Source organism: Streptomyces lacaronensis (genome assembly GCF_047337785.1).
GTDB lineage: Bacteria > Actinomycetota > Actinomycetes > Streptomycetales > Streptomycetaceae > Streptomyces > Streptomyces lycopersici.
The window spans coordinates 11,274,437-11,330,815 of the sequence record NZ_JBLHDK010000003.1; the positions used below are offsets into that span (position 1 = coordinate 11,274,437).

General features: G+C 71.6%; 49 protein-coding genes and 1 pseudogene (1 of these 50 running past the window's edge). 27 read left to right on the plus strand and 23 right to left on the minus strand.

Features of this window, described 5'->3' with window-relative positions:
- The first annotated feature begins 90 nt into the window (after positions 1-90).
- Positions 91-2,484, plus strand: coding sequence for a GH92 family glycosyl hydrolase (locus tag ACMTAK_RS48305; RefSeq protein WP_413813219.1), 2,394 nt, complete (start codon positions 91-93; stop codon positions 2,482-2,484).
- A gap of 4 nt (positions 2,485-2,488) precedes the next feature.
- Here ACMTAK_RS48305 and ACMTAK_RS48310 read toward each other — a convergent pair whose 3' ends face one another.
- Positions 2,489-2,890, minus strand: a complete 402-nt coding sequence (locus ACMTAK_RS48310; RefSeq protein ID WP_413812062.1) for a DUF3662 domain-containing protein — start codon at positions 2,888-2,890, stop codon at positions 2,489-2,491.
- 56 nt (positions 2,891-2,946) lie between these two features.
- On the minus strand, positions 2,947-4,611 hold the full coding sequence (locus ACMTAK_RS48315) for a purple acid phosphatase family protein (RefSeq protein WP_413812063.1): 1,665 nt from the start codon (positions 4,609-4,611) through the stop codon (positions 2,947-2,949).
- 170 nt (positions 4,612-4,781) lie between these two features.
- Between ACMTAK_RS48315 and ACMTAK_RS48320 the strand changes: the two genes are divergently transcribed.
- Positions 4,782-5,297 (plus strand): MarR family winged helix-turn-helix transcriptional regulator, encoded by a 516-nt coding sequence (locus ACMTAK_RS48320; RefSeq protein ID WP_413812064.1) that lies wholly within the window; start codon positions 4,782-4,784, stop codon positions 5,295-5,297.
- Here ACMTAK_RS48320 and ACMTAK_RS48325 read toward each other — a convergent pair.
- Entirely contained in the window at positions 5,258-6,106 is an 849-nt protein-coding gene (locus ACMTAK_RS48325; RefSeq protein WP_413812065.1) for a hypothetical protein, read from the minus strand. The genes ACMTAK_RS48320 and ACMTAK_RS48325 overlap by 40 nt on opposite strands.
- 247 nt (positions 6,107-6,353) lie before the next feature.
- Between ACMTAK_RS48325 and ACMTAK_RS48330 the strand changes: the two genes are divergently transcribed.
- Together ACMTAK_RS48330 and ACMTAK_RS48335 are read left to right on the plus strand one after the other, a co-directional pair.
- A complete protein-coding gene (locus tag ACMTAK_RS48330; RefSeq protein ID WP_413812066.1) occupies positions 6,354-6,944 on the plus strand; it encodes a TetR/AcrR family transcriptional regulator in 591 nt (196 codons plus the stop codon).
- A complete protein-coding gene (locus ACMTAK_RS48335; protein WP_413812067.1) occupies positions 6,941-8,446 on the plus strand; it encodes an MFS transporter in 1,506 nt (501 codons plus the stop codon). The genes ACMTAK_RS48330 and ACMTAK_RS48335 overlap by 4 nt, the downstream gene beginning before the upstream one ends.
- On the opposite strand, the gene ACMTAK_RS48340 is transcribed toward ACMTAK_RS48335, so the two are convergent.
- Complete coding sequence (locus ACMTAK_RS48340) at positions 8,386-8,805, minus strand: Dabb family protein (protein WP_413812068.1); 420 nt, start codon at positions 8,803-8,805, stop codon at positions 8,386-8,388. The genes ACMTAK_RS48335 and ACMTAK_RS48340 overlap by 61 nt on opposite strands.
- A gap of 125 nt (positions 8,806-8,930) precedes the next feature.
- On the opposite strand from ACMTAK_RS48340, the gene ACMTAK_RS48345 reads away from it, so the two are divergent.
- Complete coding sequence (locus tag ACMTAK_RS48345; protein ID WP_413812069.1) at positions 8,931-9,593, plus strand: TetR/AcrR family transcriptional regulator; 663 nt, start codon at positions 8,931-8,933, stop codon at positions 9,591-9,593.
- A gap of 50 nt (positions 9,594-9,643) precedes the next feature.
- On the opposite strand, the gene ACMTAK_RS48350 is transcribed toward ACMTAK_RS48345, so the two are convergent.
- Together ACMTAK_RS48350 and dgoD are read right to left on the minus strand one after the other, a co-directional pair.
- The gene (locus ACMTAK_RS48350) at positions 9,644-13,021 is read right to left on the minus strand and encodes a pyruvate carboxylase (RefSeq protein WP_413812070.1); all 3,378 of its coding nucleotides are present in this window, start codon (positions 13,019-13,021) and stop codon (positions 9,644-9,646) included.
- Between the two features lie 402 nt (positions 13,022-13,423).
- Positions 13,424-14,569: a galactonate dehydratase gene (dgoD, locus tag ACMTAK_RS48355; protein ID WP_413812071.1), complete on the minus strand. Its 1,146-nt coding sequence runs from the start codon at positions 14,567-14,569 to the stop codon at positions 13,424-13,426.
- Positions 14,570-14,706: 137 nt separating this feature from the next.
- Between dgoD and ACMTAK_RS48360 the strand changes: the two genes are divergently transcribed.
- Positions 14,707-16,326 carry a GMC oxidoreductase gene (locus tag ACMTAK_RS48360; protein ID WP_413812072.1) on the plus strand — a complete coding sequence of 540 codons (1,620 nt, stop codon included), beginning with the start codon at positions 14,707-14,709 and terminating at the stop codon, positions 16,324-16,326.
- 26 nt (positions 16,327-16,352) lie between these two features.
- Here ACMTAK_RS48360 and ACMTAK_RS48365 read toward each other — a convergent pair whose 3' ends face one another.
- The 4 genes from ACMTAK_RS48365 to ACMTAK_RS48380 all read right to left on the minus strand — a co-directional run bounded on the left by ACMTAK_RS48365 (position 16,353) and on the right by ACMTAK_RS48380 (position 20,580).
- Positions 16,353-18,185: a glycoside hydrolase family 15 protein gene (locus ACMTAK_RS48365; RefSeq protein WP_413812073.1), complete on the minus strand. Its 1,833-nt coding sequence runs from the start codon at positions 18,183-18,185 to the stop codon at positions 16,353-16,355.
- A gap of 218 nt (positions 18,186-18,403) precedes the next feature.
- A complete protein-coding gene (gene tgmB, locus ACMTAK_RS48370; protein WP_413812074.1) occupies positions 18,404-19,342 on the minus strand; it encodes an ATP-grasp ribosomal peptide maturase in 939 nt (312 codons plus the stop codon).
- A gap of 15 nt (positions 19,343-19,357) precedes the next feature.
- Positions 19,358-19,549 (minus strand): putative ATP-grasp-modified RiPP, encoded by a 192-nt coding sequence (tgmA, locus tag ACMTAK_RS48375; RefSeq protein WP_020874241.1) that lies wholly within the window; start codon positions 19,547-19,549, stop codon positions 19,358-19,360.
- A 239-nt stretch (positions 19,550-19,788) separates the two neighbouring features.
- Positions 19,789-20,580 (minus strand): class I SAM-dependent methyltransferase, encoded by a 792-nt coding sequence (locus ACMTAK_RS48380; protein ID WP_210945443.1) that lies wholly within the window; start codon positions 20,578-20,580, stop codon positions 19,789-19,791.
- A gap of 235 nt (positions 20,581-20,815) precedes the next feature.
- Here ACMTAK_RS48380 and ACMTAK_RS48385 point away from each other — a divergent pair, with 235 nt between their 5' ends.
- The gene (locus tag ACMTAK_RS48385; protein WP_413812075.1) at positions 20,816-22,147 is read left to right on the plus strand and encodes a sensor histidine kinase; all 1,332 of its coding nucleotides are present in this window, start codon (positions 20,816-20,818) and stop codon (positions 22,145-22,147) included.
- Positions 22,144-22,806: a response regulator gene (locus tag ACMTAK_RS48390; RefSeq protein ID WP_413812076.1), complete on the plus strand. Its 663-nt coding sequence runs from the start codon at positions 22,144-22,146 to the stop codon at positions 22,804-22,806. The genes ACMTAK_RS48385 and ACMTAK_RS48390 overlap by 4 nt, the downstream gene beginning before the upstream one ends.
- A 33-nt stretch (positions 22,807-22,839) precedes the next feature.
- Here the strand turns inward: ACMTAK_RS48390 and ACMTAK_RS48395 are convergent, their stop codons facing one another.
- Positions 22,840-23,901 carry a mechanosensitive ion channel family protein gene (locus tag ACMTAK_RS48395; RefSeq protein WP_044580071.1) on the minus strand — a complete coding sequence of 354 codons (1,062 nt, stop codon included), beginning with the start codon at positions 23,899-23,901 and terminating at the stop codon, positions 22,840-22,842.
- Positions 23,902-24,193: 292 nt separating this feature from the next.
- Here ACMTAK_RS48395 and ACMTAK_RS48400 point away from each other — a divergent pair, with 292 nt between their 5' ends.
- Positions 24,194-25,402, plus strand: a complete 1,209-nt coding sequence (locus ACMTAK_RS48400; RefSeq protein WP_413812077.1) for an MFS transporter — start codon at positions 24,194-24,196, stop codon at positions 25,400-25,402.
- 42 nt (positions 25,403-25,444) lie between these two features.
- Here ACMTAK_RS48400 and ACMTAK_RS48405 read toward each other — a convergent pair whose 3' ends face one another.
- Positions 25,445-26,356, minus strand: coding sequence for an endonuclease/exonuclease/phosphatase family protein (locus tag ACMTAK_RS48405; protein WP_413812078.1), 912 nt, complete (start codon positions 26,354-26,356; stop codon positions 25,445-25,447).
- Between the two features lie 241 nt (positions 26,357-26,597).
- Between ACMTAK_RS48405 and ACMTAK_RS48410 the strand changes: the two genes are divergently transcribed.
- A complete protein-coding gene (locus ACMTAK_RS48410; protein WP_413812079.1) occupies positions 26,598-27,605 on the plus strand; it encodes a sulfotransferase in 1,008 nt (335 codons plus the stop codon).
- A 109-nt stretch (positions 27,606-27,714) separates the two neighbouring features.
- Here the strand turns inward: ACMTAK_RS48410 and ACMTAK_RS48415 are convergent, their stop codons facing one another.
- Positions 27,715-28,641 (minus strand): LysR family transcriptional regulator, encoded by a 927-nt coding sequence (locus ACMTAK_RS48415; protein WP_413812080.1) that lies wholly within the window; start codon positions 28,639-28,641, stop codon positions 27,715-27,717.
- Between the two features lie 335 nt (positions 28,642-28,976).
- On the opposite strand from ACMTAK_RS48415, the gene ACMTAK_RS48420 reads away from it, so the two are divergent.
- The 6 genes from ACMTAK_RS48420 to ACMTAK_RS48445 are packed head-to-tail and all read left to right on the plus strand — an operon-like array spanning position 28,977 to position 36,298.
- A complete protein-coding gene (locus ACMTAK_RS48420) occupies positions 28,977-29,957 on the plus strand; it encodes an aminotransferase class I/II-fold pyridoxal phosphate-dependent enzyme (protein ID WP_413812081.1) in 981 nt (326 codons plus the stop codon).
- The gene (locus tag ACMTAK_RS48425; RefSeq protein WP_413812082.1) at positions 29,954-31,024 is read left to right on the plus strand and encodes a polyprenyl synthetase family protein; all 1,071 of its coding nucleotides are present in this window, start codon (positions 29,954-29,956) and stop codon (positions 31,022-31,024) included. Before ACMTAK_RS48420 ends, ACMTAK_RS48425 begins: the two co-directional genes overlap by 4 nt.
- A gap of 4 nt (positions 31,025-31,028) precedes the next feature.
- Positions 31,029-32,030: a UbiA family prenyltransferase gene (locus tag ACMTAK_RS48430; protein WP_413812083.1), complete on the plus strand. Its 1,002-nt coding sequence runs from the start codon at positions 31,029-31,031 to the stop codon at positions 32,028-32,030.
- Positions 32,031-32,063: 33 nt separating this feature from the next.
- On the plus strand, positions 32,064-34,121 hold the full coding sequence (locus ACMTAK_RS48435; protein WP_413812084.1) for a prenyltransferase/squalene oxidase repeat-containing protein: 2,058 nt from the start codon (positions 32,064-32,066) through the stop codon (positions 34,119-34,121).
- Complete coding sequence (locus ACMTAK_RS48440) at positions 34,118-35,422, plus strand: FAD-dependent oxidoreductase (RefSeq protein ID WP_413812085.1); 1,305 nt, start codon at positions 34,118-34,120, stop codon at positions 35,420-35,422. Before ACMTAK_RS48435 ends, ACMTAK_RS48440 begins: the two co-directional genes overlap by 4 nt.
- 12 nt (positions 35,423-35,434) lie before the next feature.
- Positions 35,435-36,298 carry a TauD/TfdA dioxygenase family protein gene (locus ACMTAK_RS48445; RefSeq protein ID WP_413812086.1) on the plus strand — a complete coding sequence of 288 codons (864 nt, stop codon included), beginning with the start codon at positions 35,435-35,437 and terminating at the stop codon, positions 36,296-36,298.
- 43 nt (positions 36,299-36,341) lie between these two features.
- Here ACMTAK_RS48445 and ACMTAK_RS48450 read toward each other — a convergent pair whose 3' ends face one another.
- The gene (locus ACMTAK_RS48450; RefSeq protein ID WP_413812087.1) at positions 36,342-37,211 is read right to left on the minus strand and encodes a lytic polysaccharide monooxygenase auxiliary activity family 9 protein; all 870 of its coding nucleotides are present in this window, start codon (positions 37,209-37,211) and stop codon (positions 36,342-36,344) included.
- A gap of 214 nt (positions 37,212-37,425) precedes the next feature.
- Between ACMTAK_RS48450 and ACMTAK_RS48455 the strand changes: the two genes are divergently transcribed.
- Positions 37,426-37,854, plus strand: a complete 429-nt coding sequence (locus ACMTAK_RS48455; RefSeq protein ID WP_413813220.1) for a spore-associated protein A — start codon at positions 37,426-37,428, stop codon at positions 37,852-37,854.
- 269 nt (positions 37,855-38,123) lie between these two features.
- A pseudogene (locus ACMTAK_RS48460) lies at positions 38,124-38,282 on the plus strand (MerR family transcriptional regulator); the annotation flags it as partial.
- A gap of 6 nt (positions 38,283-38,288) precedes the next feature.
- On the opposite strand, the gene ACMTAK_RS48465 reads toward ACMTAK_RS48460, so the two are convergent.
- Positions 38,289-38,735, minus strand: a complete 447-nt coding sequence (locus ACMTAK_RS48465) for a nuclear transport factor 2 family protein (protein WP_413812088.1) — start codon at positions 38,733-38,735, stop codon at positions 38,289-38,291.
- A 381-nt stretch (positions 38,736-39,116) separates the two neighbouring features.
- On the opposite strand from ACMTAK_RS48465, the gene ACMTAK_RS48470 reads away from it, so the two are divergent.
- The 3 genes from ACMTAK_RS48470 (at position 39,117) to ACMTAK_RS48480 (ending at position 42,544) form a co-directional block, all read left to right on the plus strand.
- Entirely contained in the window at positions 39,117-40,436 is a 1,320-nt protein-coding gene (locus ACMTAK_RS48470; RefSeq protein ID WP_413812089.1) for a PucR family transcriptional regulator, read from the plus strand.
- Between the two features lie 168 nt (positions 40,437-40,604).
- A complete protein-coding gene (locus tag ACMTAK_RS48475; RefSeq protein ID WP_413812090.1) occupies positions 40,605-40,949 on the plus strand; it encodes a hypothetical protein in 345 nt (114 codons plus the stop codon).
- Positions 40,946-42,544 (plus strand): sodium/solute symporter, encoded by a 1,599-nt coding sequence (locus ACMTAK_RS48480; RefSeq protein ID WP_413812091.1) that lies wholly within the window; start codon positions 40,946-40,948, stop codon positions 42,542-42,544. The genes ACMTAK_RS48475 and ACMTAK_RS48480 overlap by 4 nt, the downstream gene beginning before the upstream one ends.
- A 23-nt stretch (positions 42,545-42,567) precedes the next feature.
- On the opposite strand, the gene ACMTAK_RS48485 is transcribed toward ACMTAK_RS48480, so the two are convergent.
- Positions 42,568-43,149: a CGNR zinc finger domain-containing protein gene (locus ACMTAK_RS48485; RefSeq protein WP_413812092.1), complete on the minus strand. Its 582-nt coding sequence runs from the start codon at positions 43,147-43,149 to the stop codon at positions 42,568-42,570.
- Between the two features lie 56 nt (positions 43,150-43,205).
- Between ACMTAK_RS48485 and ACMTAK_RS48490 the strand changes: the two genes are divergently transcribed.
- From ACMTAK_RS48490 to ACMTAK_RS48500, 3 genes are read left to right on the plus strand one after another with little or no spacing between them, the layout of a single operon-like run.
- Complete coding sequence (locus tag ACMTAK_RS48490; protein ID WP_413812093.1) at positions 43,206-44,417, plus strand: MFS transporter; 1,212 nt, start codon at positions 43,206-43,208, stop codon at positions 44,415-44,417.
- A gap of 28 nt (positions 44,418-44,445) precedes the next feature.
- Positions 44,446-45,249, plus strand: a complete 804-nt coding sequence (locus tag ACMTAK_RS48495) for a PTS sugar transporter subunit IIA (RefSeq protein ID WP_413812094.1) — start codon at positions 44,446-44,448, stop codon at positions 45,247-45,249.
- Between the two features lie 23 nt (positions 45,250-45,272).
- Positions 45,273-46,829 (plus strand): PTS ascorbate transporter subunit IIC, encoded by a 1,557-nt coding sequence (locus ACMTAK_RS48500; RefSeq protein WP_413812095.1) that lies wholly within the window; start codon positions 45,273-45,275, stop codon positions 46,827-46,829.
- A gap of 50 nt (positions 46,830-46,879) precedes the next feature.
- Here ACMTAK_RS48500 and ACMTAK_RS48505 read toward each other — a convergent pair whose 3' ends face one another.
- Entirely contained in the window at positions 46,880-49,129 is a 2,250-nt protein-coding gene (locus ACMTAK_RS48505) for an ATP-binding cassette domain-containing protein (protein WP_413812096.1), read from the minus strand.
- Between the two features lie 136 nt (positions 49,130-49,265).
- Between ACMTAK_RS48505 and ACMTAK_RS48510 the strand changes: the two genes are divergently transcribed.
- Together ACMTAK_RS48510 and ACMTAK_RS48515 are read left to right on the plus strand one after the other, a co-directional pair.
- Positions 49,266-50,000 (plus strand): MerR family transcriptional regulator, encoded by a 735-nt coding sequence (locus tag ACMTAK_RS48510; protein ID WP_413812097.1) that lies wholly within the window; start codon positions 49,266-49,268, stop codon positions 49,998-50,000.
- Between the two features lie 57 nt (positions 50,001-50,057).
- Positions 50,058-50,540, plus strand: coding sequence for a VOC family protein (locus ACMTAK_RS48515; RefSeq protein WP_413812098.1), 483 nt, complete (start codon positions 50,058-50,060; stop codon positions 50,538-50,540).
- 259 nt (positions 50,541-50,799) lie between these two features.
- Here the strand turns inward: ACMTAK_RS48515 and ACMTAK_RS48520 are convergent, their stop codons facing one another.
- The gene (locus ACMTAK_RS48520; RefSeq protein ID WP_413812099.1) at positions 50,800-51,750 is read right to left on the minus strand and encodes a serine/threonine dehydratase; all 951 of its coding nucleotides are present in this window, start codon (positions 51,748-51,750) and stop codon (positions 50,800-50,802) included.
- Between the two features lie 35 nt (positions 51,751-51,785).
- Between ACMTAK_RS48520 and ACMTAK_RS48525 the strand changes: the two genes are divergently transcribed.
- Positions 51,786-52,436 carry a TetR/AcrR family transcriptional regulator gene (locus ACMTAK_RS48525; protein ID WP_413812100.1) on the plus strand — a complete coding sequence of 217 codons (651 nt, stop codon included), beginning with the start codon at positions 51,786-51,788 and terminating at the stop codon, positions 52,434-52,436.
- A 58-nt stretch (positions 52,437-52,494) separates the two neighbouring features.
- Here the strand turns inward: ACMTAK_RS48525 and htpG are convergent, their stop codons facing one another.
- The 5 genes from htpG to ACMTAK_RS48550 all read right to left on the minus strand — a co-directional run.
- Entirely contained in the window at positions 52,495-54,444 is a 1,950-nt protein-coding gene (gene htpG / locus ACMTAK_RS48530) for a molecular chaperone HtpG (protein ID WP_413812101.1), read from the minus strand.
- Positions 54,445-54,602: 158 nt separating this feature from the next.
- Complete coding sequence (locus tag ACMTAK_RS48535; RefSeq protein ID WP_413812102.1) at positions 54,603-54,758, minus strand: hypothetical protein; 156 nt, start codon at positions 54,756-54,758, stop codon at positions 54,603-54,605.
- Positions 54,759-54,901: 143 nt separating this feature from the next.
- Positions 54,902-55,348, minus strand: coding sequence for a nitroreductase family deazaflavin-dependent oxidoreductase (locus tag ACMTAK_RS48540; protein ID WP_413812103.1), 447 nt, complete (start codon positions 55,346-55,348; stop codon positions 54,902-54,904).
- A 154-nt stretch (positions 55,349-55,502) separates the two neighbouring features.
- Entirely contained in the window at positions 55,503-55,679 is a 177-nt protein-coding gene (locus tag ACMTAK_RS48545) for a hypothetical protein (protein WP_413812104.1), read from the minus strand.
- 198 nt (positions 55,680-55,877) lie between these two features.
- A protein-coding gene (locus ACMTAK_RS48550; RefSeq protein WP_413812105.1) for a hypothetical protein crosses the window boundary here: on the minus strand, positions 55,878-56,379 show its 3' portion. Its footprint extends 176 nt past the window's final position; only the last 502 of its 678 coding nucleotides appear in the window; its start codon lies beyond the right edge, outside the window — the gene reads right to left on this strand; it ends in the stop codon at positions 55,878-55,880.

A 56,379-nucleotide genomic window follows, 5' to 3' on the forward strand; every position in this document is an offset into this window, starting at 1 on the left:
CCGACACATGGAAGGGCGTGATCCCCGATGGAGACGCACAGAGCGCAGCGAAAGAGACTCAGGAGCCGATCGGCTCTGGTCGGCGGGGGAGTGGCGGTGGCGGTCGGCGCGCTGCTCGCCCCGCTCGTCGAGGCCCCCGCGGCGAGTGCGGCGCCACGGGCCGACGAGGTACGCCACCCCGTCGACCACGTGGATCCGCTGATCGGCTCCGCGGGCGGCGGCAACACCTACCCGGGCGCCACCCTGCCGTTCGGCATGATCGCCTGGTCCCCGACCAGCACCACCGGCGATCAGACCAACACCGCGGCGGCCAACGGCTATTCGTACGACACCACCCGGGTCCGGGGCTTCAGCCTCACCCATGTCAACGGCGCGGGCTGCCACCCCGGAGCCGCGGGCGACGTGCCGATCATGCCGTTCGTGGGCGAGGTCGACAGCTCTCCCACCGCCGACACCAAGGACCAGAAGTACGCCGCCACCTTCTCGCACGAGAAGGAGAAGGCCGAGCCCGGCCACTACCGGGTGGGGCTCGACTCGGGTGCGGCCGCCGATCTCGCGGTGAGCGAGCGGGCCGGTGTCGCCGACTTCTCCTTCCCCGAGGACGCCCCGGCCCGTCTGCTGTTCCGCACCTCCAACTCGCTCAACGGCAGCGAGAACGCCCACATCGAGATCGACCGCGAGCGGCACAAGGTCACCGGCTGGGTGCTCACCGGGGCGTTCTGCGGACGGCGCGCCAACGGCGGGGAGAACAACCGCAAGACCTACTACCGCCTCTACTTCCAAGCCTCGTTCGACCGCGCCTTCTCCACCGTGGGCACCTGGGAGAACGACCGGCTCTCACCCGGTGCCACCACCGCCGACGGCGGCGAGGGCTATCTCACCGGCGCCGACCGGGCCGGGCGCGGCTCCGGCGGCTACGTCGGCTTCGACACCGCGCGCGACAACGATGTCCGGATGCGGCTCGGCATCTCGTACGTCTCCCTCGCGGGCGCCGAGGCCAACCTCCGCACCGAGATAGCGCCCCGGGCGAGCGTCGCCGACGTGGCCGCCGCGGGACGGGCCGCCTGGGACCGCCGGCTGCGTGCCATCCGCGTCAGCGGCGGCAGTGAGCCGCGCCGCACCGCGTTCTACACCGCTCTCTACCACGCGCTTCAGCAGCCCAATCTGATCAGCGACACCGACGGCCGCTACCCGGGCATGGACGGCACACCGCACCGGATCGAGCGCGGACAGACGGCGCAGTACAGCAACTTCTCCGGCTGGGACCAGTACCGCGCCCAGGTGCAGCTGCTCGCCCTGCTCCAGCCCGAGGTCGCCGGGGACTTCGCCCAGTCGCTGCTCAACTTCGCCCGGCAGAACGGCGGGGTGTGGGACCGCTGGGTGCACATCAGCGGGGCCACCCATGTGATGACCGGCGACCCCTCGGCCGCCACGCTCGCCACCTTCTACGCCATGGGGGTGCGGAACTTCGACGCCAAGGGCGCCTTCGACTCCCTGTACCGCCAGGCCACCGTCCCCCACCCCGACGGGCTCTCCGACAAGGGTTGCCCGGGGCAGTGCGAGGGCCAGCGCCCGGGCCTCGCCCAGTACCTGGAATCCCGGTACGCCGCACAGGACGCCTGTCACTGCTGGGGCGGCGCCGCGGAAACCCTGGAGGACTCCGTCGCCGATGACGCGCTCGCCCGCTGGGCCCGGCTGCTCGGCCGTACGAAGGAGGCCGACGAACTCGGCGCGCGCGGCGGCTACTGGCGCAATGTGTTCAACCCCCAGGCCACCGGCGCGGCGGGCTACATCCAGGCCAGGAACCGGGACGGCTCCTGGGTGACCCCCTTCGACCCGGCGTCCGACCGGGGCTTCGCCCAGGGCAGCGCGGCCACGTACACCTGGATGGTGCCGCAGGACGTCCAGGGACTCGCCGGGGCCATGGGCGGCCGCGACAAGGCGGCGGCCCGGCTGGACGGCTTCTTCCACAAGCCCGACGGCTCCTGGTCGGTCCGCGGCGGCGACCCGCTTCGCTACGACCCCACCAACGAACCCGGCATCCACGCCCCCTGGCTCTACAACGCGCTCGGGCAGCCCTGGAAGACCCAGGAGACGGTGCGCCAGATCGTCACCACCGTGTACGGCACCGGGCCGAAGGGGCTGCCCGGCAATGACGACCTCGGTACCATGTCCGCGTGGTACGTGTTCGCGGCGCTCGGCCTCTATCCGCAGGCCCCCGGGCGCGCCGAGGCACTGCTCACCGGCCCGCTCTTCCCCCGCGCGGTGATCGCCCCGGCGGGGCAGCGCCGCGCCCTGACCATCGACGCCCCGGACGCGTCCGACACCCACCCCTATGTGCACGCGGTGCGGGTGAACGGCCGACCGCACGACACCTCATGGCTCGACGGCTCCGTCGTGCGCCAGGGCGGTTCCCTCTCCTTCGACCTGGCCGACCGGCCCGACACCAGCTGGGCCACCGACCCGGGCCGGCTGCCCCGCTGACGCGCTAGGCCGTCGCGTCGGCGAACGTGTCGGCGCGGATATGGGCCATGGGCCGGCCCACCACCCGGTACCTGCCGTTGGGCACCCGGTCGGACCGGGACACGTGCACGGTGAGCGGGCCGGCCCACTCATAACCCTTGTCCTCCGCATGGCGCATCAGATGGTCCGTCAGCTCCTGCCCCACATGACAGCCACGCCGGGTGAGCTCCTCGTGGACCGGCTCGGCGAGCTCGACGTCGTAGACGTTGGGCACGACCACCCGGGTCGGTCCGCAGACCACGGTGTGGCTGTCGCATTCACGTTTCAGCGCGCCGAGGAGTTCGACGGGCTCGCCGCGGACCACCTTGGCGAGCAGCGATGCCTCCCAGCGCTCTATCGCCCGTTCCCATCGGTTCAGCGTCTGCATGCCCTGCCGCGTTCCCGAAATGGATCACCTCATGCCCTTGTCGGCGCGCCCCACCCTCATCGGCGCCGCTCACCGTCGCTACGGGTCCGCCGGAGTGTGAAGGTGTCCACGGGTTCGATACGGCCGTAGAGCCCGGTGACCGCGTAGTAGGTCACCGACATGGTGGTGGGGCCGCCCGGCCTGGTGCCGGGGTCGACGGTGAACGCGGCGAAGCCGTAGGGGTTCACCCGGTCGCGCACCGCCGACCACGGGGCCGCCTCCGTCACATAGACCGGGGTCTTCCGGCCGTTCGCACCGGCGTCGCCGACACCGGTGATGACATTGCACCGCGGGGTGTCGAACAGGACGTCCATCGACGGGATCGAGGTGCCACCGCCACCGATGACCATGTGCACCGTTCCCTCGCCGGTGTCCACCAGATCGGTACGGGTGGCGGCGGGGGTCGGCGTCATCGTGTCGTTGGGCTCCCGGCCGCGGACCGGGTGGGAGCGCTCATAGTGGTGTTCATGGCCGCAGACGACCAGGTCGACGCCGTAACGGTCGAAGAGCGGCAGCCACTCCTGCCGGATGCCGAGGTCGGCGCCGTTGCCCGGGTGGTCGGCCGTGGAGACGACCACCTGGTGCATGACGACCACGATCCAGTCGATGTCCCGGTCGGCCCGGGCCCGGACGAGCTCGGCCTCCAGCCAGCGCCGCTGCGCCCCGCCGGAGTAGCCCCGCACATAGGTGTTTCCGGCGTCCTGAAAAGCCACGTCGTCATTGGCCAGGCTCACGACGCGCACCGAGCCGACGGTGAAGGCGTACCACAGCCCCTGGGTCTCGTCGTCGCCGCCGTTGCCGGGCAGTGAGAAGTACGTCTGGTAGGCGGCGAACCCGATCGGCCCGTTGCCCAGCTCGTTCTCGTGGTTGCCGGCCGCGGGCATCCACGGCCGGAACCGCGAGGACCGGCTGGTCATGTCGAACCAGTCCGCCCAGGTGCGCAGCCGGTCCTCGGACAGATTGGCGTAACACAGATCGCCGTTGATGAGGTGGAACAGGGGCGCGACGCGCTCGACGGCGGTGGTCACGTCGTTGGCGTACGGCGAGCCGAGGTTGTCGTTGAGATAGGTGAGCTTCTCGGTGATCTTCGGCGGCTTGGGGCCGTTCAGCTTGCCCACCGTGGGCGTGCCCTGGTCGCCGAAGCTGGTGAAGGTGAACGGCGCCCGGCCGCCCGGCCCGGTGCGGAACGACCCCGCCTCCGGTGTCGCCCCGTCGTGGACGGCGGCGTAGACGTAGTCGGTGCCGGGGCGCAGCCGGCTCAGCCGGGCGTGGTGGACGTACACGCTCTGCCGGGACCTGGCGTCGCGGTAGAAGGTGGTCCGCGCGGTGACCTCGGTGCCCATGCCATGGGAGGGGGTACCGAGCATGACGCGCGGCCGCTTCACCGGGACCGGTGTCTGCCAGGACACCACGACCTCCCGGGCGGCGTCGGCCCCGAACTGCAGATGCGGCCCGCTCACCGGTGGCATCCCGGACCCCTCAGGCCGGGTCCACAGCACCGGCGAGGCCGCCACCGCCTCCTGCTGGGACAGATACGTGCCCGCACCGGCCGCCGCGGCGCCCGCCACGCCCAGCAGCCCCCGGCGGCTCACCCGGGACGTGGTGGATGTGGTGGCCGCCGTCGCCGGTGCGGTGGCCGACGCGGCCGATGTGGTGGCCGTGTTCTTCGGTGTCGTCGTCATGAGGCCGAAGCTCCCACGCCCCCGCCGTCCCCGGACACCGTGGCACCGTGAACAGCGCGGTACGGCGGGCTACCGGCGGACGACCGGACGGCGAACCCCGACAACCATCTCGGTGGACGGTGGCGGATGTGCGTTGCCAGGGGCGGTGGCGGCGCCGCACGCTGGTGTCCGTGAGCGATCGGGACGAGGAGCTGCGCGGGCTGGACGCGGTGTTGCAGGAGCTGCGCCACGCCCGCCACGGGCTGTACGGACCGCTGGTGCGGGAGCGCTTCCTGGGCGGGCTGCCCGCCGGTGTCACCCCGACCGGCTACCGGGTGCTGCGCTTCGTCGAGGCCAGCACCCCACCGCCGCCCACCGTGTCCGACATCGCCGCCCTGCTGCTGTCCGACCGGGCCCGCGCCGTGCGCGTCGTGGACCGGCTGGCGGCGGCGGGGCTGGTGACCCGGGTGCGGGACACCGTGGACCGGCGGATACGGAGGGTGGCGCTGACCGACACCGGGCGCCGCCATGTCGCCCTGGCCGCCGCCCGGCGGACCCGGTTGCTGGGCGAGGCCATCGCGGACTGGCCGGACGAGGACCTCGCCCGGCTGACGGACTGCCTGGAGCGGCTCAACGCCTCAGTGGCCCGCCATCTGCCGGTGTCCGGCTATGCCTTGGATGCCCGGAAGTTCCGGAACAGCAGATAGGTGTCGAGGATGTCCGACGAGGCGCTTTCGACCGAGCGGTAGATGCCCCACTTGGGCCGCTGGTAGTCGTCCTGGTCGGGCATCTTCACATTGGACATGCTGCCCTGGACCGCGACCGGGGCGCCGGACCCGGTGCCGTTGCGCACCACGCAGGCCGCCTTGCCTTTCGAGCCGATGGTGAACGTCCACTCGATGGTGATCCACTTGTTGCGCAGCGGCGCGAGGTTGGTCGAGGCGATGTCCGGTGACCCCGAGTTGGCGTACGCACGCGCCCGCAGCAGCTCCGTGCTGCCGCTGCGGCCCAGGTCCAGCGTGATGTACGGACCGCCGTTGTCCACCGGGGTCTTGGTCTGGAAGATATGGGTGAACTTGCTGGTGCCGTGCAGCGAGGTGGGCATGAACATCTCGTAGCTGAGGCTCCACGTCTCACCGTCGCGCATCTTCAGGGCGGAGCCGCCCTGCACCATGCCCTTGGACTCGGTGCGTTGGCGGTCGCCGCCCCCGGTGGTGTCCCGGTCGTCCTTCCAGATGTTGAAGCGGTAGTGGTCACCGCCCTCGACGATCACGTACTTCCGGTCGGGGTGAGCGCCGCCGCGGTCGGCCTCGATGCCCTCGAACGCCTTGAGCCCGTCGCTGGACGGGTCAGGATGCCAGAGCAACTGCGCCGTCGCGGCGCGCGAGGCGGCGGAGGCCGGGGTGGCGCCCGAGGTCAGCTGCCCGAGGGCGATCGGTGTTCCGACGGCTGCCGCGGCCATCGAACCGAGGACCCGGCGACGGCTCAACGGGTGAGGAGGGGGGAGTTCTGCCATGGTCGTTGACTTCCTTCCTGATCCGGTAAAGGAGTGGCGTGCTCATGGCGCACCACGCAGATTGGACCGGACCAAATGGACCGTCAAGGCTCACGGACGGTTCTTTGCCTGAGATTTTGTTCAAGTACCTGAACAAAATCTGCCGCTTTCTGGTGCGTATGGCGGCATCTCCGTCCCTGATTTTGAGCGTTTGTTCGTTCTTATGAACTCGTAGACAGTGTCTACTCGCTTCTGGTAGACAGTGTCCATGGCTGAGCGTGAGCAGGACACGGGTCTCCGGTCCCGGTTGGTGGACGTCGGAGTGGAGCTGGTGGACGAGGAGGGGGCCGGGGCGCTTTCGCTGCGGGAGATCGCCCGCCGGGCCGGGGTGTCCCACGGGGCCCCGCGGCGGTACTTCCCGACGCATCTGTCCCTGCTGTCGGCCATCGCGCGCCGCGGCTTCGAGAGCCTGGCCACCGAGGCCGGCGAGGCCATCGCGGCCCATGAGGGCGATCCGCGTGAGCAGTTGACGGCGCTGGCGCGGAGCTGGCTCGACTTCGCGCTGACCAACCGCGGCATGTTCGAGCTGATGTTCCGTCACGATCTCTTGGAGAGCGGTCACTTGGGCCTGCGGGAGACAAGCCTGCCGCTCTTCGCCACCCTCGTCGACCTGGTGGCCGTGGCGCGGCCGGACTCCGGTGCGGAGCCACGGATCGTCGCGGGCGCGCTGTGGGCGAATCTGCACGGCATCGCCCAACTGTGGGGCTGGGGCAGCCTTCAGCTCGCGGTGGGAGCCGACGACCCCGAGCCGCTGCTGCGGGCCGCGCTCGACGCACACCTCGGCCCGGAGACCCGATGAGCTCCCCGCGCGGACGGCGCCTCACCCTCGTCGCGAGCGTCACCGGAGCCGTGATCGTCGCCCTGGACGGCACCGTGCTGACCGTCGCCCAGCCCCGGCTGCAACGGGATCTGAATGCCACGTTCGCCCAGGTGCAGTGGACCAGTACGGGATATCTGATCGCCGTGGCCAGTCTGCTGGTCTTCGCGGGCCGCCTCGGCGACCGCTACGGCCATCGGCGCGTCTTCGCTCTCGGAATGCTGGGCTTCGGCGCCGCCTCGGCGGGCATCGGACTCGCGGGCGGCATCGGCTGGGTGATCGGACTGCGGGTCGCCCAGGGCGTTTTCGGGGCGCTGCTGCAACCCGCCACCCTCGGGATGCTGCGGGCCGCGTATCCGCCCGACCGGCTCGGCAGGCCGGTCGCGGTACGGACCGGCGCCATCGGGCTGGCGGCCGTGGCCGGTCCGCTGGTCGGCGGGGCGCTGACCACCCATCTGGGGTGGCGGGCGGTGTTCTTCGTCAATGTCGCGCCCGCCCTCGCCATGGGTCTGGCGGCACTCGCCGTCCGGGTCCCTTCGGCACTCGCCGTCCGCGCCCCGGTGGCGCCCCGTGACACCGCCCGGCCGCGGCTCGATCTGCCCGGTGCGGCCCTGCTCGCGGTGGCGCTCGCCGGGCTGGTGCACACGCTCGTCGGCATCCCGGAAACCGGCTGGACGGTGGCGACCGCGCTCGGGCTCGGGTGCGCCGTGGTGGCCGGAGGTGTCTTCGTGTGGCATGAGCGCCGGACGGCGGATCCGCTGGTGCCGCCGGGTGTGCTGCGGTCGGGTACCGCGGGCCCGGCGCTCGGCGTTCTGGTGGCCGCGTCGGCCGCACTGTTCGGGGCGCTGTTCCTCGGCACGTACTACCTCCAGGACGTGCTCGCGCTGGATCCGCTCGACAGCGGGCTGCGGGCGCTGCCGCTCGCGGTGATGATGGTGCTGGGGGCGCCGGTGGCGGCGATGCTGACGCGCCGCCAGGGCCCTCGCCGGACGGCGGTGGCGGGGATGGTTCTGGTGACGGCCGGTGTGCTGCTGATGTCCCGTCTCGGCCGGGGCTCGGGCGCCGAGGCGATCGGCGGCTGCTTCCTCCTGCTGGGCGCGGGTTTCGCCACCGTGATGGTCACCGCGACCACCGTCGCGGTGCGCGACGCGTCCGTGGACACCGCCGGGGTGGCGGGCGGACTCCAGCAGACCGCCATGAACATCGGGCCCGCGCTGGGGGTCGCCGCCGCGACCACGCTGATGAGCGTGGCCGGGCGGGGCGACACCACCGGACGGCCGCCCGGCGACGGGCCGCGCTGGGCTGCCGATGTCTTCCTCTCGGCGATGGGACCGGCGCTGACGGTCCTCGCGGCCGTGGCCGCGGCCGGTGTGCTGCCGGCCACCAGGCTGCCGGGCCGTGCGGCGGCGCGGCGGCCCGAGGATCAGCCGGTGGAAGAGCTCCCGGACGGACCCCCGAGGTCCGAGATCGCGTCGAGCGCCTGACCCCACCGCGGGTGCATCGCCACCTTCTTCAGATGCATGCCCATGACGCGTTCGCCGAGCGTGGGGTCCATGTCGTCCGACAGCTGGAACGCCGAGAGCTTCGCGATATGGGGAAGGATCTCGTCGTCGCCCGCGATGTGCACCGGGTCGTGCAGATACCGGTCCAGTGCCTCCAGATCGGCCACCGCCGCGCAGTAGGCGTGGGTGAAGCCCTCGGCGGAGTCGCCGAGGAACTGGCCGGCGGTGGAGAACGAGACCGCGTCCACCGCGCCCGTGCGGCGCATCACCGCCAGAACCTTCTCCTTCTCCTTCTCCGTCGTGCCGTCCTTGAAGCTGAACCGCAACACATTGACCAGCATGGGTAGTTCCCTTCGTGGATGAACTGGCTGGTTCAAATTAGTGGCCTGATCGGTCAATGAACAAGGGGGTTGGGATTCTTGAACCAACGAGTTCAGTTCGAGGTGTCGTGGGATACGATGCGCGGATGACGGCAGTGACAGCCCCGTCCGGGCGGAAGGTTCCGCGAGGGCGCATCGACAAGCGGCAGGCGATCCTTGAGGCCGCGTTCACCGTCTTCGCGCGCCGGGGGTACGGACAGTCGTGTGTCCAGGAGATCGCGAATGAGGCGGGGGTCGCCAAGCCCACGGTGTACAACCACCTCACCGACAAGGAGACCTTGTTCCGCCATGCCGTCGAGGCCGCTGCCGACGCCGTGATGGCGGAGAACCTCGCCGTCGTCGAGCGGCTGCGCGAGCCAGGCGACGATCTGCGCGCCGCCCTGGAGGACATGGCGCACCGGATGCTCCAGGTGTGCTGCGGTGAGCGTTCCCGTGCGCTACGGCGGCTCACCTACGCCCAGGCGGCCGACTTCCCCGATCTGATCGAGACCGTCCAGGGGCGTACGGCCATCCGGCTGGGTGAGGCGCTGGCCGACCGGTTGGCCCGGTTGTCGCTGTCCGGGCGGCTGCGGCCGTGTGATCCGGCGCAGGCCGCGGAGCAGTTGCTCGCGCTGCTCACCGGCCCCATGGAGGTGAGGTCTCGGCTGGGCACCCACAAGGTCTCCACGGCCGAGACGCGCACGGTCGCCCGGTCCGCGGTGGACACCTTTCTGCGGGCGTACGAAACCGCCGCCACCGGCCACCCCTGACGCGAAGTCCGGGGGACCGGTGGCGGCGGCGTGTGGCGGGTGTTCTCGGCTCAAGCGAGGGCGACCAGCAGATCGCCGCCCTCCACCTGCTGAATCGTGTTGATGGCGATGCGCGACACGGTCCCGCTCTTGGGGGCCGCGATGGTGGCCTCCATCTTCATCGCCTCGATCGTGCCGATGGTGGCACCGGCCTCAACCTGGTCGCCCTCGGCCACCGCCAGCGTCACCACACCCGCGAAGGGCGCCGCCACATGGCCGGGGTCGCTCCGGTCGGCCTTCTCGGTGGCCGGCACATCGGAGGCCGCCGAGGTGTCCCGCACCTGGACCGGGCGCAACTGCCCGTTCAGCGAGGCCATCACCGTGCGCATACCGCGCTCGTCGGCGTCGCCGATGGCCTCCAGCTCGATCAGCAGCCGGACACCGGGCTCGAGGTCCACCGTGTACTCCTGCCGTGGGCGCAGCCCGTAGAAGAAGTCCTTGCTGTCCAGCACACTGGTGTCGCCATGGGCCTGCCGGTGTGCCTCGAACTCCTTGGTCGGGCCGGGGAACAGCAGCCGGTTCAGCGTGGCCCGCGGATCCTTCTCCAGCTGCTCCCGGTCCTCCGTGGACAGCTCGGCGGCCACCGGCTTGGCGGCGGCGCGGCCCTCCAGCGCCTTGCCGCGGAACGGCTCGGGCCAGCCGCCCGGCGGATTGCCCAGCTCGCCCCGGAGGAACCCGATGACCGAGTCCGGGATGTCGTACCGGCCCGGCTCCGCCTCGAAGTCCTCCGGCGACACCCCCGCCCCCACCAGGTGCAGCGCGAGATCGCCGACCACCTTCGACGACGGAGTGACCTTCACCAGATGGCCCAGGATCCGGTCCGCCGCGGTGTACATCGCCTCGATGTCCTCGAAGCGGTCGCCGAGGCCCAGCGCGATGGCCTGGGTGCGCAGATTGGACAGCTGACCGCCGGGGATCTCGTGGTGGTACACCCGTCCGGTCGGCGAGGCGAGACCCGCCTCGAACGGTGCGTAGATCTTGCGCACGGCCTCCCAGTACGGCTCCAGTCCGCCGATCGCCTCGAGGTCGAGCCCGGTCGGCCGGTCGGAGTGGTCGGTGGCGGCCACGATCGCCGACAGCGACGGCTGCGAGGTGGTGCCCGCCATGGAGGCCACCGCGCCGTCCACCGCGTCCGCACCGGCCTGGACCGCCGCGAGATACGTGGCGAGCTGACCGCCCGCGGTGTCATGGGTGTGGATGTGCACCGGCAGGTCGAACTCCCGGCGCAGTGCGGAGACCAGCTTCGCCGCGGCCGGGGCGCGCAGCAGCCCCGCCATGTCCTTGATGGCCAGCACATGCGCGCCCGCGTCCACGATCTGCTCGGCGAGCCGCAGATAGTAGTCGAGGGTGTAGAGCCGCTCCGAGGGATCGGACAGGTCGGAGGTGTAGCAGAGCGCCACCTCGGCGATCGCGGAGTTCGTCTCCCGTACCGCGTCGATCGCGGGCCGCATCTGCCCGATGTCGTTCAGCGCGTCGAAGATCCGGAAGATGTCGATCCCGGTGGCCGTGGCCTCCCGTACGAAGGAGGTGGTCACCTCCGTCGGGTACGGCGTGTAGCCCACGGTGTTGCGGCCGCGCAGCAGCATCTGGAGACAGATGTTGGGCACCGCCTCGCGCAGCTTGGCCAGCCGCTCCCAGGGGTCCTCGGCGAGGAAGCGCAGCGCCACGTCGTAGGTGGCCCCGCCCCAGCACTCCAGCGACAGCAGCTGCGGCACGGTCCGCGCCACCACCGGGGCCACGGCCAGCAGGTCCTTGCTGCGGACCCGGGTGGCCAGCAGCGACTGGTGCGCGTCCCGGAAGGTGGTGTCGGTGACACCGATGGTGGGCGACTCGCGCAGCCGGCGCGCGAAGCCCTCCGGACCCAGCTCGGTGAGCCGCTGCTTGGAGCCGGCGGGCGGCTCGGTGTCCGGCACCGGGGGCAGCTTGGTGGTCGCGTCGATCAGATGGGGCCGCTCGCCATGGGGCTTGTTCACCGTGATGTCGGCGAGATAGGTGAGCAGCTTGGTGCCGCGGTCCGCGGAGTGACGCGACGTCAGCAGATGCGGCCGCTGCTCGATGAACGACGTGGTGACCTGCCCGGCCCGGAAGTCCGGATCGTCCAGCACCGCCTGGAGGAAGGGGATGTTGGTGGACACCCCGCGGATGCGGAACTCGGCCACCGCGCGCCGGGCGCGGCCGACCGCGGTGGCGAAGTCCCGCCCCCGGCAGGTCAGCTTGACCAGCATCGAGTCGAAGTGGGCGCTGATCTCCGCACCGGAGTGGGTGGTGCCACCGTCCAGCCGGATGCCCGAGCCGCCCGGGGAGCGGTACGCGCTGATCATCCCGGTGTCCGGGCGGAAGCCGTTGGCCGGGTCCTCGGTGGTGATCCGGCACTGCAGCGCCGCGCCCCGCAGATACACGGAGTCCTGGGCGAGGCCAAGGTCGGACAGCGTCTGACCGGCGGCGATCCGCAGCTGCGACTGGACGAGATCCACATCGGTGATCTCCTCGGTCACCGTATGCTCGACCTGGATACGCGGATTCATCTCGATGAACACATGGCGGCCGTCGCGGTCCAGCAGGAACTCCACCGTACCGGCGTTGCGATAGCCGATCTCCCGGGCGAACTTCACCGCGTCCTCGCAGATCCGGGCCCGCAGCTCAGGATCGAGGTTGGGCGCGGGGGCCAGCTCGATCACCTTCTGGTGGCGCCGCTGCACCGAACAGTCACGCTCGAAGAGATGGATGACATCGCCCTGCCCGTCGGCGAGGATCTGCACCTCGATATGGCGGGGCTCCACCACCGCCTTCTCCAGGAAGACCGTGGAATCGCCGAAGGCGGACTCGGCCTCCCGCGCCGCCGCCTCGATGGACTCGCGCAGCGTCTCCCGGCTCTCGACCCTGCGCATCCCGCGCCCGCCGCCACCGGCGACGGCCTTGACGAACACCGGGAAGCCGAGCTCGTCCGCGGCGCGGACCAGCTCGTCCACATCGGTCGACGGCTCGGAGGAGCCCAGCACCGGCACCCCGGCCGCACGGGCCGCGGCCACCGCGCGCGCCTTGTTCCCGGTGAGCTCCAGGGTCTGCGCGCTGGGCCCCACGAACGTGATCCCCGCCTCCTCGCACGCGCGCGCGAGATCGGGATTCTCGGACAGGAAGCCGTATCCGGGGTACACCGCGTCCGCGCCCGCCTGGCGCGCCGCGTTGACGATCTCCTCGACGGAGAGATAGGCCCGCACCGGATGGCCCGGCTCACCGATCTCGTACGCCTCATCGGCCTTCAGCCGGTGCAGTGAGTTGCGGTCCTCGTGCGGGAACACGGCGACGGTTCTCGCGCCCAGCTCATAGCCGGCGCGGAAGGCGCGAATGGCGATCTCACCACGATTGGCGACCAGCACCTTGCGGAACATGCCCGATCCCTTCTACCTGCCCGTTACCAACACACACGCTTGTCGGCGAACCCTACTGCCGCCTGCCACGCGGGACGCCCGGGGTGTGATCGAGTTCTCGTGGATGGCGGGCGGCATGGCATCCGGTCCTCTCGTCCATCTTCCCCGGGGATGCACAGAGTGGCCCTGCGACCGCACCGGGTGATGCTGTGCCGGGAGCGCACCCGGGAGTGGCTGCGCGAACTGCTCGCGGCCTGCCGCGGCGCGCGCCGAGTCCGCCGGTGAGCAGGAGGGCGCCCGGCTCGGCGCGCTGCGGACGGCGCTCCCCGAGACCGTGGCCGAGCAGGAGGGCCGGGCGCTCACCGGCGACCGGCTCAGCCACGCTCGTACGGGACCGGGGCTCTACGGTCCACGGGGCCGGGGTCACCACTCGGCGAGCGAGCCGTCCGCATGGCGCCACACCGGATTTCGCCAGGCGTGGCCACGGCGGTCGGCGGCGCGCACCGCGGCCTCGTCCACCTCGATCCCGAGTCCCGGGCGGTCCGTGCGCGAGAGCTGCCCGGCGGTGAACCGGAAGGGCTCCGGATCGGACACGTAGTCCAGCAGTTCGGCGCCCTGGTTGTAGTGGATGCCGATGCTCTGTTCCTGGATGAGGAAGTTCGGGGTGGTGAAGGCGATCTGGAGACTGGCGGCGAGCGCCACCGGGCCGAGCGGGCAGTGCGGGGCGAGCTGGGCGCCGTGGGGCTCGGCGAGTGCGGCGATGCGCCGCAGCTCGGAGATGCCGCCCGCATGCGAGATATCGGGCTGGAGGATGGCCACCCCGGCCCGCAGCGGGGCGATGAACTCGCGCCGCGAGTACAGGCGCTCACCGAGCGCGATGGGGATGGGGGAGGCGTTCACCAGGTCCGGGACGATGTCCATGTGCTCGGAGAGCACCGGCTCCTCGACGAACAGGGGTGCCGTCTCGGCGAGCAGCGGCAGCAGCCGGCGGGCGTTGGCGGGGGAGACCCGGCCGTGGAAGTCGAGGCCGAAGTCGCGGTGGTCGCCGAGGACCTCACGGGCGGTCTCGGCGCGGCGCACCGCGGCGCGTATCTCCGCGCGGGTGGCGACCGGGGTCATCCGGCCGCAGCCGTTCATCTTGACGGCGGTGAACCCCGCCTCGATCTGCGCGGTGAGCGCGTCGCGGATCTCCTCGGGCTCATCGCCGCCGATCCAGGCGTAGGCGCGGATACGCTCCCGCACCGGACCGCCGAGCAGCTGGTACACCGGTACGCCGTAGTGCTTGCCCTTGATGTCCCACAGCGCCTGGTCGAGCCCGGAGACGGCGCTGGAGAGGACCGGTCCGCCACGGTAGAAGCCGCCCTTGGTCATCACCTGCCAGTGGTCCTCGATCCGCATCGGGTCCTGGCCGATCAGATACTCGGTGAGCACCTCGACCGCGGCGCGGACCGGTTCGGCCCGCCCCTCGACCACCGGCTCACCCCAGCCGACCACCCCTTCGTCGGTCTCCACCCGGACGAACATCCAGCGCGGCGGGGCCAGGAATGTCTCGATACGAGCGATCTTCACGGGCGGTGTCCTTCCCTGGGAGGGGCGCGGCTGCGAGAATAAACGATAAATTACGAGAACTTCGCTTGCCTTCGGGGCCGAAAAAGACCTTGTGTCACGCCATGGCGAGTTCCGGCGATTCCGCCCATCATGCCGCCATGACAGCAAAACTGACGCGTCGTCACATTCTCGGTCTGGCCGCACTGCAGAGCGCGGCGGCCCTCGGACTCACCCGTATCGGCCTCACCCCGGCGGCCGCCGCCGAGAGCGCCGACCACTTCCCCGCCGTCGTCATCGGCTCCGGCTACGGCGGGGCCGTGGCCGCGCTCCGGCTCGGCGAGGCGGGGATAAGAACGCTCGTCGTGGAGATGGGGCAGTTATGGGACGACCCGGGCCCCGACGGCCGGGTCTACTGTTCGATGACCGCCCCCGACCAGCGCTCCATGTGGTTCAAGAGAAGAACCGAGGCACCCCTGTCCACGTTCCTGTGGCTGGACGTCATCAACAAGGACATCACCCCCTACCCCGGCGTCCTGGACCGCGTCCGCTACCCCGGCATGTCCGTCTACGTGGGCCGCGGGGTCGGCGGCGGCTCGCTGGTCAACGGTGGTATCGCGGTCACCCCGCCGCGCTCGTACCTCCAGCAGATGCTGCCGCAGGTGGCCGCGGACCCGATGTACGACACTTACTTCCCGCTGGCCAACCGCATGCTCGGCGCCACCACCGTGCCGTCGGCGTGGTTCGAGGCCACGGAGTGGTACACCTACGCCCGGGTCGCCCGCGCCCAGGCCGCGAAGGCGGGCCTGAAGACCGTCTTCGTGCCCAACGTCTACGACTTCGACTACATGCGGCGCGAGGCCGATGGAACGGCGACCAAGTCCGCGCTCGCCCAGGAGGTCATCTACGGCAACAACTTCGGCAAGCGCAGCCTCGACAAGACCTATATCGCCGCCGCGCTCGGCACCGGCCAGGTCACCCTGCACACGCTGAGCCGCGCCCGCGCACTGCGGCGGGCACCGGACGGCACCTATGTCCTCACCGTGGAGCGCGTCGACACCACCGGCACCGTCGTCGCCACCGACGAGATCACCTGCCGTTCGCTCTTCCTCGGCGCGGGCAGCCTCGGCACCACCGAACTCCTGCTGCGCGCCCGGGAGACAGGCGCCCTCCCCGAGCTGAGCGCGGAGGTCGGCCGGGGCTGGGGCGGCAACGGCAATGTCATGCTCGGCCGCGCCAACCACGTGTGGAACCCGACCGGCGCCCAGCAGTCCACCATCCCCGTGATGGCGATCGACGACTGGTCCAACGCCACCAATCCGGTCTTCGCCGAGATCGCCCCGCTGCCGGCCGGCCTCGAGACCTGGGTCAGCCTCTACCTCGCCATCACCCGGAACCCCGAGCGCGCCACCTTCACCTATGACGCGGCGAAGGACTCCACCGTACTCAACTGGACCCGCGCCCAGAGCGCGCCCTCCGTGGCCGCGGCCAAGGCGCTCTTCGACCGCGTCAACTCCGCCAACGTCACCATCTACCGCTATGACCTCTTCGGTGACACCCGGGCCTTCGCCGACGACTTCTGCTACCACCCGCTGGGTGGCTGCGTCCTGGGCCGGGCCACCGACGCGTACGGCCGGGTGACCGGCTACGACGGGCTCTATGTGACCGACGGCTCCCTCATCCCGGGCTCCATCGGCGTCAATCCGTTCGTCACCATCACCGCCCTGGCCGAGCGCACCATGGCCCGGGTCCTGGCCGAGGACCCCGTCGGTGCCCGGTGACCCCGCGGGGGGCGTGTTCCGAGTCGTCAGCCCAGGGCCCGGTCCAGGTTGAACGCGGCGCTGATGAGCGCGAGATGGGTGAACGCCTGCGGGAAGTTGCCGATCTGCTCACCGGTGCGGCCGATCTCCTCGGCGTACAGCCCGACATGGTTGGCGTAGGTGAGCATCTTCTCGAAGGCCAGCCGCGCCTCGTCCACCCGGCCGGCCCGGGACAGCGCCTCGACGTACCAGAACGAGCAGATCGAGAAGGTGCCCTCCTCACCACGCAGCCCGTCCGGGCTCACCGTGGGGTCGTAGCGGTACACCAGCGAATCGGACACCAGCTCCTCGCCCAGCGCGTCCAGGGTGGACAGCCACTTGGGGTCGGTGGGGGAGATGAACTTCGACAGCGGCATCATCAGCAGCGAGGCGTCGAGTACCTCCTCGTCCTCGTGCTGCACGAAGGCGCCTCGCCGCGGCGACCAGCCGCAGCGCATGATCCGGCGGTAGATGTCATCGCGCGCCGTCGACCAGCGGGACATGTCCGCGGGCAGTCCTCGGTGACGGGCGATGCGCATCGCCCGTTCGATCGCGACCCAGCACATCAGCTGCGAGTACAGGAAGCGCTGTGGACCGGCGCGGGTCTCCCATACGCTCATATCGGGCCGGTCCCAGTTGTCGCACACCCAGCCGACCAGCTTGCACACGGCGTCCCAGTGGTCGCTGGACAGCGGCTGCCCCCACTTGTCGTAGAGGTAGAGGGAGTCCACCAGCGCCCCGTAGATGTCCAGCTGGAGCTGGTGGACCGCCCCGTTGCCGACCCGGACCGGGGACGAGCCCAGATGCCCCTCCAGATGGGGGAGCGTCTGCTCGGGGATCTCGCTGCGGCCGTCGATGCCGTACATGATCTGCAGCGGGCCGCCGGGGCCGTCCCCCAAGGTGATGCCCTCGGACAGGAAGCGCACGAACGCCTCGGCCTCCTGGGTGAAGCCCAGCCTCAGCAGTGCGTAGATGCAGAACGCGGCATCGCGGACCCAGACGTATCGGTAGTCCCAGTTGCGCTCGCCGCCGATCTGCTCGGGCAGGCTGGTCGTCGGGGCCGCCACGATGGCGCCGGTCGGCGCGTAGGTGAGCAGCTTGAGGGTGAGCGCGGAGCGGTGCACCATCTCCCGCCACCGCCCGCGGTAACGGGACTGCGCGAGCCAGCGGCGCCAGTAGCGGACGGTGGCGTCGAACAGCTCCTCCGCCTCCGCCTGCGGACAGTGCCGCGGCTGCACCGTACCGCCGATCCGGTCCAGCGCGAACACCGCGGCCTCGCCCTCGACCAGCTTGAACGTGGACACCGCGTCGGGCCCGTCGAGCTCCACGGTGACGTCGGAGGTCAGCGCCAGCGACAGCTCCGGGGACTCGAAGATGGTGAGCCCCTTCTCGGTGCGCACCGTGTGCGACTGCCGGCCGTAGTCGAACCGGGGCGCCACCCGGGCGGTGAAGGGGAGCGATCCGCGGACGCACAGCACCCGGCGGATCAGCCGGTGCCGGTCCGCCTCGCGCGAGTCGTCCACGATCGGCATGAAGTCCTGGACCTCGGCGACCCCGTCGTCCGCGAAGAAGCGGGTGATGAGGATGTTGGTGTCCGGGAAGTAGAACTGCTTCGTCCGGGCGGGCACCTCGGGTGTGAGCTGGAAGGAGCCGCCGCGGTCGGCGTCCAGGATCGACGCGAACACACTGGCGGCGTCGAACCGGACCGGGCAGTACCAGTCGATGGTGCCGCGCGTGTCCACGAGCGCGGCGGTGCGCAGATCGCCGATCAGCCCGTGCTCGGCGATCGGCACATAGCGGGACGCGTCCGTCGGGCGGCGGACGGTCTCGGCGACGGTCATCGGAACCTCCCGCGCTGGAGGGAGAGGCTGGAAACCCTTGGGCGGCGCGGACTCTCACTTCACCATACGACCGACGGACCGGTCCGGCGCAGTGCCCGGCCCACCAGGGCGCCGCCCCGGCGCCCGCGCCGCACAGGACGGTCACGGGCGCCGCCTCCGCGTCACCGGCCGTCACCGTGTGTGGTCGCGCGGGCGGATATCCGGCGGGCTCCCGGCCCTCAGCGCAAGGCGGCGCTGGGGGCCGCGAGCCAGGACGCGACCGCCGCCGCGATGGGCTGACCGGTCTCGAGCTCGACAAAGCCGAATTGGCCGCCCTGGTTGCACTCCAGGAACCACCACACTCCCTCGGCGTCCTCGGCGAAGTCGAATGCCCCGTAGGCGAGGCCGGTGAGCGTCATGTACTCATGCACGGAGCGCACGATTCTGGCGGGCACCTCCACGGGTTCCCAGTGGTGTCCATGACAGCCATAGCGCCCATCCACCTGGCCGGAGGCGGCGGTCTTGCGCGCGGCGAATAACTGGCTGCCGACGCAGATCAGCCGGATGTCCGCCGCTTTGGGAATGTAGCGCTGGAGAAGGGTCGCCCCGGCCGCGACATCGGAGAAATCCGTGTCCGGTCCGATACGGGTGGTGGGCAGCGCGACCGGCGGATCGACGGACGGCGGACCGGAGGCGGATTTCACCACGATGTCCGAGTACTGGACGGCGAAATCGCGCGCCGCGCGCGGATAGGTGGTGACAAGAGTCGAGGGCACGGCGAAACCGCTGTGCTGGGCGACCCGCAACTGGAAGGGTTTGTGGCGGGCCGGTTCGGCGGCCGCGGGATGGTTCATCCAGCGTGCCGTTGTCGCGTAGAGCATCCCGTACAGGGCCTGTCCGCACTCGGCAGTCAGCCACTCCGACGGATTCGCCGCGTGCGCCGCCGGCCGCCCCGGCCTGCGCACCCAGATGGACCGCACACCGTGGATGCTGACGAGGCGTCCCTCGGTCGACAGAAATCCCGTGAAGTCACCACGGTCGAATTCGACCGACAGGGCGGCCTGATCCGGAAGGTCCGCCGGATCGAAACGCACCAGAGGGACGCCTTGTTCGCGCAGCTCCGCCACCACCAAGTCGGCGGTGACATCCTGGCGACAGGTCAGGATGAGTACCGTCATCGACGTGTGTGCAGGTCAGTCGTCGAAGTGCGTCTTGGAGCCGGCCGTGGACGTGGTCGTGCCGGTCGCCAGCAGCACCGCCCGGTCGGCGATGGCCGGACGGCCGTCGGAGAGGACATTCAACTGCAGGGCGGCGTTATAGGCGTAGGGAACACTGGCCGACGACCGCTCGGCGGGGATTGCGTGCTTCAGTACGAAGGGCTGCATGAGTGACCTCTTGGTGCTCCATGTATTCGTCTATCCACCACGCAACAGTACGTACTAAAAGTCTACGGCACTCACTAGCAACGATTTTGTCCTGTGTAGGGCGATATGAAGTGTGTCACAGGCTTCGAAGGCAACATATGCCTCAGGAATTGCGTCTTCGAATAGTCGGCCTGTTCCGGGGAGCACCGGATCCGCCCCGGCGTTCCGAGGCGGACCACCGGGCTTGACCGCCCGTCGGGTCAGGACGTCCGTCCGCCCTCGCGGTGGGTGACGCGGATCTTCGACTGGCCGTGCGGCAGCTCCTCCCAGTCCGCCATGAAGCGCGCGGCCAGACCGTGTTTCTCGGCCAGGGCGATGAGCGTCTCGGTGCGGTAGTAGAAGTCCTCCCGCAGCACCTGGTGTTCCACGCCCTCGGTGCGGTCGAAGGTGAAGTCGAACCAGCCGCCCGGCGCCATGACACGGCCGACGTGGGCCAGGCACTCCTCGATGACCGGCAGTGGCGAGTGCGAGAACACGCTGTGCGCGTGCACCACGTCGAAGTGGGCGTCGGGCAGGAACCGCAGCGTCAGATCGCGGACCGGGGTGAGGGTGGGCAGGCGGCCCTGGAGCCCCTGGCGCACCAGCGTGTCCTGCGCGGCCGCCAGGATGTCGGGCGAGATGTCGATGCCGTAGTAGTGGCCCGGCTCCAGATGGCTGATGAACCGCCAGCCCGCCCGCAGATTGCCACAGCCGATCTCCAGCATCCGGTGCTCCGGGCGCAGCCCGTGGCCGAGGAGATAGTCGAACTGCATCGCGCCCAGTGCCAGCCACCGCTCATGGCTGTGGCTGCCGACCGCCGCCTCCGGGCTGGTACGGGTGTCCGACCGCATCACCGCGCGGTAGTACGCGACATGGTCCGGGTAGCGGTAGCGCAGCCAGGCGTCCCGGGTGGCGCGGACCAGATGGCGCGGTACGCGCTGCGGATGGCGCAGTGCGTAGGAGACCCGGTGGCCGAGGGCGGAGCGGTTGACGCTGAGGTTCTTGGCGGGCATGGGGACTCTCTCGTGCTGGTGGTGGGGACGCGGTGGCCTGGCGGCCCATGTGTTCCCGCGTCGTCGCGGTCGGTACCAGCCTCGACGCCGTGGCGGCGGCGGGGATCGGCGGAGCGGCCCCGGGCAGGAGGCGGTCCGGGCGACCGCCGTATCAACCGATCGGATGATGCGCCGCCCGGTCCGGCGCGTTAGGACTGGCTGAGGGAGTGAACCGAGGAGCAGGGGAGGGGCCGGGGTGCGGTCGGCGGTCAGGGCGGTCGGGCGGTCCGGGTGGACGCCCCGGCCGAAGGCGTGGTCGGCACCGTGGTCGGCGTGGTCCGGGCGGTCCGGGTCCGACGGGCCGGACGATCCGGACGAGCGGTGGCTGACCGCGGTCCTGCACATCGCGTTCTTCCTGCTGCTGGGGTCCTCGCTGATCCGCTATCTGATCCGGGACACCGGCAGCGCGCCCAACGGCTGGGTCATCGCCCTCTTCGTGGCCTTCGGCGCGCTCTATCTGCCCGGCCGGTGGCCGGCGCCCGCGCCGAGCCCGGGCGGCCGGCCCTCCGGCCGCTATCTGGTCTGGCTGACCGCGGTGCTCGCCGCATGGGTCGCGCTGCTGGTCCTCGCGCCGAGCGCCGCCTGGTGTGCCATGCCGCTGTTCTTCACCGGTCTGCACACCCTGCCCACCCGGTTCGCGGTGCCCCTGGCCGCCGTGCTCACCGCGCTGGTCGTCGCCTCCAAACTGCGGTTCATGCACGACGGCTTCGACCCCAACGCGCTGATCGCGCCGCCCGCCGTCGCCGCCGTCGCCGCCGCCGTCCTCATCCATCTGCGGCGCCAGTCGGCGCGGCAACGGGTGCTGATCGACGACCTGGTCCGCACCCGCCGCGATCTGGCCGCGACCGAGCGGCGGGCGGGGATCCTGGCCGAACGCCAGCGGCTTTCCTCGGAGATCCATGACACCCTCGCCCAGGGCCTGTCCAGCCAGCGGATGCTGCTCCAGGCCGCCGACCGCACCTGGGAGACGGACCGGGAGGCGGCCCGGGGACATATGCGGAACGCGGCGGAGATCGCGTCCCGCAGCCTCGCCGAGGCCCGCCGGTTCGTCCAGGACCTGGCCCCGGCCGACCTCGCCGAGGGCTCGTTGGCCCAGGCGCTCGGCGCGCTCGCCGAGCGGGAGAGCGACGCCGGTTCGGCGGTGGACTTCCGGCTCGACGGACCGCTCGGCCCGCTGCCCGAGCGGGTGGAGGCGGCGCTGCTGCGCATCGCCCAGGGCGCGCTGGCCAATGTGCGGGAGCACGCCGGGGCGAGCCGGGCCGCGCTCACCCTGACCTGTCTGGGCGACCAGATCTGTCTGGACATCGCCGATGACGGCCGCGGCTTCGACACCGACGCCGTCCCCGCCCCCGGCGCGGACCGGTCGCGCGGCCATGGACTTCCGGCCATGCGGGCCCGCGTACGGCAGCTGGGCGGCACGCTCACCGTCGAGGCCGCACCGGGCGAGGGGACCGTCGTCTCGGCGGCGATCCCCGTCGAACCCCTTCCCGCCCTCGTCCCCGACCGTCCCGTGGAGGCCACGCCATGAGCCCGACCCCGTCCCCGACGCCGTCGGCCACCCCCGCCATCCGGCTGCTGCTCTGCGACGACCACGCCGTGGTGCGGGCCGGGCTGCGGGCGCTGCTGGCCAGCACCGACGGCATCGAGGTGGTCGGCGAGGCGGGCAGCGGCGAGGAGGCTCTCGCCATGGCCACCCGGCTGCAGCCCGATGTGGTGCTGATGGATCTGCAGCTCGGGGAGGGGATGGACGGGGTGACCGCCACCCGGCAACTGGTCTCCGGTGACCCGCCCGCGCCGCGTGTGCTGGTGCTCACCATGTTCGACACCGACGCCGACATCACCCGTGCCATCGAGGCCGGGGCCACCGGCTATCTGCTCAAGGCCGAGCGGCCGGAGGAGCTGTTCGCGGCGATTCGGAACGCCGCCTCCGGCCGTACCGCGCTGTCGGCCCCGGTCGCCGACCGGGTGCTGGCCCGGATGCGCAGCCCGCGGCCCACACTGTCCGAGCGGGAGCGCGACATCCTCCGGCAGCTGGCCCGTGGCCTGGGCAACCGGGAGATCGCCCGGACCCTGTTCATCAGCGAGGCCACGGTCAAGACCCATCTGGGACGGATCTACGGGAAATTGGGGGTCGAGACCCGGGCCGGGGCGGTGGCGGTGGCCACCGAGCGGCGGTTGCTGCCGTGACGGCTGACGGCTGGCGGCTGGCGGCTGAGAACGTCAGATGGCCGGCCGGCTGGGCAGCGGCGTCCGGTCCTGGTCGGGCAGTACGAGCGTCCGCGTGGGCAGCGGGATCTCGATGCCCTCGGCGCGGAACCGGCGGTGCAGTTCCTTCATGAACTCATGCTTGATGAGGTACTGGTCGCTGAACTCCAGGGCCCGCAGAAACACCGAGAAGTCGATGCCGGACTCTCCGAAGGTGTGGAAGCGCACACTCGTCTCGTGGTCGACGACCCCGCCCTCGACTCCGGACATCACCTTCCCGGCGACCTCGATGGTCACCCGCTCGACATGGTCCAGATCGCTTCCGTAGCCGACCCTCGCCTGGACCATGACCGACATCTGCTGCTCGGGCTGGTGAAAGTTGGTCATGATGGTGTTGCCCAGCTTGGCGTTCGGGATGATGACGAGGTTGTCCGACAGCTGCCGTACCGCCGTATTGCGCCAGTTGATGTCGACCACATATCCCTCCTCCCCGCTGCTGAGCCGGATGTAGTGGCCGGGCTGCACCGTCTTGGAGGCCAGGATGTGCACCCCCGCGAAGAGGTTGGCCAGCGTGTCCTGCAAGGCCAGGGCGACTGCCAGACCGCCCACGCCCAGGGCGGTGAGCAGGGGAGCGATCGAGACGCCCAGCGTCTCCAGCAGGATCAGCACACCCATCGCCAGGACGGCGATCCGGGTGATGTTGACGAAGATGCTGGCCGTTCCCGCCACTCCGGAGCGGGACAGCGCCAGCGAGCGCACCAGATCGGCCACCACCCGCGCCGCCGTGACCGTGGTGACCAGGATCAGCACGGCCACCAGCGTCTGATTGACGTCATGGCCGACCGTGCGGTTCAGCGGCAGCGCGGCGGCCGCGGCGGCGACACCGGCGGCCATCGACGCCCATGGGGCCAGGGTGCGCAGCGTGTCGACGATGATGTCGTCACCGCTCCACCGGGTGGAGCGGGCCCGCTCCCCCAGCCAGCGCAGCGCCACGCGCAACAGCACACCACCGGCCGCGCCGCAGACCAGCGCCGCTCCGACGACGATGACATCGTGCAAGGTGAGAGCCCGGTTCATCGGTCACCGTCCGCTATCCCGGAAAGCGCGTCAGAAGCGGCCGTGCGGAATGCCGTCGTCGGTGCGGCCTCCGGTCTGGAGTTCAGTGGGGTCACCTTGTCACCTGCTTGTGCCTGGGTTCTACGGGCGGTGCCGGGCGCACATGTGTACGGCTCCGGCGTAAGGTGCCATCCTGCCGTATGAGATGAGGGCCGAATGACGGGATGCCCCGCTACCGCACGTAACCCGCCAGGCAGGGAGCGGCGCGCCACCGCGTTTGACGCACAGGTGTTTTGTGGTGGAATCGGGTCGTATGGATAGCCGCAGCGGTGACGTGGACGACAAGGAGAGGGGATGGCCGTTCCTCGCGGCCGCCTACGCCTTCGTGGTCACGATGTGCGGTACGACGCTGCCCACCCCGCTCTACTCGCTCTACCAGCGGGAGTTCGGCTTCTCCTCGTTCATGGTCACGGTGATCTTCGCCGTGTACGCGGCGGGGGTCATCGTCGCGCTGCTGCTGCTCGGAAGTGTGTCCGACTTCATCGGGCGACGGCCCGTCATGCTGGCCGCGCTGGTGCTGTCGGGCCTGAGCGCGGTGTGTTTCCTCCTCGCCCAGGGACTGCCGGAGCTGTTCGCGGGCCGCACCCTGTCGGGGCTGTCCGCCGGTCTGGCCACCGGCACCGCGACCGTGACCGTCATCGAACTGGCGCCCGAGCGCCGACGCCGTGGCGCCACCCTCCTCGCGACCGGGGCCAATCTGGGCGGGCTCGGCCTCGGCCCGTTGCTGGCGGGGGTGCTGGCGCAGTACGCCCCGGCGCCGTTGAAGCTGGTGTTCGTGGTGGACTTGGCGCTGGTGGCGGTGGGCGCCGCCGTGGTGCTCGCCCTTCCGGAGACCGTACGGAGGCCGAGCCGCCCGCCGCTGAGGCCGCAGCGGCTGCGGGTGCCCAAGGAGATGCGCTCGACGTTCGCGGCCGCGGCCATGGCGGGGTTCGCCGGCTTCGCCACGCTGGGCCTGTTCACCTCGGTGTCGCCCACGTTCCTGAGCGAGGTGGAGGGGGAGAGCAATCTCGCGGTCGCCGGTGCGGTGGCGTTCTCCGTGTTCGCCGCCTCGATCGCCGGGCAGGCGCTGGGGCGGCGGCTGGGCCCGGGACGTTCGCTGCCCGGGGGCTGCGCGGTGCTGGTGGCCGGTATGGCGGCCATCGCCGCCTCGCTCGCGATCGCGTCACTGGAGCTGCTGGTGCTGGGCGCCGTCATCGCCGGGACGGGGCAGGGGCTGTCGTTCCACGCGGCCGTACGGGTGGTGACGGAGCGCAGCCCGGCCGACCACCGCGCCGAGGTCACCTCCGCCCTGTTCGTGCTGATGTATCTGGCGATCTCGATTCCGGTGATCGGCGTGGGCGCGCTCACGGTCGCGGTCGGGCTGCGGTCCGCCGGGCTGATCTTCACGGGCTGTGTGGCCCTGCTGGCCGTGGCCACCCTGCTGCGGCTGCGGGCGCTCTCCGCGGAGGCGCCCGGCCGCTGAGGGGCGGCCGCCGGTGGGCCGGCCGCTGAGGGAGTTCTCGCGCTACAGCTCCAGGACCGTCCGCACCGGCAGATGGTCGCTGGGGAACTGGCCGTTCCGCGCGTAGGTGTCGATGACGGCGTGGCGGGTGCGCACACCGGGTGAGGCCAGGATCCAGTCGATCCGGTCGCCGTCCGGGACCAGCGGGCCAAAGCCGTGGAACGTCCCGTACAGCGGGCCGCGCCGCTCGGCGGTGTCCCAGGTGTCCACCAGCGTGCCGCCGCCCAGCATGGCGTCGTAGACCGGATTGCCGTGGGCCGCCACATTGAAGTCACCGGTCACGATGCGGGGGAGCGCGGAGTCCAGACCGCCGAGCCGATCGGTGATCAGCGCGGCGGAGCGCTCACGGGCGTTCTGGCCGCGGTGGTCCAGATGGGTGTTGAGGGCGTAGAACTCCTTGCCGGTGTGCCGGTCGTGGAAGCGCACCCAGGTGACCATCCGGACCACGGCCCCGCCCCAGGTGTTGGAGCCGATCACATTCGGGGTGTCGGACAGCCAGAAGTGGTCGTACTCGAGGGGTTCGAGCCGCCCGGTGTCGTAGAAGACGGCCATGAACTCGTCCCGGCTGCCCCCCATCCGCCCGGTGCCGATCCACGAGTAACGCTGCCCGAGGTCGTGGGCGATGTCGCGCAGCTGGCCGTACAGCCCCTCCTGAGTGCCCAGCAGATGGGGCCGGGCCTGGCGCAGCAGCTCCCGCATGACGGGGCGGCGCTGCCCCCAGGAGTTGGGCTCGGCGTCGCTCGCGTAGCGCAGATTGAACGTCATGACGGCCAGCCGGGGACCGTCGGCGGGGGCGATCGGGGTGACGGGGGCGGCCGCGGCCACGTTCTGCGGCTGGGAGGCGAGCGGAAGCGCGACGGCCGCCGCGGCCGCGGCGCGCATACCGTGACGGCGGCTGAACACAGGTGCGGGCATGGCTCCTCCAAGGTCATGAAGGTGCGGTGACGGCCTCAAGTGTCGGACCCCGCGGTGTGTGGGGTGTGTCCTGCGGTGGCCGTCCGGTGGAACGTACGGTCACGCCGAGCCGACCTCAAGAGCGCCCGCGGAGACCACCGGTGACGAGGAATGCCACGAGTGACGGAAGTGGCCGGGGGTGCGCGGGGGCGGCGATGGGTAGGGAGGCCGGTAGTCGTCGGAGACGGAAGGGGCACCTGGGGTGACCGTACGGCCGCTGACCTTCGTCGTGGGGACCGGACGCTGCGGTTCGACCGCTCTGTCGCGCATCCTGCGGCTGCATCCGGATCTGCTCAGCGTGAGCGAGCTGATCGCCTCGCTGGAGCCGGACGCGCTGCCCGAGGCGCCGCTGACGGGGGCGGAGTTCTGGCGGCTCCTCGCCACTCCGCGCTCGTTCGCCAACCGTGTCATCCGCGATGGCATCCCGCTGCCCGAATACCGGTATCCGCATGTCAAGGGGCGGTTCTCGGTGGCGGGCGGTGGCATTCCGGCGGTGTGCATGATGACGCTGCCTCATCTCACCGACGACCCCGACGCGCTGTTCGACGCCCTGGAGCCGGAGCTGTCCCGGCGGCCCGCGGCGCCGGTGGCCGATCACTACCGGGCGCTGTTCGGCCTGCTGGGGGAGCGGTTCGGCCGACGGGCCGTCGTGGAGCGGTCCGGCTATTCGCTGCGCTCGGTGCCCCGGCTGAGGGAGGTCTTCCCCGAGGCCCGGTTCGTCCACCTGCACCGGGACGGCGCCGACTGCGCGCTCTCCATGAGCCGCCACCCCGGATTCCGGCTGATCCAGCTGATGACGGAGCGCGCCACGAGCACCGAGGACCTTCCCGCCGGTCTCGCCGCGCTGCTCAGCGACGACGAGGCCGATCTGCGGCCGCTGTACGAACGGTCCGTGCCCGTGGCCGAGTTCGGCGAGCTGTGGTCGAGCACGATCGTCGAGGGGCTGGGGCATCTGTCGCGGCTCCCCGCCGCGATCCGGATGTCCCTGTCGTACGAGGGCCTTCTCGACGCGCCCGAGCGCGAGCTCACCCGGCTGGCCCACCACCTCGGGGTGGAACCCCTCCCGGAGTGGCTGGCGGACGGACGCGCCCTGCTCGACGCCGATCGCCGCGGCACGGCCGCCGCGACCCTGCCGCCCGCCGAACTGACCGCCCTCCGCGAGAGCTGCGCCCCCGGCGCCCGGGCCCTGAGCCTGGCGCACGGCGGGTGAGAGGGGTCCACAGCCTGGTGCGCGGCGGATGAGCGAGCCCAGGCGTCGGAGGCGACAGGCCCCGCGCCGGATGCGATAGGCCCCGGCGCCGGATGCGATAGGCCGGGCGTCAGGCCGTCGCCGCCTCGACGGCACCCCCCGACTGCTCGACCGCCACCGCCCGCAGCGCCTCCAGCAGGGCGGCCACCGCGGGCACCCTGGCCGCCTCCGGCCGCAGCAGCGCGCAGACATGGCGCCGGGGCCAGTCGGCCAGCGGGCGCGGCTCGACCCGCGGATGGGGCCGCGGGAGCAGCCCGAGGCCGTCCATCAGGGCGATGCCCACCCCGTCGCCCACCAGGCCGAGGGTCGTCGCCCGGTCATCGGTCGTGGTCACCACCCGGGGCTCGAACCCCGCCTCCGCGCAGCGCCGCAGCAGCCGCTCGCGGTCCCGCTCCAGGATCCACCGCTCCCGCGCCAGATCGGCGAGGCGGACGCTGCGCCGCCCCGCGAGCGCATGGCCACGCGGCAGCAGCACATGGCGGCGGTCGACCAGCAGCGGGACCCGGCGCAGCGGGGTCTCCGCGGGCTCCGCCGCCTCTCCCGGCTCGTCGTCGGCGACGATCGCCAGATCCGTCTCGCCCGCGTTCAGCAGCCGGTACGCGTCATGGGAGGCGGTCTGGCCCAGCTCGACCTCCACCTCGATACGGGAGGCGCCCAGCCGGGCCAGCGCCGCGGGCAGCACGGCGACACAGACGCTCTGCACCGAGGACATCCGCACCCGGCCACGGGTGCGCGCGGCGAGCGCCTCGAACTCGTTCTCCACGTCCCGCAGCCCGGCCAGCACTCCCCGGGCGCGCTCGGCGAGTCTGTGCCCCGCGGGCGTGAGCCGCACCCCCCGTCCCGCCTTGACCGTCAGCGGCACGCCCACGGCACGTTCCAGCGCGCGCATGTGATAGCTGATGGCCGGTTGGGTGTAACCGAGGTGGTCCGCCGCGGCGCTGTACGAGCCGGAGCGACAGACCTCTGCGAGCACGGTGAGCTGGCGAAGTTCGATCACCACAGGAAGATAAAAATCGTTTATCAATTCCCGAAAGACTTTAATTGGACGCGTGATCGATAGGCCGTCAAAATCATGGTGACGGATTTCGCCCGTACTCGCCCATTGGACTGACCGATCGGACACGGCCCTGCCCGCACTGGCTGCCGTACGGTCATAGCCCGCCCACGACGGTTTCCTTCCCATCGATCCGGCCGGACCGGCAAGGGGAACCGGGCGCGGTGACATTCCTCCCTCCGCCCGAATCCCCCGCTGGAATGGATGGATGGTGCCCGATGCATGATGGCTGGAATCGCATGACTCCGGTGGTCGCGGAGAACAATCCCTTCCATCAGATGTCGCTCAACGAAACCGTTCACCCTCCGCTTCCGGAAGTGGTGGACGCCGTCCTGCGCACCGCGCGGACCGCCCACCGTACCCTGGATGCCCTCGGCGGCGGGCTCTGTCAGGCCCTCGCCGCACATCTGGGAGTGGAGCCGGAGCACGTGCTCGCCGGACCGGGCTCCGGCGCGCTGCTCCAGCAGCTCTTCTCCACCCTCACCGGACCCGGCACCGACACGGTGCACGCCTGGCCCTCCTGGGAGGCGTACCCGATGATGGCGGCCAACGCCGGATCCACCACCGTCCGGGTGCCGCTCACCGGATACGACCACGATCTGAAGGCGATGGCCGACGCCGTCACCGACCGCACCCGCATGGTCCTGCTGTGCACCCCCAACAACCCCACCGGCACCGCGCTGGAGCATGACCGGATCCTGCGCTTCCTGGACCGGCTCCCCGCACACGTCACCGTCGTCGTCGACGAGGCGTACCGGGACTTCGCCGACCCCGGCGCCATCGCCGACGGCATCGCCCTGCACCGCGCCGATGAACGGGTCTGCGTGGTACGGACGTTCTCCAAGTCGTACGGGCTGCTCAGCCTGCGGGTCGGCTATCTCGTGGCGCATGAGGCCGTGCTCGCCCCGCTCCGCACGATCCTGCCCTTCTACCGGGTGAGCGCCGTGGCGCAGGAGGCCGCCCTGGCCGCGCTCGGCGCCCATGAGCGGGTGCTCCGGCAGTGCGCCGAGACCGCCGGGGAGCGCGACCGGCTCCACCGGATCCTGCTCGACCAGGGCTGGGAGGCGCCCGCGAGCCAGGGCAACTTCCTGTGGCTGCCCATGACGTCCGGTGTGGAGCGCTTCACCCAGTTCTGCGCCGACCGCGGCGTGGTGGTGTGCGGCAAACCGGGCGAGGGGATACGGGTGACCGTCGCCGAGCCCGAAGCCAACCAGGCGTTCGCGGAGCTCGCCGGGAAGTACCGGGAGGCGTCCCGGTGACCCCGCCCGACGTCGCGGTCACCGAGGTGGCCGACCCGCTGGCCGAGGCCGCCCCCACCATGGAGCTCCTACTGCGCGAGCTCGACCGGCGCTGGCCGCGGGAAGCCGAACGCCTCCACCAGATCTCCCGGTACGCCCTGCTCCCGGCCGGGAAGCTGCTGCGCCCGCTGCTGCTCATGGAGTCGGCCGAGGCGGTGGGCGGCGGCGGACCCGCCGTCGTACCGGCCGCGCTGAGCGTGGAGTACCTCCATGTGGGATCCCTCGTCCACGACGACGTCATCGACGGGGACACCATGCGGCGGGGCCGTCCGTCCGTCGCGGCGCGCTACGGCACCACCGACGCCATCGTCACCGGGGACGCCCTGATGCTGGGCATGTTCGGCGTGCTCACCGACGGCGCCGAGGACGCCGGACTGCTCAGCGAGGACGCCGGACCGCTCACCGAGGACGTCGGTGGGCTGCCGCCGGGCCGGGTGCTCGGCGCGGTGCGGGTCTTCGCCCGGGCGGGCGTCGACCTGTGCCGCGGCCAGGCGATGGAGGGCGAGCTCAGGGGTGACCTCGGCTGCGGACTCGACCGGTACCTCACCATGAGCGCCCTGAAGACCGGGGCGCTGTTCCGGGCCGCCTGCCGGGGCGGGGCGATCCTGGGCGGCGGATCCCCCGCCCAGCAGCACGCGCTCACCTCCTACGCCGAACATCTGGGCCTGGCCTTCCAGATGCACGACGACCTGCTGCCGTACACCAGCGACAGCCGCACCACCGGCAAGTCCGCGCTCAGCGACATCGCGGCCGCCCGGCCCACCTTCCCCGTCCTGCTCTGCCACGCCATGGCCGGCGCCCCGGCCCGCGCCCGGCTGGAGGCGGCCCTCGGCGGCGCCCTGCCCGCCGCCGACGCGCTGGGGACGGTGCACGAGCTGCTGGAGACGACCGGCGCGCTCACCGCCGCGCGGGACCGGGCCACGGCCCAGGCCGACCGCGCCAAGTCCTGTCTGGAGCCGCTGCCCCGCTCCCGGGCCACCGCCGTACTCGCGGCGGTGGCCGATCTGTCGGTCAGCCGGGACCGGTGACGCCGTGGCGGCCCCGCGCACCGCGCTCCTGGCCCATCTGCAGACCTGGCGCCCGTACACCCTCTGGTATCCGGGGCTGGTCGGACTGGCCGGAGCCACCCTCGCCGGAGCACACCCCACCACGGGGCAGCTGATGGTGGCCTGGGCCGCGCCGACCCTCGGCTGGGTCGCCGGCCACTACCTCGGCGACTACTACGACCGTGACCTCGACGCGCTCAGCAAGCCCCAACGGCCCATACCATCCGGGCGGTTGAGCCCACGCACCGCCGTGGCCACGGGCATCGGCTGCATCGTGGCCGTGGCCGCGCTCGCCCTGTGGGCCAACTGGCGCGCCGTGGCCGTGGCCGCCGCCGCCATGGCGGGCATCGTGGCCTACAGCCGCGTCCTCAAGGGCCGGGGCCTGCCGGGCAATCTCATCCGCGGCGTGCTGACCGCGCTCACCGTGCTCTTCGGCGCGATGGCCGTCCAACCGTGGCCACCGTGGCGGGCGCTGCCGTTCGCCCTGGTGTTCCTGGCCCATGACACCGCGTCCAACCTCGTCGGCACCCTGCGCGACGTCGATGGTGACCGCGAGGGCGGCTACGGCACCGTGCCGGTGCGCCGGGGCCTCCGTCGCGCCACCCACACCGCCGCCGCGCTGTATCTGGCCGCCGTGGCCGTGGCCTGCGCCGCCACGGGGCTGGTGCCCAGGGACACGGCCGGATATCTCGTACTGCTGTCGGCGGCGGCGCTGTGCGGCGCTGGCGCCTTCGGGCTGCTGCTGCGGTCACCGGGGCACCTCGCCCCCGCGCTGGCGCTGCGCGCCCACGCCGTCCTCGTCGCCGAACGCCTGGTGCTGGCCGCGGCGGTGGTGGCCGCGGGCGCCGGGGCGGCACCCGCCCTGGCGCTGCTGACGCCGCTCCTCGCGGTCAGCGTCATCACCCAGAGCCGGATGCGGTCCCGCCACGAATTCCCCGCGCCGCCCCTGGCCGACGGCGGGCCCACCCTCCCCGATCCCCGCCCCTGAGACGGCGCGCCACCAGCAGAAGGGTCCGATCGCATGCCCGCTTCCGCCTTGACCGAGAGCGTCGGCACGGCCGTCACCACGGGTGCCGAGGCGCTCCTCGCCCACCGGCGCGACGACGGCGCCTTCGTCTTCGGCGCGCACCAGGCCTCCCCGCTGAACACCGCCGGAGCCCTCACCGCACTGCACTTCGCCGACCCCGAGGGCTCGGCGGAGACCATCGAGCGCGGTGTCACCTGGCTGTGCGAGAACCAGCGGGACGACGGCGGCTGGGCGATGCGCTCGGTGCCCACCGAACCCCTCACCACCGCGCTCGCCGCCGCGGCGCTCCACCTGCTCGCGCCCCGCCGGGCGGCGTCGGCCGTACGCGCAGCACGGGCCCGGTTCGAGGAGCTCGGCGGTTCCGCGGCCGTCCCGGAAGCCGCGATGACCGCCCTCATCCGCCAGTTCCACACCTTCGCCGGACTGCCCCACGAGGGCGCCCAGCGCCGACTCCCCCTGGAGCTGCTGCTCTTCCCCGGCCTCAGCCGCCGCCTGCTCAGCCTGCGGCTGCCGATCTACGCCAGCCAGGCGCTCGCCCAGTCCGCCCACCGCCGCCGCGGCCCGGCCGGCCGCGCCCTGGACCGGCTGGCCCGGCCGAGGGCCCTGGCCATCGTCCGTGACGCGTACGAACGCGAGGGCGCCACCGGCGGGTTCAGCACCGACCCCTGGCTCACCGGACTCATCTGCCTGGGCCTCGCCCGCTCCGGCCAGGCGCCCGACCTGGTGAGCACCGCCGCCCGCTGGCTCCGCTCGGCGGCGGGCCCCGACGGCTCCTGGGATCTGATGCCCCTCGATGTGACCTGGACGAACTTCGCCACCGCCGCGCTGATCGAGGCCGGTCACGCCGACGACCCCCAGCTGATCGGCACCCGCGAGATGCTCCACCGCCATCAGCAGCCCGAGCCGTTCGACGCCCTCGGCTGCCCGGCCGGCTACTGGGGGTTCTCCAGCCCACGCAGCTGGCCGATGGCCCTGGAGACCGCCGAGTCCAGCGCCATCCTGCTGCGGCTGCCCGGCGGCGCGGACGACCGCCATGTGCGGGCCGGGCTGGCCTGGCTGACCGCCACCCAGGACGCGGCCGGGTCCTGGAGCCTCGCCGTACGGAACAGCAAACCGGGTGGCTTCGGCCCCTGCCCCCAGATGACCGCCAAGGTCGTGGGCGCCCTGCTCGACTCGGGGGCCGGGGCCGACGACCCGCGCGTGGTCAGGGCGGTGCGCTGGCTGACCGGCCGACAGCGCCCCGACGGCTCGTACGAGGCGATGTGGTACCGCGGCGGCACCCCCGGTACCGCCGCGGCGCTGGAGGCGCTCAGCCGGGCGGGCCGTACCGAGGAACACCACCGGGCGGCGGCCCGTGCCAGGGACTGGCTGCTGCGCACCCGGCACCCCGACGGTTCGTGGAGCACGGGGGAGCGCACCGGGCCGGGCACCACCCGGCGGGGCACCGTCGAGGAGACCGCCTGGGCGCTGCGCGGGCTGCTCGCCGCCGGGTTGAGCCCCACCGACCCGGTCCTCGCGGCGGCGGCCCGCTGGCTGGTCGACGCCCAGCGGGCGGACGGCGGCTGGACCCCGGCCCCGGTCAACGAGTACATCCGCGGCTGTGCCCGCTACGCCGACGACGGCATCGCGGCGGGCCTGGCGGTGCGGGCCCTCGCCCACTACCGCTCGGCGGAGGTCGCGGAGGTCGTGGAAGCCACGCGCGAAAGCGGCTCTCGCCGCGAAACCGGCGTGCGCGAGACCGGCGTGCGCGAGACCGGCACTGACGAAACCGGCCGTCGCGAAACCGGCGTTGACGAGTCCGGCACCCACGAATCCGGCACGCGTGAATCCGGCCCGCGCGAGACCGGTCCGCGTGAAACCGGCATACGCGAGGCCGGCGCCCGCGAGACCGGCGCCCGCGCATCCGGCACGCGCGAGGCTGGCCCGCGTGAAACCGGCGCCCGCGAGGCCGGCACCCGCTCGTCCGGCACCCGCGAGACCGGCAGCCGCGAGACCGGCACCCGCGCGTCCGCCACCCGCGGAACCGGCACCGACGAAGGAGACAGGCGATGAGCCCCGATGTGCTGGTGTGCGGGGCGGGCGTCGGCGGTCTCGCGGCGGCCCGCGCGCTCGGCGGCCTCGGACTGGACGTCCTGGTGGTCGACAAGCAGCCGAGGATCCGCCCGATCGCCAAGGGCGAGGTGCTCCAGCCGGGCGCGCTGCGCCTGCTGCGCTCCTGGGGCGTGGAGAAGCGGCTCGACGCCCGGGGCGCGGTCCGGCTCGGACGGCTGGTCGTCCGCGATCCGCGCGGCACCGCGCTGATGTCCCTCGACTACGGCCAACTGCCCGCCCCCGACCAGTGGTTGCTGGCCCATGACCACACGGCCATCCTCGCCGCCCTGGCCGAGAGCCTCGGGCCGGGTGTGGAACTGCGCCGGGGTGTGCGCGCCGAGGCGCCGCTGCGCGACGACTCCGGCCGGATCACCGGACTGCGGCTGGCCGAGGGCGGCAGGGTCCACGAGGAGCGGGCCCCGCTCGTGGTCGCCGCCGACGGCATCTCCTCACGGCTGCGGTCCTGGGCGGGCATCGAGGCCCGGCGGGTCGACTACCCGCACCGGCTGGTCTCCTTCGACATCGGCGACGCCGGCGCGGCGGCGCGGGCCGACGACTTCTCCGCGTATGTCACCGACCGGGGGCTGCGGCTGCTCTATCCGCTGCCCGGTGGGCGGCTGCGGCTCTACCTCCAGGCGGGGCCCGACGAGCTGCGCGGTGTCACGGCACGCGGGGAACTGGCCGACTGGGCGGCCAGGGCACTGTCCCAGGTGCCCGCCCTGGAGCCGCTGACCGCGTCCCTGCTCGCCCATCTCGGCAGCCGTCAGACGCTGCCCGTCGGACGGCTGCTGTCGACCCGGCTGGCCGGCCAGGGCCTCGCGCTGGTCGGCGAGGCCGCGTACGCCGTCCATCCGATGGCCGCGCAGGGCATGAACACCGCCATCACCAGCGCCGGTGCCCTCGCCGAGCGGCTGTCGGGCCATCTGGAGCGCACCGGCGAGATGTCGGCCGCGGCGGTGGACGGCGCGCTGCGCGACTACCACGACCGACAGCTGCCCCTGCTCGCCCAGGCGGCCACGACCAGCGGCAACGCGGCGCGGATGGTCACCGATCTGTCGTGGCGCGGCCGGGTTCTGGGCCGCCGGGCGGTCCGTCACACCGGCGCCAACCCCCGGCTGCTGCACACCGTCACCCACAACATGTCGGGCCTCGGCCCGCGCCCGCTGACCCTGCTGGACCGGCTTCAGCAGCTCGGTCTCGTCCCCGATCCGCGCGCCCACCGAGTGCCGGCCGCACCGGCCGGCCGACCGAAACCCATATGAGGACGGTTTCCCATGCCCACTCCCGAACTGGTCGTGACCCCCGTCTCCGGAGCGCTCGGCGCGGAGATCCGCGGTGTCGATCTGACCGAGCTCACCGACGAACTCTTCGAGCGGATCCATGAGTTGCTGCTCGAGCACCTCGTGGTCTTCTTCCCGGACCAGGAACACCTCACCCCGGAGGCGCATATCGCGCTGGGACGGCGGCTGGGAGAGCTGGAGGTCCATCCGTTCCTGCCGAAGGTCGACGGCCATCCCGAAATCGTCGTGCTGGACGCGGATCAGGGCGCCAAGGCCGACGAATGGCATATCGACGTGACCTTCCAGCCCAATCCGCCGGTCGCCTCGATCCTCCATCTTCAGGTGTGCCCCGCCTCCGGCGGCGACACCATGTGGAGCAACCAGTACCTGGTCTACGAGACGCTCTCCGAGCCGATGCGCGAACTCCTCGACGGGCTCACCGCCGTCCACGTCCTCAACACACCGCAGACCGGTGAGCACTCCGCCGAACACCCGGTGGTGCGGATCCACCCCGAGACCGGCAGGCGCTCGCTGTACGTGACGCGCATGTGGACCTCGCACATCCCGCAGCTCAGCCGCCCGGAGAGCGACGCCCTGCTGCAGTACCTCTTCGAGCACTCCGAGTCGCCCCGGTTCAACTGCCGCTACCACTGGCAGCCCGGCGCCGTCGCGATGTGGGACAACCGCGCCACCCAGCACCTGGCGGTCAACGACTACACCGGGCCCCGCAGGGGGCAGCGGGTGACCGTCCTCGGCGACCAGCCCACCGGTGACACCCCGCGCTGGAAGGAGTACCGGCCCGCGCCCGACGAGCGCTACTACCCGCGCCACGTCACGGCCCGGCACGGCTACCGGTGACTGCCGGTCGGGCCCACCGGTCCCGTCGGGCAGGTCAGGCCGGTCAGCGACTCGGGCGTCGCCGTCGTACGGTGGCGGCGACACCCGCGCCGAGCACCAGCACGGACGCGCCACCGGCGAGCAGCACCGGAGTGGTGTCGCCGTCGCCCTCGTCGGCGGAGGTGGCCCGGGAGGCCGCGGCGGCGGCACGGGACGGCTCCGTGGGCTGCGCGGCGGCCTCAGACGGCGGGGTGGCGGCCTCGGACGACGGGGCCGTGCCCGAGGAGCCCTTCGCCGGGGCCCCCAACACCACATCGGAGCAGGAGTAGTAGGTGTCCGGGGTGCTGGTGTTCCGCCAGATCGTGTAGAGCAGCTGACGGCCGGTCCGGTCGGCGGGCAGCGTGGCCTTGAGGTGGTAGGCGTCGTCCACCAGCGCGGGGTCCTTGGCCGTGGCGAACGGCTTCGCCTCCAGGTCGGACCACCTCAGCGGCCGCTTGGGATCGTAGCCCTCCTTGGTGAGATACAGCTCGAAGGTCCCCGTGTGCGGGATGGTCGACCGGTAGGTGAGCGTGAGATCCGCCCCGGCCGACAGCCGCGTCGAAGGCCAGTCCGCGCGTGGCAGGTCCAGACCCCGGTACGCCTCCAGGCCCCCGCTGCACAGCTTTCCGTCCGGGATCCGCTCCCGGTCCTTGCCCGCCACCCCCGCGATCCGCAGGTTGTCCCAGTCCGCGGCGTCCGGGTCGCCCGCGGCTCGGGCCGCCCGGCACGCCGCCGATCGCGCCGCGCCCCCGCCCTCGGGGGAGCAGGCGAACGTCCGGCTCACCGGGTCCGTCGGCGCCCCGTGCGCCTGCGCGGGCGGGGCGGCCAGCGCCATGAACAGACAGGGGAGGGCCCCGAGAAGAGCGCCCACGGCGGCGGTGCGGTACGAGGTCATCCGGTGCGGCCCTCCGAGGTCGGTGCGGCGACGGGCGGCCCGCCCGTCCCGGGGAGTACGGGAGACCCGGCCCGTGCGTTCAACGGGCCGCCGTGAGCCGGGCCATGACGGCGTACAACCATCCGTCATCTCCATATGTCTCCCTAGGCAGACGCAAACAGCGCCTACGCCCATGAATAACCATCAAGGGGGACAAATGAATCTTTCTCGCCGTATGGCCGCCACCGCGGTCCTCGCCACCGCCATCGCGGGCACCGTGGCCATGACGCCCCAGGCGTCCGCCGCCGCCACGGCTTCGTACAACGGGGTGTGCGGCAGCGGGTACAAGGTGGTGAACTCGGCGCCCATCGGCTCCAAGGGCACCGTCTTCCTCACCTACAACTCCGCCAAGGGCAAGAACTGCGTGGTCACCGTCCGGAACGCCACGGGCAAGCCGGTTCCCATGTTTGCCTACCTGTACGTTCAGGGCGCCGACGAGTCGGCCGAGGACGGCGGCGCGTACACCTCGTACGCGGGCCCGGTGTACGGCGACGGGCGCGGCAAGTGCGTGGACTGGGCCGGGGGCATCGACAACCAGTCCACCTGGACCTACGGATCGAACTGCGGGTCCCTGAAGGCCTACCGCGTGACCAAGGGCTGGTAAGCCCGAAGCCACACGGTCGGCGGAGCCGACGGGGGAACACACGGGGGAGCGGCGGTCACCCTTCGAGGTGGCCGCCGCCATCGTCGTGCGGCGCCGCCCGCATATTCGATGTCTTCGACGGCATACGTCCCGGCAGCGTCGTCGCCGTGACTCCAGAGGATCTCGCGGCCGTCATCTCCGACGCCGTGCACCAGGCCGTCCAGTCCGGACGTCTTACGGGGAGAGGCGCCGCAGGACATCCGCGTGGAGCGCCCCCGGCACCGAAGCCGGAGCAGATCGCCCCGCTGATCGCCCAGGTGCGGGTGGCGGGCGGACCGGAGCCGCTGGAGGCCGTCCTGCGCGACTGGCACGGCCGCCTGTCCGCCCGCGGGCGCGCGATGCCGACCGGCGCCGCCGAGTTGGAGGCGTACCTCCGCGAGCGCGGATGAGATCCGTCAGTGACGCTCGGTGAAGGCCACCGCGTGGGTGTCCAGCACGATGTGGAGCTCCGCGAGGCGGTAGGCGGCGCCGTCGGAGCGGACCACGCAGCGGACCACGCCGCTTGCGATCGGGGTCACCTGACCGTCGGTGATGTTGGTGGCGTACATGTACGACACCACCGAGATGTCATCGCCGTCGACCCGCTCGAGGTGGATGTTCGAGGCGTTGTGGCGCAGCGGATAGCCGGCCGCCTCGCGGTGCTGCCGCTGCCAGGCGATCACCTGCTCGCGGCCCCGGTTGTCGGAGGCGATGAACTCCTCGTACGGGGAGTTGCCGGTGTCCGAGCGGGAGGTGATGTGGACGTCCTCGGTCAGCAGCTCGGGCCAGACGTCGAACTGCCCCTCGTCGAAGACGAACCACCAGCGGTGGATCAGCTCATGGACCGCCAGACGATCGAGCATGCGGAGCTCTCCCCCCGAAGATTCAAGTGATCGACAGCATATCCCGCGGCCGCCAGTACGGTGGCCCCATGTCCGCCGTCCACGACCATTTCCAGCGCCGCACCACGGAGGCCCCGCGCCGCCATGACGCCATCGAGGCGGGCCGCCCCGATGCGCGCGTAGGGGCATTCCGGACGTCCCGCCGGACCGGCGGGAGTTCGAGGCGTGGATGGAGGAGTTCGAGCGGGCCCACTTCACCTTGACCCCCAAGAATTCGCGGAAGGCACCGACCCACCGGTATGTCGATGGTGCAATAGCCATGCAGGCTCTGGTATCAAACCTGGCCGTGGCCTCACTGCCGTGTTGAGCTGCGCATTGCCCGTCACAGGTGGAGGAACGTCCATGCACCCAGTCACCGGCTCCCGCGCTTCCGTCCCCGCCATGGGCCGCGCCCCCCGTCTGTCCGCCGACCGGGTCCGGACGCCGCCCCGGATGCCCGCCGCCCGTCCGCCGATCCGGTCGCGGGCCGACGGCGAGACCGTGGCGCTGCTGCACCGCGCCGCCCGGGTGCTCATCGAGGAGGTGCCACGGCTGACGGACCGTATCGTCGCGCTGATGAAGGAGCGGGAGCCCGCCTACCGTTCCGCCGTCGTGGACCCGCACGAGGTGTGGCGGGAGGTCCACGACTCGCTCAGCCACAATGTGCGCTCGCTGGTGCACCCCAAGGAGACGCGCGAATCGGCCCGGTCCTGCGCGTGGCGGATCGGCACCGACCGCGCCGCCCAGGGCTTTCCGCTGGACGCGCTGCTGCACGCGTACCGCATCGGCTGCACCGTCGTCTGGGAACAGCTCCTGGAGACCGCCTCGAAGGAGGACCCGCTCGGCGCCCAGTCGCTGGTCCATGTCGCCGCCGATGTGTGGAACTTCGTCGACGAGCACTGCACCCTCGTCGCCACGGCGTACCAGGAGGTCGAGCGGCAGCTCTCCTGGCACCGGGAGAACCGCTACCGGATCATCGTCGCGGCCCTGCTCGACGGCACCGCCCGGGTGAGCGACTTCCCCGAGGCGGAGCAGGTCCTCGGCCTGCCCGAGCAGGGGCGTTACGCGGTCGTGGCGCTGGAGGACGCCGACGCACCGTGCCGGACGCCGCACTCCGTCGAGGTGGGCGACGGACTCCGTACGGTCTGGCACACGGCGGAGGGCACCGCCCACGCCATCGTGCTGCTCGGCGGCGGCGGCGACGGCGACGGTGACACCGGCCCGGGGCGGCTCGTGCGCGGGCTGGAAGTGCCACCCGGCGCACGGGCCGGGGTCAGCCCCGCCGTGACCGGCCTCGCCGCGATCAACACGGCCCGCCGGCTCGCCGATACGGCGCTGCGCACCCGCCCGGCCGCCGGGTCGGCGGCGCTGTTGGAGGAGCGCTATCCGGAGGCGCTGGTGGTGTCCTCCCCGGACCTCGGCAGCGCGCTCGCCGAGCGGATGCTCGGACCGGTCCTGGCCCTGGAGTCCGCCGACCGGGAGCTGCTGCTGACGACGCTGGCCGCCTGGCTGGAGGCCGGGGGATCGGCGCGTCGCGCGGGCGGGCTGCTGTTCTGCCACCGCAACACGGTGCTCAACCGGCTGCGCCGCTACGAGCAGTTGACCGGGCGTTCGCTGGACCACCCGCGCGAGGTCATGGAGTTGTCGCTCGCGCTGTCCGCGCACCGGCTGCTGACACCCTGAGAACCGCCCGTCTGCCTGAGCCGATGTGGGCGTGCACAACGGCCCCGCGCCGATCATGTGCGCCCGTCACACGGTCCGCCGGTTGGGCTGTACGCGACCCTTCTGACCTGCTGTCGTGGCGTTTCCGTCCCGGCGACCCGGGACGGAACCCGCACAAGGAGCCGCGACATGTCCGACCACGACCACCCCTGGGGTCCGTTCCCGTCCGCCGAGTCCCGCACCGCGCCTCGCACCGCCACGCTCCCGCCCCACCCCGCGGCGCCGCCTCCGCCGGCACGGCGCTCACCGTGGCAGCGGCCGTGGCCCTGGTCGGCGCGGGCGGCCTGCACCGCGCTCACCTGTCATGTGGCCGCCGTGGTGGTCAACTGCGCCGCCGAAGGCGTCGTCAACCTCGGCGCGGGCGGCGGGTTCACCGTGGGCGCCATGCTGATCGGCCTGGACACGGCGGTGCTGCTCACCGTCCTGGCCCGGGCCCATCGCCGGGCAGGCATCACGGGGGAGGGGGAGCGGTGAGCTTCCTCGATCCCAGAACGCTCGCGTTCGTGCTCTTCGCGGGCTTCATGGCCGTCTCGTTCCTGCTGTGCATCCTCGCGGCCACCGGCAACGACGATCCCACCGAGTTCTACCTGGGCACCGGCGCGCTCAGCCCGATGCAGAACGGCCTGGCCATCGCGGGCGACTACATCTCCGCCGCCACCGTGCTCAGCACCACCGGCACCATCGCCCTGGCCGGATTCGACGGAGTGCTCATCGCCATCTCCACCGTGCTCTCCATCCTGATGTTCATGCTGGTCCTCTCCGGACCGCTGTGCGGACGGGGGCGGTTCACCCTCGGCGACGTCCTCTCCGAGCGGCTGAGCGAGCGCCCGGCCCGGATCGGCACCGCCGTCGTGGTGCTGGTGGTCGTCATGCCGCTGCTGCTGGTCCAGCTCAACGGCGCGGGCGCCATGCTGGCCCTGCTGCTCGGCATCCCCGGAAGCGGCGCGGTCACCGGCTGCACCGTCTTCATCGGCTCGCTCATGGTCTGCTACGCCGCCCTCGGCGGGATGAAGGGCACCGGATTCGTCCAGATCCTCAAGACGGTGCTGCTGCTCGCCGCGTTCGTCCTGCTCGCCTGTCTGGTGCTGAAGCGCTTCTCCTGGAACCCGGCCACCCTCTTTGACGCCGCGGCCGACGCCAGCGGCTACGGCGACGGCTTCTGGCAGTCCGGCCGCCAGTACGGGGACTCCCTCAGCGGCCGCCTGGACGTCATCAGCGTTCAGCTCACCCTCGCCCTCGGTGCGGCCTGTATGCCCCACCTCACCATGCGGCTCCACCCGATCCGCGGTATGCGGGCCGCCCGCGCCGCCACCACCTGGGCGGTGGGCGCGGTCACCACCATCCTCGGGCTGATCGTGATCGTGGGCGCCGGAGCCACCGCCGTCGTCGGCGCCCGCGCCCTGCGCGCCTCCGACCCCACCGGCAGCGACTCATTGCTGCTGCTGACCCTCGCCCTGGACCCGGCGGCGCGGGAGGCCGACCAGAGCCTGCTCTTCTCCGTCGTGGCCTGCGCGGTCGTCGCCACCACCCTCGCGGCGGTCGCCGGACTCACCCTGGCCGCCGCGGCCTCCCTCGCTCATGACGTCCTGGCCAAGGTCGTCTTCAAGGGCGGGCTCTCGGCCAACCGGGAGCTGGCCGCCGCCCGTACGGCCATCGTGGTCGTCGGCGTCGCGGCCGTCGTCCTCGCCATCGTCACCCAGCACTGGAACCGGCAGGTCCTGATCTCCTTCACCTTCGCGGCCGCCGCCTCGGCCCTGCTGCCGGTCGTGCTCTACGGCACCCTGTGGCGTGGCTTCACGGTGAACGGACTGCGCTGGGCGCTGTACGGGGGGCTCCTGCTCACCGCCGTGGCCATCGCCTTCTCCCCGGCGATCTCCGGCAACCCGCTCGCGGTCTTCCCCGAGCGCGACTTCCACTGGTTCCCGCTCCGCAACCCGGGCCTGATCACCGTTCCGGCCGGCTTTCTGCTCGGCTGGCTCGGCTCCCGGTTCGGGGGCCGCGGACGGCGGGCCCGGCATGTCCAGGATCCGGCGCGGGGGGACACGCCCTACGCGATGCACACCGGCTGACGCGAGGAACCCTTGTGGAAGCCTTACGGAGTCCGGGATCCAGCCCTCGCCTTGGCGCGCCGGTGGGCGGCCACCCGCTCACGGGTCGCGCACCGGCGTGAGCAGTAGCGGCGCTCCGGTCCGCTGCCCACGGTGAGGAAGACATCGCCGCAGCCGGAGGAGGAGCACAGACCGCCGGGCGGGCGCTGACCCTCCCAGAGCAGCACGGTCAGCGCCATGCACGAGGAGGCGAGGAACCACTCGCCCCAGGGCGCCTCGTCATCGCTGTCCAGGTGGGGATGCCAGGGCGAGCGGCCGCCGTGCGAGCTGAGCCGGAGCGGGCCCGTGCCCTCCCGCAGCAGCCGGTTCAGCACTCCGGCGGCCTCGTCGACATGACCGGCGGTGAACACCTCGCGGAGCCGCAGCGCCGCGACGCGCATCCCCGCGACATCGTCGGCGGTGAGCTCGAGCGGTCCGGACTCGCCGTGGTCGAGCAGAAGCCCGGCGATCGCGGCGGGGTCCGGGCTCGGCTCCGCGGTCAGGGCGTTGACGAGGGCGGCGGTGCGCCGGGCGGTGGCCCGCACCGAATGCCGGGTGGACCAGTCGTCGTTCGAAGGCGGTGGCACTACGCCAATGTAACGCACCTGGCGCACTTTTGCGTTAGCGCCGTAACGTCCCGTGCATGCCGAGGCGTTACACGATGGGGTGCTATCTGGGCGGGGCGGCCGCCGCCCGCACGGGGGACGAGATGTCCGGTCCCGCGCTGCTGCTGGCCGGACCGGTGCTGACCGGTTCGCCCTCCTCGGGCTCGGCGCTGCTGGCGGGCATCATGGCCGCGGCCGCGGTCGGCGGCCCGCTTTTCGGGGTGCTGCTCGACCGCGCGACCCGGCCGGGCCGGCTGCTGGCCGCTGCGCTCGCCCTCTACGCGGCGGGGCTGGCCGCGATCCTCCTGGGTCTGGGGCGGGTGCCGTTCGCCCTCACGGTTCTCCTCGCGGTGGGCACGGGGCTGCTGGGACCGGCCCTGTCCGGCGGATGGACCTCCCAGCTGCCCCGGGTGGCACCGTCGGCGGGCCTCCCCCGTGCCACCGCGCTGGACGCGATGACGTTCAGCCTCGCCGCGCTGGTGGGGCCCGCACTCGCCGGGGCGCTCGCGGGGGTGGCCGGGGCACCGGCCGCCGTGGCGGCGTCCATCGCGCTGATCGGCCTCGCGCTGCCCGCCGCCCGGGCGCTCCCCGCGCCCGCGCGATCCGCCCCGTCGGCCCCACCGCAGGGCACGTCGGTCGCCACCGATCTGACCGCCGGGCTGTGCGCCATCGTCCGCAACCGGCCCCTGGCCCGGGCCACCGCCACCTCCGTCGTCTCCTGCGTCGGCCAGGGGGCGCTGCTCACCTGCTGGCCGCCGCTCGGCGCGACCGTGCTCGGCGGCGCCGACCGTGGCGCCCTGCTGCTGTCCGCCGCCGCCGCGGCGGCCCTCGTGGCCAACGCGGTCCTCTCCCGCCGCCCCCGCCCACCGCGCCCGGACACCGTGCTCCTCGGCGGAGCCCTGCTGCTCGTCCTCGCGCCCCTGCTCGCGGCCACCGGCCATCCGGTCGCGCTGATCGCCGCCGCGCTGCTCACCGGCGCCGCCGAGGGCCCTCAGCTCACGGCCCTGTTCGCGATCCGCCACCGGGAGGCGCCCGAGCGGCTGCACGGCCAGGTCTTCACCACCGGCGCCAGCCTGAAGATCACCGGCTTCGCCCTCGGCGCGGCCCTCGCCGGTCCGCTCGCCACCTGGTCGCCGCCCGGCGCCCTGGTGGCGGCCGGGGGGTGCGAGGCGCTCGCGGTTCTCGTCTTCGTATGCTTGCCGGACCCTGCGGAGGCTGTCGCTCCGCTTCCACCCCCGGGGGGTGTGTGACAGAGTCATGTCAGCCATGATGACCGGCATGGAAGACCTGAAAGACCTGCTCCCCGTCGAGGCTGTGCGGCTCGACGTACCGGCGGCCGACTGGCGTGAGGCGATAGCTGCCGCCGGCCGTCTGATGGTGGATACGGGAGCCACCACCGACGAGTACACCCGCGAGATGGTCGCCAACGTCGAGGAGAACGGGCCGTACATCGTCATCGCGCCGGGTGTGGCCTTCGCCCACTCCCGGCCGTCCCCGGCGGTGCTGTCCACCGGGATGTCCTGGGTCCGGCTCGCCGAGCCCGTGGAATTCGGGCATGAGTCCAACGACCCCGTCACCCTCGTCGTCGCCCTGGCCGCCCAGGACTCCGCGGCGCACACCTCCGCGATGGCCGGCCTGGCGCGGCTCCTGGGCGACCCCGGCACGGCGGCCGCCCTTGCGGCCGCGCCCACCCCGGAGGCGCTGCACGCCGTACTGGCCGGGGAGCGTCCGGAGGACGACTCCGAGAAGTCCGGACCCGCCACCACCTCGGAACCCGCCGAGCCCCGGGCGGGCGCCTTGCACAAGATCCTCACCGTCTGCGGCAACGGCGTGGGCACCAGCCTGTTCCTCAAGAACACCCTGGAGCAGGTGCTGGACCGCTGGGGCTGGTCGAGGTTCGTCACCGTGGAGGCCACCGACACCATCTCCGCGAAGGGCAAGGCGTCCGAGGCAGTGGCCCTGCTGACCTCCCGTGAGATCGCCAGGACCCTGGGCGATGTGGGACGGCCGGTCAAGGTCGTCCAGGACTTCACCAGCACCGCCGAGGTGGACGCGGTGCTCCGGGACACGTACGACGTCTGAACGACGGGGACAGAGGAAACACCATGGGCTGGTTTGTCACCCTTGCCACGTTTCTCGTCAATGAGATTCTGAGCGAGCCCGCGTATCTGATCGGCATCATCACGGCCGTCGGACTCATCGCGATGAAGAAGAGCACCGGGCAGATCATCGGCGGCGCCATCAAGGCGACCCTCGGCTTTCTGCTGATCGGCGCGGGAGCGGGGCTGGTCACCGACTCCCTCGCCCCGCTGGGCACCATGATCCAGGGCGTCACCGGCGCCCACGGCGTCATCCCCACCAACGAGGCCATCGTCGGCATCGCCCAGGACCAGTTCGGCTCGCGGGTCGCCTGGCTGATGATCCTGGGCTTCGGGGTCAGCCTGCTGCTGGCCCGGTTCACCCCGCTCCGCTATGTCTTTCTGACCGGGCACCACATGCTCTTCATGGCCACGCTGCTGACCGTGGTCCTGGCAGGCGGCGGCCGCTCGACCATCGCCGTGGTGGCCGTCGGCGGTGTGCTGCTGGGCGTCATGCTGGTCGCCATGCCCGCGTTCGCGCACCCCTGGACCAAGCGCGTGACCGGCAGCGACACCGTCGCCATCGGCCACTTCGGCACGGCCGGGTACATCGTGGCGGGCGCGGCCGGAAAGGTGGTCGGCAAGCGCAGCCGCTCCACCGAGGAGATGAAGCTGCCCGAGGGGCTGCGCTTCCTGCGCGACTCGATGGTGGCCACCGCCCTGTCGATGCTGCTGATCTACCTGGTCATGGCGGTCCTCCTGCTCGTCAAGGAGGGGCAGCGGGCCGCCTTCAAGGCATTCGCCACGGGTACCGGCGGCGCCGTGGCCACCGACACCGGCAACTATCTGATGCAGTCCGTTATGCAGGGGTTTCAGTTCGGCATCGCCGTCGCGGTGATCCTCTTCGGCGTCCGTACGATCCTCGGTGAGCTGGTCCCCGCCTTCCAGGGGATCGCACAGAAGGTCGTCCCCGGCGCCCTGCCCGCGCTGGACGCGCCCATCGTCTTCCCGTACGCGCAGAACGCGGTGCTGATCGGCTTCATCTCCAGCTTCACCGGCGGGCTGATCGGACTGGCCCTGCTCACCTGGGTCTTCCATCCGGCCTTCGGCCTCGCCCTGGTGCTGCCCGGCCTGGTGCCGCACTTCTTCACCGGTGGCGCGGCCGGGGTCTACGGCAACGCGACCGGCGGCCGGCGCGGCGCGGTGGTGGGGGCGTTCCTCAACGGGCTGCTCATCACCTTCCTCCCCGCCCTGCTGCTCAAGGTGCTCGGCGCGTTCGGCGACCAGAACACCACCTTCGGCGACGCCGACTTCGGCTGGTTCGGCGCGCTCATCGGCAACGCGGGCAAGGCCGGTGGCGCCGCCGGGCTCGTGGTCATCGTGCTGCTCGGCCTCGCGGTCCTCGGGGCCGCGATCCTGGTCCAGAAGCGGGTGGTCGACACCGGCTGGGACCCGGGCGCGGCGCGCGACGCCCTGATGCCGCGCGAGAGCGCGGTGGCGCCCGCCGAGGCCGGCGCCACCACGGCCGCCTACGCCAAGATCCCGCCGCCCGCGGGGGCTCCCGCACCTCCGCCCGCGCCCTGACCCGCCGTGCCGCCCTGGTGGTCCCGCCGACGGGACCACCAGGGCGGGGCTCATGCCCGCTTGACGTAATCGCGCAGGTGGACGGCGGTGAGGGAGCCACCGGTGTCCACGAGGTCGGCGGGGGTCCCGGTGAACACCACCTGACCGCCGTCGTGCCCCGCCCCCGGACCCATGTCGACGATCCAGTCCGCATGGGCCATCACGGCCTGGTGGTGCTCGATGACGACGACCGTGTTGCCCGTGTCGACAAGCCGGTCGAGCAGGGCGAGCAGCTGGTCCACATCGGCCAGGTGCAGTCCGGTGGTCGGCTCGTCCAGAACGTATGTCGAGCCGCTCCGCGCCATGTGGATGGCCAGCTTCAGCCGCTGGCGCTCACCCCCGGAGAGCGTGGTGAGCGGCTGGCCCAGCGCCAGATAGCCCAGCCCCACCGCGGCCAGCCGGTCCAGGACCACCCGGGCCTGACCGGTGGTGAAGAACTCCAGTGCCTCGGCCACCGACATGCCCAGGACATCGCTGATGTTCCGCCCGCGCAGCCGGTACGTCAGCACCTCGGGCCGGAACCGCTTCCCCTCGCAGTCCTCGCACACCGAGGCCACCTCGGCCATCATGGCGAGGTCGGTGTAGATCAGCCCGATGCCCTTGCACCGCGGGCAGGCGCCCTCCGAATTGGCGCTGAACAGCCCCGGTTTGACGCGGTTGGCCTTGGCGAACGCCGTCCGGATCGGATCGAGGAGCCCCGTATAGGTGGCCGGGTTGCTGCGGCGGGAGCCACGGATCGCCGACTGGTCCGCGACGATCACCTCCTCCCGCCCGGACAGCGACCCATGGATCAGGGAGCTCTTGCCCGATCCGGCGACACCGGTGACGACGGTGAGCACACCGAGCGGGATGTCCACGCTCACATCCCGCAGATTGTGCAACCGGGCGCCCCGGACCGGCAGTCGCCCGGTGGGCCGCCGCACCCTCTCCCGCAGCCGCACCCGGTGGTCCAGATAGCGCCCGGTCAGGGTGGTGGAGGCGCGCAGGCCCGCCAGGTCGCCCTGGTAACAGATCCGCCCGCCCGCCACCCCGGCGCCGGGCCCCAGGTCCACCACATGGTCGGCGATCCGGATGGTCTCCGGTTTGTGCTCCACGACCAGCACCGTGTTGCCCTTGTCCCGCAGCTGGAGCAGCAGCCGGTTCATGCGCTCGATGTCATGCGGGTGCAGGCCCACCGTGGGCTCGTCGAAGACATAGGTGACATCGGTCAGGCTGGAGCCCAGATGCCGGACCATCCGCACCCGCTGGGCCTCGCCGCCGGACAGGGTGCCGGACTCCCGGTCCAGGCTCAGATACCCCAGGCCGATCTCGACCAGTGAGTCGAGGAGCGCGCGCAGGCTCTCCAGCACCGGTCCGACGGCATCGTCCCGGATACCGCGTACGAACTCCGCCAGATCGCTGATCTGCAGGGCCGAGCAGTCCGCGATGGAGTGGCCGTCGATCCGGCAGGACCGTACGGCCGCGCACAGCCGGGCGCCCTCACACTCGGGGCACTCGGTCAGGGTCATGGCCCGGTCGGCGAACGCGCGCATGCGCGGCTGCATCGTCTCCCGGTCCTTCGCCAGGTACTGCCGGCGGACCTTGGTCACCAGCCCCTCGTAGGTGAGGTTGTTCTTCCCCACCTTGATCTTGGTGGCCGGTTTGTGGAGGAAGTCCGCCCACTGGTCCGGGGTGTAGTCCCGGAGCTTGGTATCGGGGTCGAAAAGGCCGGAGGCCGCCATAACCCGCCAGTGCCAGCTGTCCACCTCGAATCCGGGGACGGTGATCGCCCCCTCCTGCAACGACTTCTCCCTGTCGACGAGTTGGCCGATGTCGATGTCGGTGACCCGGCCGAGCCCCTCGCACCGCGGACACATGCCCTCGGCGGTGTTGAAGCTGAAGGCGAGGGGAGGGCCGACGTACGGGCTTCCGATCCGGCTGAACAGGATCCGCAGCAGGGTGTGGGCATCGGTGGCGGTGCCCACGGTGGAACGGGAGTTGGCGCCCATCGGCTCCTGGTCCACGATGATCGCCGCGCTCAGATTCCGCAGCGAGTCGACGTCCGGACGGCCGAGCGTCGGCATGAAGTTCTGGACGAACGCCGTATAGGTCTCATTGATCAGCCGCCTCGACTCCGCGGCGATGGTGTCGAAGACGAGCGAGGACTTACCGGATCCGGAGACACCGGTGAAGACCGTGAGCCGCTGCTTGGGAATGTTCACACTCACGCCCTGGAGATTGTTTTCCCTGGCGCCACGGACCTTGATTTCGCTGACATCCATGCCTTCAAGTGTTTCATTGAAGTGCACGTTGAGAGTTTTCCCGGCTTTCCTCCCAACCCCCGCCGGACACACCGCGACGGAGCCGACGCTAACCTTCAACTCGCCCGTGAACCCTCGACTCGAAGGTGACGAAACCGTGAGCCGTACGGACGCCGCGCTGCGCCCCGTCGATCTGGCCCGGATGGCGGGTGTCTCCACCCAGCAGATCCGCAACTACGTCGACGCCGGCATCCTGCCCCCGGCCACCCGCACCCCCGCCGGATACCGCAGACTCGACGACCGGCACCGCAGAGCCCTGGTGACCTACCGGGCCCTGATGCCGGGATACGGCGCGGAGACCGCCCGCGCGGTCATGCGGGCCGTCCACGACGAGGACGTCGCCCTGGCGCTCACCCTGGTCAACGCCGGACACGCCGCCCTCCATGACCAGCGGCACTCCCTCGAGGCGGCGGGGAAGGCGCTCGAAGCGGTCGCCGAGCAGACCCCGGACGCGTCGGCGCCGTCACGCTCCGGGCCGCTGCGCATCGGCGAGGTGGCCGCCCGTCTGGGCTTGCGCACCTCGGCCCTGCGGGTGTGGGAGTCCGCCGGTCTGCTGCGCCCGCGGCGCGACCGGAGCACCGGCTACCGCGTCTACGGGCCGTCCGACGTCCGGGACGCCCGGATGATCGACCTGCTGCGCCAGGTCCGCTATCCGCTGCCCCAGATCCGGCCCGTCCTCGACGGCCTGCGCCGCACGGGGAGCAGCGAGGCCCTGCGCACGGTCATCGCCCGACGTCAGGAGGGGCTCGCCCAGCGCGCCACGGCCATGCTCGAGGGCTCCTGCCGACTGCATCACTACCTCACCGAAAACGCGTCGGCCGAGGACCGATGAGTTCCCGGCGGGGGAGCGGTCTGTACGGGTAATCGCTCCCCAACGCAGGAGGTACCGATGGCCAGCGACGGATTCACCACGTGCCTGTGGTTCGACGGCCAAGCCGAAGAGGCGGCGCAGCACTACATCTCGATCTTCAAGAACTCCAGGCTCGGACGGATCACCCACTACACCGGGGTCGAGCCCGGCGGCCCGGCGGGGAACGTGCTGACCGTCGAGTTCGAGGCCAACGGACACAAGTTCGTGGGGCTCAACGGCGGGCCGGAGTTCACCTTCAACGAGGCCATCTCCTTCCAGGTCCACTGCGCGGACCAGGACGAGGTGGACCACTACTGGAGCAAGCTCTCCGAGGGCGGCGAGGAAGGTCCCTGCGGCTGGGTGAAGGACAAGTTCGGGGTGTCCTGGCAGATCGTCCCCACCGCCCTGCTCGACATGATCGCCGACGCGGACCCGCAGAAGGCCAAGCGGGCCACCGAGGCGATGATGAAGATGGGCAAGCTCGACATCGCCGCCCTTCAGGCGGCGTACGACGGCGCGTAGTCCATAGCGGTGGGCGGCTGGGCGGCTTCCGTACGGCATCCGGTCAGGCTGCCGTACGGGCGCGTCCGGCCGTGCCGTACCGCTGAGCGCCCTCGTTGAAGCCCGGTGCGGTTCGGTTGCGCCCCGAGGGGGCGCGGGGCTGTGTCGATATGCGGCTCCGCCGCGGCTGTATCGATGTGCGGCTCCACCGCGTGGGCGAACCAGCCACGACGCGGCCGCGGATGAACGACCGCACCTCGCGCCACTTCCCGTGGAGCTCTTAGCGGCCGAGGGTGAGGTCCGCGGGGTCGGTGTTGGCGCCGCAGAGGAGCACGGCGACCTTCTCGCCGGGCCGCGGCCGGTAGGCGCCGGAGGCCAGGGCCGACAGCGCCGTGGCCGCCGCGTGCTCGACCGCGATCCTGCGGTCGTCCCACAGCGCCCGGCGCGCGGAGACGACCGCCTCGTCGGACACCAGGATGGACCGCACCCCGTCCTTACGGGCCCACTCCAGGGCGGTCGAGGACACATGGCGGGCCCCGAGCGAGTCCGCCGCCACCGAGTCCACCGGGACGTCGACCACCGCACCGGCCTCCAGCGCGGCGTTCAGGGCGCGGCATCCGTACGGCTCCACGGCGACGACCCCCACCCCGCGCTCCAGGGCGGACACCGCGACCCCGGTGAACAGCCCGCCGCCCCCGACCGCCACCACCACGGTGTCCAGGTCGGGCCGGGCCTGGAGGATCTCCTCCATCACGGTGCCCGCCCCGGCGGCGATCAGCGGGTGGTCGTACGCGTGCGACAGCAGGGCACCGGTCTCGGCGGCGTGCTTCTGGGCGGCATCCCGAGCGTCGGCGTACTCGGTGCCGATCTGATGGACCTCGGCGCCGAGCCGGCGCAGCCGGTCCACCTTCACCGCGGGTGCGGTCTCGGGCACGAACACGGTGGCGGGCACGGAGTGCCGGGCGGCCGCCCAGGCGCACGCCAGCCCGGCGTTTCCGCCCGAGGCGATGACGGCACCCGCGTCCGGCAGGGTGCCCGCCTCCCGGTGGGCCCTGATGAAGTTGAACGCGCCCCGCGCCTTGAAGGTGCCCGTGTACTGCAGGAACTCCAGGGCCAGCCATCCCTCGGCCGCACCCCACGCCCCCTGCTCCACCGGCGCGAGCGCCACGGGTCGGATATGTCCCGCGACTCGCTGGGCCGCGGCTGTTACGTCCTCAATGGAAACAGTCACTGAAACACTGTAACAACCACTGGTACGCTCGGGGCGTGCGAAACAACCGGGACCGAGCCGACCAGCCCACCCTGGAGGCCATCGCCGAGGCCGCCCTGACCGTCGTCGACGACGAGGGGCCCGAGGCGCTGAGCTTCCGCAGGGTGGCGCAGCTGCTGGGGGTCTCCCATGCCACGGTCTTCCGCCGCTGCGGCGACTTCGACGGTCTGGTGAACGCGTGCGCGGACCGGCTGGCCGCACGGATGCCGCTGGTGGGGCAGGACCAGGACTGGGCCACCGCCACCGAGGCCCGCTTCGCCGCGTTCTACGAGGTGCTGATCGAGCACCCCGGGCTGGTGGCGCTGCGGTCGGGCCGCGCCTGGTGGGGGCCGCATCTGCTGAGCCGCCTCGTGGAGCCGCAGCTGGCGCACAACATCGCCGCCGGAATGACCCCCGAGGCGGCGATCCGCGTCTACCGGCGGCTGTATCTGCTCACCCTCGGCGCCGTCGCCTTCGTCGACCACCGCAACGCCAAGCAGGTCCGCACCGCCGCGCGCACCGCGCTCGCCGCGCTGGACCCCGAGGACTTCCCGGCCCTCACCGGAAACCTGGACGTCGTCCTGCCCGCGCTGACCGACCACGAGGTCTACCGCGGCGCGCTGCGGCAGCTGATCGACGCCTCCGCGGCGGCCTGTCCCGGACGCTGACCGACGCGAAGCGGGGCGGGCCCCGAGTGGACCCGCCCCGCCGCACGCCGAGGCGTGGCTACAGCGTCTGCTGCACCCGCTCCGCCACCAGCTTGATGAAGCGCGACGGATCGCTCAGCTCACCGCCCTCGGCGAGCAGCGCCATGCTGTAGAGCAGCTCGGCCGTCTCCCCGAGACCACTGTCGTCCTTGCGCTCGGCGTGGGCCTTGCGCAATCCGCTGACCAGCGGATGGGTCGGGTTCAGCTCCAGGATGCGCTTGACCTGGGGCAGGTTCTGGCCCATCGAGCGGTAGATGTTCGCCAGGGCCGGGGTGACATCGAAGGTGTCCCCGACGATGCAGGCCGGGGAGGTGGTCAGCCGCGAGGACAGCCGCACCTCCTTGACCTGCTCGCTCAGCGTCGACGTCATCCAGGAGAGCAGCTCGGCGAAGTCCTTCTGCCGCTGCTCCCGCTCGGCCTCCGCCTCCTCGTCCTTCTCGTCCTGGGAGTCGAGGTCGACCTGCCCCTTGGCGATGGAACGGAGCTGCTTGCCGTCGAACTCCGGCACGGCGTCGACCCACAGCTCGTCGATGGGGTCGGTGAGGAGGAGCACCTCGAAGCCCTTGTCCCGGAACGCCTCCATATGGGGGGAGCTCTCCACGATCGACCGGGACTCGCCGGTCATGTAGTAGATGTGCTCCTGCCCGTCCTTCATGCGCTCGGCATAACCGCGCAGTGTGGTCGGCTGCTCGGCGTCATGGGTCGAGGCGAACGAACACACCTCGAGGATCGCCTCGCGGTTCTCCAGATCGCTGAGGAGACCTTCCTTGAGAACGCGGCCGAATTCCTTCCAGAAGGTCGCGTAGCGCTCCGCGTCGGAGGACATGATGTCCTTCACCGTGGAGAGCACCTTCTTCACCAGACGGCGCCGCATCAGCTGAATCTGGCGGTCCTGCTGGAGGGTTTCCCGCGAGACGTTCAGCGAGAGGTCCGCGGCGTCCACCACGCCCTTGACGAAGCGGAGGTATTCCGGCATCAGCGCTTCGCAGTCGTCCATGATGAAGACGCGCTTCACATAGAGCTGCACACCCCGCTTGCGGTCCTGCATATACAGGTCCTGCGGGGCCCGGGCCGGAATGAACAGCAGCGACTGGTATTCGAAGGTGCCCTCCGCCTGCATGCGGATGGTCTCGAGCGGATCGACCCAGTCATGGCTGATGTGCTTGTAGAACTCGTGGTATTCCTCGTCGGTGACCTCGTCCTTGGGACGGGCCCACAGCGCCTTCATCGAGTTGACGGTCTCGAGCTCGGGCGCCTTCTCGTCGCCCTCCTCCTCCGTCTGCTCCGCCTCGTCCGCCGCGGCCGGGGCCTGGGCGGGGGCCATCCTGATGGGCCAGGTGATGAAGTCCGAGTGCTGCTTGACGATTTCCCGGATCTTCCAGGGCGAGGCGTAGTCGTAGAGATGGTCCTCGGTGTCCTCCGCCTTGAGCTTCAGCGTTACGGAGGTGCCCTGGGGGGCGTCGTCGAGCGGCTCGATCGTGTAGGTGCCCTCGCCGCTGGAGACCCAGCGGGTGCCCTGGCTCTCCCCGGCGTGACGGGTCTCCATGGTCACCTCGTCGGCCACCATGAAGCTGGAGTAGAAGCCCACTCCGAATTGCCCGATGAGATCCGCGGAAGCGGCCGCGTCCTTCGACTCCCGCAGCTCCTTGAGGAACTTCGCGGTGCCGGAGTTCGCGATGGTGCCGATGAGCTCCACGACCCCCTCATGCGACATGCCGATGCCATTGTCGCGGACGGTCAGCGTGCGCGACTCCTGGTCGATCTCGATCGCGATATGGAGATCAGAGGTGTCCGCCTGGAGGTTTTCGTCGCGGAGCGATTCGAGGCGCAGTCTGTCCAGCGCGTCGGAAGCGTTGGAGATGAGCTCGCGCAGAAAGACGTCCTTGTTCGAGTAGATCGAATGGATCATCAACTGCAGAAGCTGTCGTGCCTCGACCTGAAACTCGAAAGTCTCGACCCCTGTAGTCAACTGTTTCCCCTCGTGAGATAAGTGTCGACGCCGTCAAGCACAGTGCGTCATCGGCAGCTTATCGAAGGTGAGGGGTGTCGAGCGGCCTTCCGGGCAGATGACGGACGGCCGCTCACGGAGCCGGATACGGTGGCCCCGGGCGGCGGGGCCGGAGTGCGTCAGCCGCCGCCACGCACCTTGCTCCAGTCCAGGGCCTCGGCGGCCTCGCGCTGGATTTCCTCGGCCGCCTCCCGGGCCTCCGCGGGGACGTCGCCGTGCTCCGCCACGAGGCTGTCGTAGATCGGCGCGAAGTCTGATTTGTCTGTCGCGGTCATGTAGCGCACTTCCTTGGGTACGGATTCCGGGTCGGCTCCCGGCTACCCGATCTATCAAACAGGCATGCTTTGACGTCGATCACAGGGGGGCTCCCGGTGGCCGACGGGCGCCCGGCGCGCCGGGACGCGCCGGGCCCCGCGGGTCAGTGCGCGGTGGCCGCCGCCTCCAGCACGAAGACCGGGATCTCGCGGTCGGTCTTCGTCTGGTAGTCGGCGTAGTCCGGGTACGCCTCGACGGCGCGCTCCCACCACCGGGCCTTCTCCTCGCCGGTGACCTCGCGTGCGATCATGTCCTGCCGCAGCGGGCCGTCCTGCAGCTCGACCCGCGGGTCGGCCACGACGTTGTAGTACCAGACCGGATGTTTGGGGGAGCCGCCCAGCGAGGCGACGACGGCATAGGTGCCGTTGTGCTCGACCCGCATCAGCGGGGTCTTGCGGATCTTCCCGCTCTTCGCGCCCAGCGTGGTCAGGAGGACCACGGGCATGCCCCGCATCGTCGTGCCCTCGGTGCCACCGGAGCTCTCGATCAGCTCGACCTGATCGCGTACGAACTTCTCCGGGCTCGGCTCGTACTCACCCTGCAACGGCATGATGTCCGTCCCCTTGTCTCGTGTGCGAAGACTCGCCTTGCGTCTCCCCGTGTGGATGGTCAACACGGGGAGTGCGCGAGATCATCCCGGCGGCTGCGGCCGTCGTCGGGGCGGCGACGCGAGGGGATCGGCCGTGTGCCGGGGGGTTCGTCCGTCACGCGGCCAAGCGGCGCCGGCCGGGGGAGGGTGAGGGGTTGGGGGTGGAGGAGGGGGTTGTTTCCTGGTCGCCCTTCCGCTCCGCCGCGCGCTTCGACTCATCGGAGTGACGTCCCTGAGGAGCGAAGGTCAGGTCCGGTACGTCGACGACCGGCGGCAGATCGGGAGTGAGCATTGGCTGCTCATTTCTGTTCATGGCCAGCGGGTACCCAGGTGCGGCGGACTCACCCTGCGATACCGGTCACAGTCGGACATGGCGGTCAGGTCGATGGTTCGCGCCCGTGCGGGACGGACCGCCGAACGGCCGGTGTGCACCCCCGCGGCACACCGGCCGTCGCACACCGGCCGCCGCCCGGCGGCCGGTTTGGCCGGTTCAGCCCACGCGTTCGATGCGCGCGTTGCGGATCAGGAATTTGCCCGGTTCACGAACCTGCTCGAAGGCGGCGTTGTTGAGCAGGGCGCAGCTGCCCGAGGTGGAGGTGACGGAGACGGTTGTCGACTTGTCGTTGTCGAGATTGGTCACCTTGAGCTTGGTGCCGACCGGGAACTCATCGCTGGAGGCGGCCGGGGCCCCGTCCTCGCCGGACAGGGTGACGGTCGACCCCGCGCAGACGACCTCTCCCGAGGCGCCGGCATCACCGGCGCCGGAGTCCGAGGCCCCCGCCGACGCGGAAGCCGATGCGGAGGCGCCGCCCTCGGCCGGAGCGGCTGCCTCGTCCTGGCCCGCGGCCCCCTCCGCCTGGCCCGCGCCCTCGTCGGCGGCGCAGCCCGAGGCCTGCTGCTTCCGCTTGATCTCCTCGATGACGGCCTGCCGGTTGGCTATCCGCGCCGGTGACTGCGCATCCGGATTGGCCTGCTGATCGGCGATGAACTTC

Coding starts and splice junctions, on each gene's coding strand:
- ACMTAK_RS48310 (WP_413812062.1), bottom strand. CDS start 2,890: ATGCAGACGCTGAACCGATGGGAACGGGCGATAGAGCGCTGGGAGGCA.
- ACMTAK_RS48315 (WP_413812063.1), bottom strand. CDS start 4,611: ATGACGACGACACCGAAGAACACGGCCACCACATCGGCCGCGTCGGCC.
- ACMTAK_RS48325 (WP_413812065.1), bottom strand. CDS start 6,106: ATGGCAGAACTCCCCCCTCCTCACCCGTTGAGCCGTCGCCGGGTCCTC.
- ACMTAK_RS48330 (WP_413812066.1), top strand. CDS start 6,354: ATGGCTGAGCGTGAGCAGGACACGGGTCTCCGGTCCCGGTTGGTGGAC.
- ACMTAK_RS48335 (WP_413812067.1), top strand. CDS start 6,941: ATGAGCTCCCCGCGCGGACGGCGCCTCACCCTCGTCGCGAGCGTCACC.
- ACMTAK_RS48340 (WP_413812068.1), bottom strand. CDS start 8,805: ATGCTGGTCAATGTGTTGCGGTTCAGCTTCAAGGACGGCACGACGGAG.
- ACMTAK_RS48345 (WP_413812069.1), top strand. CDS start 8,931: ATGACGGCAGTGACAGCCCCGTCCGGGCGGAAGGTTCCGCGAGGGCGC.
- ACMTAK_RS48350 (WP_413812070.1), bottom strand. CDS start 13,021: ATGTTCCGCAAGGTGCTGGTCGCCAATCGTGGTGAGATCGCCATTCGC.
- ACMTAK_RS48360 (WP_413812072.1), top strand. CDS start 14,707: ATGACAGCAAAACTGACGCGTCGTCACATTCTCGGTCTGGCCGCACTG.
- ACMTAK_RS48365 (WP_413812073.1), bottom strand. CDS start 18,185: ATGACCGTCGCCGAGACCGTCCGCCGCCCGACGGACGCGTCCCGCTAT.
- tgmB (WP_413812074.1), bottom strand. CDS start 19,342: ATGACGGTACTCATCCTGACCTGTCGCCAGGATGTCACCGCCGACTTG.
- tgmA (WP_020874241.1), bottom strand. CDS start 19,549: ATGCAGCCCTTCGTACTGAAGCACGCAATCCCCGCCGAGCGGTCGTCG.
- ACMTAK_RS48380 (WP_210945443.1), bottom strand. CDS start 20,580: ATGCCCGCCAAGAACCTCAGCGTCAACCGCTCCGCCCTCGGCCACCGG.
- ACMTAK_RS48390 (WP_413812076.1), top strand. CDS start 22,144: ATGAGCCCGACCCCGTCCCCGACGCCGTCGGCCACCCCCGCCATCCGG.
- ACMTAK_RS48395 (WP_044580071.1), bottom strand. CDS start 23,901: ATGAACCGGGCTCTCACCTTGCACGATGTCATCGTCGTCGGAGCGGCG.
- ACMTAK_RS48400 (WP_413812077.1), top strand. CDS start 24,194: ATGGATAGCCGCAGCGGTGACGTGGACGACAAGGAGAGGGGATGGCCG.
- ACMTAK_RS48405 (WP_413812078.1), bottom strand. CDS start 26,356: ATGCCCGCACCTGTGTTCAGCCGCCGTCACGGTATGCGCGCCGCGGCC.
- ACMTAK_RS48420 (WP_413812081.1), top strand. CDS start 28,977: ATGTCGCTCAACGAAACCGTTCACCCTCCGCTTCCGGAAGTGGTGGAC.
- ACMTAK_RS48435 (WP_413812084.1), top strand. CDS start 32,064: ATGCCCGCTTCCGCCTTGACCGAGAGCGTCGGCACGGCCGTCACCACG.
- ACMTAK_RS48440 (WP_413812085.1), top strand. CDS start 34,118: ATGAGCCCCGATGTGCTGGTGTGCGGGGCGGGCGTCGGCGGTCTCGCG.
- ACMTAK_RS48445 (WP_413812086.1), top strand. CDS start 35,435: ATGCCCACTCCCGAACTGGTCGTGACCCCCGTCTCCGGAGCGCTCGGC.
- ACMTAK_RS48450 (WP_413812087.1), bottom strand. CDS start 37,211: ATGACCTCGTACCGCACCGCCGCCGTGGGCGCTCTTCTCGGGGCCCTC.
- ACMTAK_RS48455 (WP_413813220.1), top strand. CDS start 37,426: ATGGCCGCCACCGCGGTCCTCGCCACCGCCATCGCGGGCACCGTGGCC.
- ACMTAK_RS48465 (WP_413812088.1), bottom strand. CDS start 38,735: ATGCTCGATCGTCTGGCGGTCCATGAGCTGATCCACCGCTGGTGGTTC.
- ACMTAK_RS48470 (WP_413812089.1), top strand. CDS start 39,117: ATGCACCCAGTCACCGGCTCCCGCGCTTCCGTCCCCGCCATGGGCCGC.
- ACMTAK_RS48475 (WP_413812090.1), top strand. CDS start 40,605: ATGTCCGACCACGACCACCCCTGGGGTCCGTTCCCGTCCGCCGAGTCC.
- ACMTAK_RS48490 (WP_413812093.1), top strand. CDS start 43,206: ATGCCGAGGCGTTACACGATGGGGTGCTATCTGGGCGGGGCGGCCGCC.
- ACMTAK_RS48495 (WP_413812094.1), top strand. CDS start 44,446: ATGGAAGACCTGAAAGACCTGCTCCCCGTCGAGGCTGTGCGGCTCGAC.
- ACMTAK_RS48500 (WP_413812095.1), top strand. CDS start 45,273: ATGGGCTGGTTTGTCACCCTTGCCACGTTTCTCGTCAATGAGATTCTG.
- ACMTAK_RS48505 (WP_413812096.1), bottom strand. CDS start 49,129: ATGGATGTCAGCGAAATCAAGGTCCGTGGCGCCAGGGAAAACAATCTC.
- ACMTAK_RS48515 (WP_413812098.1), top strand. CDS start 50,058: ATGGCCAGCGACGGATTCACCACGTGCCTGTGGTTCGACGGCCAAGCC.
- ACMTAK_RS48535 (WP_413812102.1), bottom strand. CDS start 54,758: ATGACCGCGACAGACAAATCAGACTTCGCGCCGATCTACGACAGCCTC.
- ACMTAK_RS48540 (WP_413812103.1), bottom strand. CDS start 55,348: ATGCCGTTGCAGGGTGAGTACGAGCCGAGCCCGGAGAAGTTCGTACGC.
- ACMTAK_RS48545 (WP_413812104.1), bottom strand. CDS start 55,679: ATGCTCACTCCCGATCTGCCGCCGGTCGTCGACGTACCGGACCTGACC.